Genomic DNA, 57,671 nt, shown 5'->3' on the forward strand with positions numbered 1-57,671 from the left:
TTTTTAGCTGTAGTTTTCTTTACTGTTGTATCTTTAACTTCTTCATCAGCTGTTTTTTTGGCCGCTGTAGCTTTTTTAGCTGTAGTTTTCTTTACCGTTTCTTTGCTTTCTTCTTTTTTGTTTGTAGTAGTTTTTTTTGTTGCCATATTTTTACTCTGTAATATTTTGTTTATTCTTAATTAATAGATTTCTTATAGTATTCATTGTTTTATCATCAAAAATGTTTTCTGTTATATTTCCTGTTTTTAAGGATTCTATAAGATAATTATTTAAGTTAATATCTTTGTTTAGATTGTATTTTTTTGCTATATACACGCTATTGCACATAGAAAGTATTATTCTTAATTGATTGCCATTAGAAGAATACTTGTCTATAAGTTTCTGCGGGTCATCTATACCTAAACAACTTAAATTATAACAAACTTTGAAAAAAAGTTTATCTACTGCCTGCTTAACCTGAGCTTCTTTTTTATTTTTTTTGTTTACAGTGTAAAGTATTGAAAAATCCCTTACTTCAAAATTGCATACGGTAGCAAAAAACTTTTCCTGATGCGGCATAAGGTAATGATGGCTTTTCATTTTGGATTCTACTCTTGTAATAAAACCTTTTTCTTCTAAGGTGTCCAAAGATTTTACTATAGTAGCGTTTCCTCCTATACCAGCTTCATTAAGTATTTGAGAATGAGTAGTTTTAGCTATGCCTAACTCATAATCATAATTTGCTACCAATGTTCTGTATACTTCTTTAGCAGACAGAGGCAGTTTTTTCCAAGTGTTGTTTTCTGTTATAGATTTTGGAATAAACGAACACATCGATGCTATAGATAAAAATGTTTCTTTATCTATATTTTTTAGCTGAGCTTTATTAATAATATCTAATATGTTTTCCAAAATCTTACTCCAATCTTACAGGCTTATATAATATATCTAATTTAATATAAAATCAAGTTATTAAAAAAATATATTTTACTACTACATTATCCTTATCGGATTTTAAAGATGTAAATTTATGTTCAAGTATTTTTTTATAATTTATAATGACAATTGCTTATAAATTATTCTGGGCAATTATTTACGGAAGTTTTTGTTTTTTATAGATATTATTTTTTGTATTTGGAGTATTTTTTAGTTTTGTATTTTTTATATTTTTAATTATTTTTTATATTTCTTATCTCTTTTTTAGCTCTCTTATAATTATTTTTTATTATGAGTTTTTGTATTTTTAGGTGATTTTTGAGCTTTGAATTTTGTTTTTTAAGCGAAATTTTCTTTTTGAATTGGCTATTTTTATAATTTTTTATTAAAATTTTTGTTTATTTGCTGTTTTTTATTGAATTTTTATTGGATTTTTATTGAATTAGAGAGAAAAAATTCCAGATTTTAAGCCAAAAGTGCAAAAAATTTCCGTTTTTTTCTAGTTTTTCAGCCGAATTTTGGGCTTTTTTGATATTTTTTAGGTCTGAAATTGGCTAAAAAAGCACTAGTTTGATTTAACTTTTATTAAAAATGTATAATATGTATTATAAATCTTATTTTTGAATAAAAAACATAGAATTTTTGTTAAAAACACGCTTTTAAGCTATTGTGTTTTTTGAGCCCTATGCTATAATAATAAAACAGTTGATGAGAAACAAAAAACAAAACATCGACTGACACAAACAAAAAATAAAAGTTCTTTGAAATATGGATAGCAGAAGCAATTTAAGAAAAACAAAACACAACTGGTGTAAATGAACTTAAGTTAAGTTCTATGACCCAACGGTTACAATTTGTAACATTTCTTTAAGTAAGTAAATCACTATTCAGTAGAATAGTAAAATAAAGAATCATTTCAGATTCACAAAAGTGAGTATGGAGAGTTTGATTCTGGCTCAGAGCGAACGTTGGCGATGCGTCTTAAGCATGCAAGTCGAGCGGGCTTATTCGGGCAACTGGATAAGTTAGCGGCGAACTGGTGAGTAACACGTAGGTAATCTGCCGTAGAGTGGGGGATAACCCATGGAAACATGGACTAATACCGCATATACTCTTGCTACACAAGTAGAGTAGAGGAAAGGAGCAATCCGCTTTACGATGAGCCTGCGGTCTATTAGCCTGTTGGTGGGGTAACGGCCTACCAAAGCTACGATAGGTAGCCGACCTGAGAGGGTGACCGGCCACATTGGGACTGAGATACGGCCCAGACTCCTACGGGAGGCAGCAGCTGAGAATCTTCCACAATGGACGAAAGTCTGATGGAGCGACATCGCGTGAGGGATGAAGGCCTTCGGGTTGTAAACCTCGGAAATTATCGAAGAATGAGTGACAGTAGATAATGTAAGCCTCGGCTAACTACGTGCCAGCAGCCGCGGTAATACGTAGGAGGCAAACGTTGCTCGGATTTACTGGGCGTAAAGGGTGAGTAGGCGGACTTATAAGTCTAAGGTGAAAGACCGAAGCTCAACTTCGGGAACGCCTCGGATACTGTGAGTCTTGGATATTGTAGGGGATGATGGAATTCTCGGTGTAGCGGTGGAATGCGCAGATATCGAGAGGAACACCTATAGCGAAGGCAGTCATCTGGGCATTTATCGACGCTGAATCACGAAAGCTAGGGGAGCAAACAGGCTTAGATACCCTGGTAGTCCTAGCCGTAAACGTTGTACACTAGGTGCTTCTATTTAAATAGGAGTGCCGTAGCTAACGTCTTAAGTGTACCGCCTGAGGAGTATGCCCGCAAGGGTGAAACTCAAAGAAATTGACGGGTCCCCGCACAAGTGGTGGAGCATGTGGTTTAATTCGATGATACGCGAAAAACCTTACCTGGGTTTGAATTGTAAGATGAATGATTTAGAGATAAGTCAGACCGCAAGGACGTTTTACATAGGTGCTGCATGCCTGTCGTCAGCTCGTGTCGTGAGATGTTGGGTTAAGTCCCGCAACGAGCGCAACCCTCACCCTTTGTTGCTACCGAGTAATGTCGGGCACTCTTAGGGGACTGCCTACGTTCAAGTAGGAGGAAGGTGGGGATGACGTCAAGTCCTCATGGCCCTTATGTCCAGGGCTACACACGTGCTACAATGGCAAGTACAAAGAGAAGCGAGACCGCGAGGTGGAGCAAAACTCAAAAAAGTTGCCTCAGTTCGGATTGGAGTCTGAAACTCGACTCCATGAAGTTGGAATCACTAGTAATCGTAGATCAGAACGCTACGGTGAATACGTTCCCGGGGATTGTACACACCGCCCGTCACGCCATCGGAGTTGGTTTTACCTGAAGTCGTTAGCCTAACCGCAAGGGGGGCGGCGCCGAAGGTGGGACTGATGATGAGGGTGAAGTCGTAACAAGGCAGCCGTACCGGAAGGTGTGGCTGGATCACCTCCTTTATTCGGAGATTGTCCGACTTAAATCTTACTGCTATTCATATTTGAAAGAATTTTTCCATATTATATTTTTTATACCTCGTTAATAAACTAGCCTTAATGGCTGGTTTTTTTGTGTATTATTTATAGTTATTTGCTTGCCTTTTATTCTTCATTCTGCTATCATTATAAAATGAAAAATATCTCTTCTTTAGCAGAGATTTTACCTAATGTATATGATGAAAATAAGTACAATTTTTAATTTATTAAATAAGAGGAATATTTTATGTATCAGGATTTTAATAAAGCTGAATTAAAAAATTTGGGAAACGGACTTAAAAGAAAAATACTAGCTCATTCTGAAAATCTTATGACTGTTTATATGGAGTTTGATGAAGGTGCTGTAGCTGATATTCATGCTCATGATAATCATGAACAAATTACTTATATTATAGACGGAGAGTTTATATTTAATGTAAATGGCGAAGAGCATTTATGTAAGGCTGGAGATAGTCTTCATTTTGCAAAAAATATGACTCATGGCTGTAAATGTATTAAGAATGGCAGATTATTAGATACCTTTACTCCAGAGAGAGAAGATTTTTTGAATAATTGATTATGAATATAAATGAGGCTTTAATATATTATTCTAAACAATTAGAAAAAATTAATAATGATTATAAATTATCTTATATTGAGGCACAGACTATTATAATGCATACTCTTAATATATCTAAAACCAAATTAATATCTGAAGGTTTAAGAGAGCTAAAAGAAGAAGAGATAAAAGAAATAGAAGCCAATATAAAAAGACGCCTTAATTATGAACCTTTGGCATATATAATAAATAAAAAAGAGTTTTACGGTTTTGATTTTTATGTTGATGGTAATGTGCTTATACCAAGACCAGAAACTGAAGAGATTATTGATTTAGTACTTGATTATACAAAAGATAAAGATAATATTTCTATATGTGATGTATGTTCTGGAAGTGGTAATATAGCTATTGTATTAAAAAAATTATTTATAGAGCAAAATAAAAATATTGATATTACAGCTATTGAAATAAGTAATGGTGCAGTAGAAATTATAAATAAAAATGCGTTTAATATATTAGGCGATGAAAGATTAATAAATATAATAAATGCTGATGCCTTAAAATATATACCTGATAAAAAATTTGATATAATAGTGTCAAATGCTCCTTATGTTCCTTTAAAAGATAAAGATTCTCTTCAAAAAGATTTGGAATTTGAACCTTTTAATGCTTTATATTCTGGAGATGATGGGCTTGATTTTTATAGGGATTTTTTAAATATTATAGATATATATTTAAAAGATAATGGGGCATTCTTTTTTGAGATAGGATATAATCAAGGGGATTCATTAATTAATATATGCTGTAATTTAAATATAGATAATGCCGAAGTAAAAAAAGATTTAAGTGCTAAAGACAGATTTTTAGTCTGCTATGATTTTATTACTTGAAATTGTATGTTATTTTTAAGACTATATATGAGGCAATTTTATATTTTTATACAGTTAATATTAAAAAATCATGTTATAATTTTATAAATTACATATTTAAGCCATATAAGTTTTTTATTATACATCATAAAATAACTTGGTTTCATAGCAAAGCCATAATATCATATATTAAGTTATTAGATTAATAATACAGCTATATACATATATAAAAATGTGTATTCTATATGCCTGCAGCATGAATAATTATATTTAAGTATTGATTTGTTTCAGTAAAAAAATGTAAATTGATAAACTTAATAATTTAATGCATGCATTTTCAAAATAAAAATTTAAAAGGTTAAAAAAATGCCCTCGGTCTATCGGGAAAATAAACCGAGGGACTTAAACGGGATATTTTTATATAAAAATCTACGTATTGTAAACCAGTTGTCTAACTATTAATAATTTACTTACTGCCAAGTACCACCCATTAAATATAATTGAATTTTTACAGTTTTTAAATTTGATGGCACATTATAAGCTGAAGAAGTTATTTGAACAGTTAAAGTAGCTGTTGAAGATCCAGTAGGAGTACTATCCCAACTTGCAGAAGGAGTAAATGTTACATCTCCTTGATATTCATTTAAAACTCTTTTTAATTCAGCTAATATATAATTTTGAGAAACGCTTGCTCCATAGGTTCCGCTAGAATCAACGCTAAAACTATAATATCCATAATATGGGTAGCCTGAACCTTGTGAAAAATAAAATGTTACTCCGCTTGTGGTATCTGTAATAGTTTGTATTGATTGTAAAGCACTTAGTAACTGAGCCTCAGTTAACTCTTCAAGTCCAACTGTTCCTTCTATTACATCTGGTGCAGCTACACTTTTAGCACAGCTCATTGTAAATAATGATAAGCTCATTAATATAGATAAAATCAATAATAATTTTTTATTCATTTTTTATCTCCTATTTTTCCGTATTAATTAAATCTGTAAGTTAATTGACCGCCGAAATTAAGATTATTAACACTTAAAGTATTTACTTCAGCAAATAAGTCAATATTAAAATCTTCACCTACAATGAAGCCCATACCAAAGAAACCAGCTATACCAGCTTTAGTAGTTAATGATGTATTAACAGTTTTTAGGCTTTCATCTAATGAACCGTCTGCTTTTGCAGGTACTTGAGTTATCCAAGCAGCCTCTGCCTGTATCATCAAAGCAGTACCAGCTCTTAACTGCCACCATTCAACTGGCTGCCAAGTAGTACCTATAGGAAGTTCAGCATAAGGAACAAATCTTACATCACTTGTATATCCAACAGCACCAGTACTTGGGGTATTGCCTTCTTTTATGTTAATATTTCCAGTATTAGTTACTACCAAACCTAAAGAAAGTTTAGGCTCCATAGCTAATTTTACTTGATCATTAGCCAAGCTCCAAGATAATGGGAAACTAGCATATATATCGCCGTCAAAACGGTCTTTACCTTGTTTGCTTTCATATTTAGTTTCTGTACCGTTTTCAGTATAACTTCCATTTTGACCAAAATTGTTATTAACACCAAACTCTAAATTAGCACCTACAGTGATACCAGTCATAGGACCTGCTGTAATACCCAAATTAAACTCTGGATTTAAGTATAAAGATATATAGTCATTATTTCCGTAATATACAATATTATCTTTATCATTTCCAGTTGCCCCTTTTTGTTTTTGGTTGTCAGCATGGAAAACTATTCCTACAGGTATAGTCAATTTATGCTCGCCAAACTTTATAGAAGCAGCTATTTCATGAGTCCAAACTCCGTTATTTGCTATCATAGAATAGTCTTGTTTTGTATTTTTATTTATAACTTTATTTAAGCTGTAAATACTTGCTCCTGTTCCAGTATTAGGCTGTAAACCAAAATAATAATGTACAGCTATAGTTTCGCTTATTCTTAAAGCAGCTCTTAAAGCCACTTGAGAATTGATAGTCCATAAATTTTGAGTAGTTGTTGTATTGCCGTTTTTGTCCTTTGTTATATCAGCACTATCATTGAATTTATATCTAGCAGCAAAGCCCAAATACATACCATTAGCAAAAGGAATACCGAAAGCACCTTGTACACCGCTGTTGAAAGTTGTAGAAGTTATATCAGCTGTACCGCCGCCATTCTGAGAAAAAGAACCGCCGCCTAAATATCCAGCAGAGAAGAATGCTCTTTGTAAATCAAATATATCTTTTGATTTTACTTTATCAGAATCTGTAGAAAACTGACCTGCTGTTGCTCTTTTTACTGCTGAATTGTCTAATGTCCAAGTATCAGTGCCTTGAGCAAATACACAGGCAGAAATTAATGCATAGCCTAATAATACAAACTTTATTTTATTAAAAACTTTTAACATAAGTTATCTCCAAATATTATTTTATTAATTAAATCTGTAAGTTAATTGACCGCCGAAGTTCATATTTATGAAACTTAAAGTGCCTACTTCTGCAAACAAGTCAATATTGAAGTCTTCTCCTACTATGAAGCCCATACCGAAGAATCCAGCTATACCAGACATTGTTTCATATGTAGTATTTTTATCAGTTTTTCCGCTAGCATCTTTAGATTGATTGATAGTAATATCAGCACCCAATAATAAAGCTGTACCGAATCTTAATTCATACCATTCAACAGGTCTCCATAATGTACCTATAGGAAGTTCTACATAAGGATTGATATTTAAATAATCTCTTCCATAATCAGTAACTGTCTGAGCAGCACCAGCTATACTTTGTTCCATTTTTCCAAAGTTATTTACATTAAAGTCTAAATTGATTTGAGGCTCCATAGCCAATGATACTTGATCATTAGCCAAGCTCCATTCCATAGGGAAACTAGCCCAAGCACCAACATTCATACGCAAAGCTTTTTGAGTAGCTTTATATTCAGTTGTTAGATCTTTACCATTTCGACCTACATTGTTATTAAGTCCTACACCAAACTTAACTCCCATATTGATACCAGTCATAGGTCCCATAGGAAGACTTAAGAAGAACTCTGGATTAAGATTTAATTTTACATAATCTTCTAGACCTTGATTATTACCATATTCTGCATAATTTACATCAACATTATTTTGTTTACCTTTAGTTTTTACATTATTAGCATATATATCAACGCTTATAGGTACAGTTAATTTATGTTCGCCGAATTTTATTGCTGCTGCTATTTCATGATTCCAATATGCATTATGAGTATATGTTTTGTAATCAGTTTGTGAAGTTTTATTAACTGTATGATCTATCTTGTATGTTACAGTAGGATTAGCCATATTAGGATTTCCAATTTTTAAATTATAGTGAAGAGCCACCATCTCATTTATTCTGAAAGCTAATATAAAGTTACCTGTAGAATTTACAGTCCATTTATTTCCATTGTTTATATTTCCGTCTTTATCTGCTGTATAGTTAGCAGTGTCTTGTAGATTATATGCTGCTGCAAAACCTAAATACATGCCTCCTGGTAAAGCCACACCAAAAGCACCTTGAACACCATTATCTAATCCTGCAGCTGTTGCTGTACCGTTTCCACCTCCATTGATAGCTCTTGATGTTTGACCTAAATAGCCTGCTGAAAAGAAGGATCTTTCTAGGTCGAATATGTCTTTAGCTTTTACTTTGTCAGAGTCTGTAGAAAACTGACCTGCTGTTGCTCTTTTTACTGCAGAATTGTCTATAGTAAGATCAACTGCAAATGCTGATGATGAAATCATCAAAGAACCTAGTACTACGGCTAGGAACTTTGTTTTTTTGCTAACTTTCTTCATAAAGTTATCTCCTAAATTGTTTTTTTTATATCAATATTTGAAAAATATTTAATATACTATTACATAATGTGTAAAATTTCAATAATAAATTCTAATTTTTAGTAAAAAATTTATAAAATATTGAATTTTTTAATATTAAAATAATTAATATATATAAGTAAAAAAATAACAATAAAAATACCAAATAAATATAATTTATTCAGTATTTTTATTTCTTGAAAAAAGTTTTATTTACAATTAAATACGTAGAAAATAAATTTTTACCGAAAAAAATTACGTTTTTTTAAAAAAAAATTAAAATTACGCCTTATTTGTGTAGAAAATTTAAAAATTAATAGATTTATTTACAAACTTATTATAAATATTATCTAATTTTTAACATATACTGTATTTTTATTGTAGTTTATATCCTATTATATAAATTTATTTTTTATATTTATTTTTTTATTTGTACATATTAGCTATGAGAATAATATTTATAAATTTAAAATAGTATATTAAAAACTGCTAATAATTATTTATAGTGATTTAAAATATAATATTTTTTTCAAATTTTATATATAGGCTTTGCCACGAAGTTCTTTACTACTGAAGTAAGTATTGTTTGGTGTGCTGCTGTAAAAAGAATAATAAAAAAATTGACAAACTTAAAAATTTTCAATATATACTGGAACAATTTAATTTTGTCAACTGATGCACTTTATGTAGAATTATCAACTTTTTTGTCGATTTCGTAGGCATGACTTTGTGCTTCACATGGCAAAGCCCCAGACATTAAAAACAAAATATGATTTTATTTTTGACAAACTATATTTCTTTATGTATATACTTTGTACTCAACTATAATGGAATATTTTTTATAAGTATAATAATTAAAAAAATTAAAATACATATTGACATTAGAGTGTACTTCAATGTTATAATGCTTTCATATTTTCAAGGAGTGATTTAAATATGCTATTAGATAATAATTTAGAAGAAGCTAATTCTGGAAAAAGAATCAATGCAAAAGGATACGCAGTTCACAGCAAAACGGATACGTTCAAACCATTTGAGTTTTCAAGACATTCTATGGGCGATAATGATATACTTATAGAGATAATGTATGCAGGTATATGTCATAGTGATATACACTCAGCTAGAAGCGAATGGCATGAAGGTATATATCCTATGGTTCCGGGGCATGAGATTGCTGGTAAAGTTGTTGCTGTCGGTAAGAATGTTACTAAGTTTAAAATAGGTGATTATGCAGGAGTAGGCTGTATGGTAAACTCATGCGGAGAATGCGAAGCCTGCAAAAAAAGTCATGAACAATTCTGTGAAAGAGGGCAAACTGTATTTACTTATGACTGTAAAGATCATTTTCATAATGATGAGCCTACTTACGGCGGATATTCAAATAATATAGTAGTAAGTGAAAAATTTGCTATTACTGTACCAAAAGATGCCCCAATGGAAAAAGTTGCTCCATTACTATGTGCAGGTATTACAACTTATTCGCCTTTAAAATTTTCTGGAGTTAAAAAAGGGGATATAGTAGGAGTAGCTGGTTTTGGTGGACTTGGATCTATGGCAGTTAAATATGCTGTTAATATGGGAGCAGAAGTTTATGTATTTGCCCGCAATGACAAAAAGAAAAAAGAAGCATTAGAAATGGGAGCTAAAGATTTATTTACTTCTACAAAAGATGTTCCAATACGTTTTGATTTGATTATATCTACAATACCTACAGGATATGATGTTAATAACTATGTTGATTTACTTAAATATGGTGGAGAGATGGCTATTGTAGGACTTCCTCCTGCTGAGCTTAAACAAAGTATAGATTTGGCAAGATTAATATTTGCAGGAGGTAAAAAAGTTTATGGCTCTATGATAGGAGGAATTAAAGAAACTCAGGAGATGCTTGATTTTTCTCTTAAACATAAAATATATCCAGAAACTGAAATAATATCGGCAAACCAAATAGATGAGGCATATCAAAAACTTACTACAGGGCAGGCAAAGTTCAGATATGTAATAGATATGAAAACTCTTTAATTTAAAAATTAGTTAATATTTTTGTTCATAAATATGTTTTTAGGCAGCAGTGTATTTATACTGCTGTCTTATTTTATACCTAAACAATTATAATTTGTTAAAAATTAATTTTTGTAATTTAAAATATTTGCAGGGCTTTGCCCACCACTATGTGTGCTACGCAGCACCCCCACTTCTTTTGTGACGCTGTCCGCCTTTGGTGTGACAACCTATATCATCGACAGGCTCGGATACGCTTCGCGAAAGACTGCATTTTTTACTAATATTTGGAGTATTAAGCTACTTTTAATACATATTTTTTAAATATAAAGCTGTAGCATATGCGTTTTTCGCTCTGCGTGCCATTGGCAGCTACTTTTTTGTGCGGCAAAAAAGTAGCTAACATATATATAAAGTGCCTCAGTTGACAAACTTAAAAATTTTCAGTATATACTAAAAATTTTTAAGTTTGTAAATTGTTAATTTAATACATTAAACAGAAGTTTATATATCATTTATTTTTTAATTAATACATCTATTATAGAAACTGCCTTTTTAAATCTCGACTGATAATCTCCATTTATAGAATGATATTTAATATTTAGACTATTAAGTATATCTTTTATTTGACTACTGTATTTTTCTCTGTTGTTTTTTATTACTTCGCTTCTGTCTCCGTCCTGAACAAAATCAACATCGGGCTCTAAAAATAATACGGCATCATATTTATTTATATTAATAATTGCTTTTGCTAATATTTCATTATTAACTATATTTTCATCTTTCAAAAAATGCATATAAAAATTTGTAATTACAGCATCAGTATCTATAAATAATATTTTATTGCTATGTTCTAATGCCTTTATTTCGTTTAATTTATGAGTTAAAAGGATTTCTGTAAAATCCTCTGAAAGCATAAGCAAGTCAGTACCAGATTTTTCTGATAATTCTCTGCCTGCTTCTTCTATATAGTTGGTATTATAATAATTAGCCAAATTAATTGTAAGCGTTGACTTTCCTGTACTTTCGCTTCCCAAGAGCAGAACCTTTTTTGTATAATAAGGCTTTACTATATTAGGTAAATAATCCCAGTATTTATAAACATTTTCTCTTATCTTTGTAGAACTTATTTCATCTCTCTCTATAAATACTAACTTAGAATCTTTATAATACCTTGTATAAAAAGAATCTTTATTTTTATAATCATCTCCCAAAAATACTGCATCAATCTTTTCACCTATAGCATTTTTTATTTTTATAGAATCATCTTCCCATAAATCTTCTGTATAATCTTCTTTTGTTTTGGCATTATCTTCTATAAATATAATTTTTACATTTCCTATATGTTTGGTTAATTGATAAAGCCATCTGTATCTTATTTTTCTATCAATTTCATTTCTATTATTTCCAACGCATAAAATTATATAAAGAGTTTTGCATTGATTAGCTGCTTCTATTATGCATCTTACATGACCAAGATGGATTGGATTAAATGATCCTGCATACATTCCAACATTATACATAAAAAACTCCGAATCATATATTTTATTATTTTTATTAAATATTTACTTTATCAGTTTTTGAACCATTTGCTTCTTTGTACCATTTTATAAGCATAAATAAAGCATTAACTAAATAAACACTCCACATAAGCAAAGTTGCTATATTATCTCCTCCGCTTGAAAAATTAATATACCATATAGAAATATTTAAAATATTTACTAATATCCACATTATCCACTGTTCAGAGCATCTTTTTATGCATAGTATCTGTGCGGTTACAGCAAATACTGTACTTGCACTGTCTGCAAAAGGAAGAGAACCTCCCAATTTTTTTAATATAAGTCCGTAAATAAATATAGATATAAAAGAAAAAGCAAATATTATAATTTTATATTTATTATTTAATTTTGTTTTTATAACTTCTTTGCTTTCACTATTTAAGTTCCTGCTCCAAAGTATAAACCCAGCTATGTTCATGGGGATATAATAAAAAACATTGAGCATAAACTCGCCATAGTATTTAGCATTAAAAGCAATATACGAATAAAGAATAGTATTAATCATTCCAAATATGTATGAAGATAATTTTCCTTTACCAGTTAGAATTACGCATAATATACCGCTTATTGATGATACTATGCCTATAATATTTTCTTTCCAATATAGAGAAAGAGATAATATTATTGTACTTGCCGTTACAATCCATAATACTTCTACAGCTTTCCAATTTTTGAGTTCATTTTTTATAAAATTTTTCATTGTAGTGTTTTTAATTATATTATACATAAACAACTATAATTTGTCAAAAACAAAGTCATATTTTGTTTTTAATGTAATAGTACCAACTGCTAAATAGTTATTTTATCATCACTCTGTATAAGTTGTACATATGCTCAAAATAAAGTGCATTTTTAAACTTTTTTAAAGACTTAATAAAAACATAAAAAATATATATAAAATTAAATTAATAACTTGACAATTATAATTATTATTAATATCATAAATATATGAAACTTGTTATTGAATTAAGCTCCAGCAATATCTAAAAAAGTTTATTGTTTGGGGCATACTAAAAAACTTTATACTTCTGCATCTCTTAAGCAGATTTGTAATATTTTTTAGTATATTTGTGTTTTATATTCAAGGAAAGTTTCATGTATTTAATTAAATTTTCATTTATATTATTTATTTCAAATATACTTCAATATTTATACAGCATTGCAGATATAATATTCATCTCGCATTTTGAAAGTGATAATGCAGTTGCCGCATTAGGAAACTGTGCTTCTTTAATGTTTGTTATAACTTCTATATCTGTTGGTCTTTCTATAGGAGGAGCTGTAGTAATTTCAAAATATAAAGGATCTAAAGATGATACAAAATATAAGCAAAGTATAGGAAGTTTATTATTTTTATCTCTTGTATCATCTATTATAATTTCATTAGCAGGATTAATATTTTATAAACAAATATTAACTTTTATGAATATTCCAAAAGAGGCTTTTAATTATGCCTGCAATTATATAAAAATAATATTTACGGGTGTAATTTTTATGTTTTTATATAGTGCTCTATACTCTGTAATCAAAGCAAGCTCAAAAGAAAAAGTTTCTTTATGCTTTATATTTATAGCAGCTTTGACAAATATTATACTTGATTTTGTATTTGTATATATATTAAAATTATCTGTAAAAGGTGCTGCTTTGGCTACTGTTATATCTCAGGCTTTAAGTTTTTTATTATCATTATACTACACTAGAAAAATTATTAGTTTTAATATTAATACTTCAATACTAAAAGAGCTTATATTTACTTCTTTTCCATGCATATTTCAAATACTTATAATAAATATATCTTATTTTGCTGTTAATATAATGATGAATAAATACGATATAATAGTAGGATTTACAATAGGACTAAAAATAAACACTTTCATAGGTATAATATCTTGGTCATACGGAGAGGCTTTAAGCATACTCACTGCAAAAAGTCTTGGAGAGAGAAATTATAAAAAAATAAAAGATACTGTTATCTCTGCTTTATTTTTTAATACTTTAACTACGGCATTTGCTATTGTCTTTATACATTTATTTGCCAGAGATATCATCAATATATTTTACAGCAGAAATGAGAAAACTGTAAATGATATAATATTTTATCTTAAAGTATGTGCTTCATTTAATGGTATTATATATGCTTTGATGTATATGCTTGATAGTTTTCTTATAGGCATTCAAAAATCATATTTATCTTTTATTAATGCGGTTATAGATTCTCTATTTTTTAAGATAATAATTTCAATAATTTTAGAAAAACATATAGGTTTTTTGGGCATATATTTATCTATGGCACTTTCTCCTATAATACCAGCCTTTATAGGGGTTATTTATTTTTTAATATTCATAAAAAAATACAGATTAAATAATTAATTCATCTAAATAAAAAAGGCGTACACAGTTTATTTCTGTATACGCCTAATTATTATTATGGATTATATCTTATGAATTAAAGTAAGTTAATTTTACTCTCCTTTTACTTCTATTTTTTTCTCATATTTAAGCTCTTCTTTCTTTGGAAGAATCACTATCAATACTCCATTATTCAAATTAGCCTGAATGTTTTCTACATCAATACCTTTTGTACTGATATTAAAACTTTGTTCATAGCTTGAAACAACTTCTTCTTTTGACTCTCCGTTTTCTGCTTTAACCATTTTTTTACGTTTTGCAGAAATAGAAAGTATATTTTCTTTTATTCCTATTTCCAAATCTTCTTTTTTAACACCCGGCATATCCATTTCTATGCAGTAGCTTTTTTCATCTTCTTCTATCCTATAATCAGGAAATCTGTTTTCATAATCTCTATAGCGGTTTAATGCATTATTATATCTATTAGCATTTGAAAAAATTGAATGTAAAGTTGGTACAAATATTCTTCTTGACATATGAACTCCTATTATATATAAAAATTACTCGCTTAAGGGCTCTGTTTGCTTCGCCAACAGACGCTCGTAATTTTTATTTGGCTTTTTCTTTATATACTAAAAATTTTTAAGTTTGTCAAAAATTAGTTTTTATGTTTTTAATATTTTCGGGGACTAGCCCCCGAACCCCCACTTCTTTTGGTGACCCAAAGAAGCAAAAGGACTGCATTTTTACTAAAATATAGCTATTGTAATACATTTTATTAATACTCAATAATACTTTATATTATTTACATTTATAAATAACTAAAATTTTACAAACTATATTTGTTTAGGTATATATAAAATTACTTTATATAACTATCTATTTTATTTAGTTTTATTACAAAATTATTAACTTATTTACTTTCTTAAACTGTCAGTGATAATTTTTTAGCTTATCACTGAACAATTTATACTTTTTAATTATTCTATATTTATCTTTTTCTCAAATTTAAGTTCTTCTTTCTTTGGAAGAATTACTTTAAGAACTCCGTTATTCAAGTTAGCTTCAATATTTTCTACATCAATACCTTTTGTACTGATATTAAAACTTTGTTCATAGCTTGAAACAACCTCTTCTTTTGATTCTCCGTTTTCTGATTTTTTTACTTTTTTACGTTTAGCTGATATAGAAAGTATATTCTCTTTTATACCTATATCCAAATCTTCTTTTTTTACGCCCGGCATATCCATTTCTATGCAGTAGCTTTTTTCATCTTCTTCTATATTGTAGTGAGGCATTTTTTTTATTTCATCACTAGCATATAAGTTATTAAACGCATTATCAAAACCTCTGAAATCATCTAAAACAGAATGTAAAGCAGGTAAAAATATTCTTCTATCCATAATTAAAACTCCTTTTATATTAATTAACTTTTATATTTCTTAAATCTTATATTAAAGCCTTTATCTTAGCTTTAAGCAGCTTTAATATTTGCTACACTATTATATATGCAAGAATTATGCCAATTATTTTTAAAATATTGTATATTATTTATACATTTATGGTAGGGTTTTATTTGAAAACATTATATAAAGATAAATATATGTTTAATTTTTATACTTAATTTATAATGGTTTTGTATATGAATTATACTAATTTTTTAAAGTGATATTATAAATGTATAACTTTAATAATAGGCAGTTAAAACAAAAATGCTCTAACTGCCTAATGATATTTATTTTTTATACTATTTTTATATAAACAAATAATAAAGCGGAGATTCTTCTTTTACAAAAGGCTTTAACTCATTAAAATCAAAACTTATCTCTGTTATTCCAGTAGAATACGGAGCTATATCATAAGCCTGCCATACGAAGTTAATTGAATTAGGAAGTATTCTAAATGTTGAACTTTCTAATGTTATGGCATTAAAATCAAAGTAATCTTCTTTAGTGCTTCCAGTCTTTAATATTTTTTCTCTCATTAATGATATTAAATTAGGATTATTAAAATCACTTATTAGATCTCTTATAGTAATGAGATTAGAACTCTCCAAAGAAAAAACTTCCTGAATATTTGCTGTATTGCCATGAGCTCCTCCTGTATACATAGAAGAATAATTATCAAGTGCTATTACTCTGCTGTCTATATAACCTACATTAACAGTATTATCTATTTCATAAGTTATATTGCTTGAACCTACATATAATAAAGCTTTCCATTCATTATAATAATTATCACATTCTTCTTCTATGTACATTATAGAATTATCAATATTTAATGTTTCATTTTCATTATTTTTACTGAATGAAAATGAAGTTCTATGATATGAAAATATAGAATTACTTATAATATCATTTTTGTAATAATCTATAATATTAGCATAATATACTGGCAGATTTCTATTAAGAGAAAACTCCATATCTTTAACTTCATTACTTTCATCATATTTTATTTCCGCACTAAAAACTATATCATCGCTCAATACACCATTTATAGTGGCATGCATATTATTATTTTCATCTACTTCCTGCATGTTTAATTTATTATTATTAATACTTCCAGTAATTAATGCCTTTTTATTTTTTGTATAATAATATCCGCTTATACTGTTTTTATTACTATTAACATACAAATACATAGAAGCCTTTTCTCCCGATATATTACCGCTAAGCATATAGAACTTTGATTCTTCTATAGAGGAGCCATTTTTAATATCAGCATTATTATTAGATGAAGATGCATTTTTACCACATGAAACTATAATTATTATTAATAAGAAAATATATACAAACCTTTTTAACATAAAAAATACCTTCTATTTTTTTACTATAACTTTAAATATATAAATAAAAGACAAATAATCAATAAAGTTATTAAAATTATTATAAATAATTGACTTTTTATAGGATTAATAATATCATTAAAAAATATAAATTTCTTCTAAAAAAGAGGCTAAAATGGATAAAGAAAGAATAGAAAATGTAGAGTTAATACTATCTCACCCAGATAATTTGAATATAAAATGGACAGGTCAAAGCGATTTGGTAAGACAGATAATGGCAGCTTGGCATGTAATCTCAGAAGATGATATACCGCTCAATCCTAGAATAGTAGGCAAACCTGGTGCTGGAAAAACTACACTTTCATACTATGCCGCTAAAGAGCTTCTAAAAAGAGATGTTTATATATTTCAATGTACTGTTGATACAAGACCAGAAGATTTGATAGTAATACCTGTAATATCTGAAAATAATAAAATTAATTATCATGCCTCAAGTTTGGTAACAGCTATGATTAAAGGCGGAGTTGCCATACTAGATGAAGGAAACAGAATGAGCGAAAAAACTTGGGCTTCTCTTGCTCCGCTTCTTGATGACAGAAGATATGTAGAAAGCGTAATAGCTGGTATAAAAATAAAAGCTCACCCTGATTTTAGAATAATAGTTACTATGAATGATGATGCCAGTACATTTGAACTTCCAGAATATATACATTCGCGTCTTCAGCCTACTATAGAACTTCCTTTCCCTGATGTTAAAGAAGAGTATGATATACTAAGAATGAATCTTCCTTTTGCTGATGATGAAATATTAAAAATTACTGTAGGATTTCTTCAAAAATCGCATATACATAATGCTTCTTTCTCTGTAAGAGATGGCATTAATATGGCTAGATATGCTATGAAACTATATAAAAGCAATATCGCCTCAAGCCGAGATACAGCATTTTTAATAGCTTTAAAATCTGTACTTGGAACTGAAGGACTTAGAATACTTAGTCTTAATATAGATGACGAGAATAATGCAAGCACAAGATAATAGACTTGTTTCAAAACTACTTGACAACATTAAATATAAAATTATTTAATTTTTTAAATTAAAAACATAATGTTTTACATGTTGTATAAACTATCGTTTGGTATATAAACATGCAGTCTTTTTGCTTCTTTGGGTCACCAAAAGAAGTGGGGTCTGGGGCAAAGCCCCAGTTATAAAAATAAAAATACAAAAATTGAAATAGTATAAATATTTCTTAATTGAGTTTTGAAACAAGTCTATTTAAGCTAGAAAATGCAGTTCTTTTGGTTCTCGCCAAAGGCGGGCTGTGCCTTATACCACACCGAAGGCGGACAGCGTCACAAAAGAACTGGGGTTACCGAAGGTACGCAGAGCGGGCACGCTGTGTACTTCGTAAGGGCAAAGCCCCAACTATAATGAAAAATATTAAATAAAAATTTATGAATATTAACAAATTTAGTTTTGAAACAAATCTAATATTTTATAGTTTCTTCTATTATATTTATTACAATGTATTTATCTATTATGATCTATGATATTATGTCTGTAAAGCTATTTTAATTGTAAACCTTTTACAGTTTTAAAGTTGACAATTATTTTCTATATGATATCATACTATATATGAAAGGAAATATTAAAGAAAATATTATATCAATACTAGAATCAAATAAAGGTATTTTTATATCTGGAGAGAAATTAGCAGACGATTTGAATGTAAGCAGAGCAGCTGTATGGAAAGCGATAAAATCATTAAAAAATGAAGGCTATAATATTAATTCGGTAAAAAATAAGGGATATTCTCTCTCAAAAGAAACTGACATTATCTCATCAAATATAATAAAAAATAATATGCTTAAATATAATGATAAGTTTAATTTTTTTATATATAAAACAGTAGAGTCAACTAATATAATAGCCAGAGAACTTGCAGCTAAAGGGAGAGAAAGCGGTACAGTAGTAATTGCAGAAGAACAGACAGAAGGATATGGAAGAAACGGTAAATCTTTTTTCTCGCCTTATGGTACTGGAATATATATGAGTATAATACTCAATTTAAAAAAAGATAAAAAAATATTTAAAAGCTCATTTATTACCACAGCAGCAGCTATGGCAGTATCAAAATCAATAGAAGAGATAACAAATAAAAATACGCATATAAAATGGGTTAATGATGTATTTATTAATGATAAAAAAGTATGCGGAATACTTACAGAAGGAGCTTTCAGCTTTGAAGACAGAAAACTTGATTATGCTGTTATAGGTATTGGAATAAATGTTAATTTTCCAAAAAAAGGTTTTCCTAAAGAGATTAATGATACAGCAGATTCCATTAATTCTAACAATTCAAATTCTGATATAAGAAATATTTTAATAGCTAGAATATTAGAAAATTTATGGGACTACTATTTTAATAATATATCATTCTATGATGAATATAAAAAGCGTTCTTTTTTAATAGGAAAAAAAGTTTCTATTAATATAGATAATAAAGAAAATATAATAAATGTATTAGATATAGATGAAAACTTTGCTTTAGTGGCAGAGTTTGAAGACGGAAGAATAGATAAACTTACATCTGGAAGTATTAATTACAGAATTTCATAAAAAACTGGAGGATAAATGAGTAATATTGAAGCAATTATAAAAGAAGAAATAAATATTGAAGAATTAAAACTAAAAATTATAAACGGATATAATATAACAAAGGAAGAGGCATTAAAATTAGTAGACTCTCCATTAGAAGATTTATGCAAAGCGGCTGATAATATAAGAAAACATTTCTGTTCTAATGTATTTGATATGTGCTCTATAATAAATGCTAAAAGCGGAAAATGTTCTGAAAACTGCAAGTTCTGTGCACAGTCAGCTCATTATGATACAAAATGCGAAGAGTATAATATTTTAGATAAAGATAAGATATTAGAACAAGGTAAAAACGATTTTGATAAAGGCGTTTTAAGATACTCTATAGTAACATCAGGCAGAGCATTATATGGAAAAGAGATTGATGAAGTATATAATGCAATAGAAACTCTTAATAAAGAAACTGACGGATATGTATGTGCATCTTTAGGACTTTTAGATGAAGAAGGATTTAAAAAAATGAAAGAGGCTGGACTTAGAAGAGTGCATAATAATTTGGAAGCATCAAGAAACTTCTTTGCTAATGTTTGTACTACTCATAGTTATGATGATAAAATAAATGCAATAAAGGCAGCACAAAAAGCTGGAATGGTTGTATGCAGCGGGGGCATTATGGGTATGGGAGAGACTTGGGAAGATAGAATTGATATGGCATTAGAATTAAGAGAGCTTGGCATAATGTCTATTCCTGTTAATATGCTTAATCCTATAGCAAGTACTCCTTTTGAAAATATTACTCCTCTTACTTTAGATGACATGAGAAGAATAGTAGCTATATACAGATTTATTAACCCAAAAGCATTTATAAGACTTGCAGGAGGAAGAGGACTTTTAGAAGATAAGGGAAGATCCTGCTTTATCTCTGGAGCTAATGCCGCTATAACTGGAGATATGCTCACCACTGCGGGTATTTCTATAGAAACAGATAAAAAAATGGCTGAAGAGTTAGGATATAAAATAGAATTAACAGAAGATTAAAAAGGAGTTAGTACAATGGCTAAAGCACTTTTTATAACAGCTACTGGCACTGATATAGGTAAAACTTATGTATCAGCACTTATATGCAAACAGATGAAAGAAGAAGGATTTGATATAGGATATTATAAAGCGGCTTTAAGCGGAAGTAATGATATAACAGATAGCGATGCTTGGTACGTAAAAGAGAGAGCCAATTTAACAGATTCTTATGAAGAGATGGTTTCATATACCTATAAGCATGCATATTCTCCTCATTTGGCTGCACAAATAGAAGGCAATCCTCCAGACATGAAAGTTATAAAAAAGGCTTATAAAAATATTTCAAAAAATCATGAATATATGATAGTAGAGGGAAGCGGCGGTATAATATGTCCTATAAGATATGATGATGATAAAAAAATATTTTTAGAAGATATTATAAAAGAGCTTGACTTACCATGTTTAATAGTAGCAGATGCTGGTCTTGGTACAATTAATTCTGCAGTTCTTACTATAGAATATATGAAAAGTAAAAAAATAAAAATTAAAGGCATTATATTAAACAGATTTGAAGAAGCAAATGTTATGCATGAAGATAATAAAGAAATGATAGAAAAAATTACAAATATAAAGACTGTTGGTATTATTGATTCTGTAAATAACATGGAATTAAAGGCTGATAATATTCACTCACTTTTTGAATAATTATTAATTGTAATAATTATTTTTATATATTCTTTTTGCTTTTCTCCCTATTAGCAAAAAGAGTGTGCGGGAATATTTTTTACTTCCCGCATATTATATAAAACAAAGGCTTATTTATGACATTAGAAGAAAAAGATTTAAAATATATTTGGCACCCTTGCTCACAGATGAAAGATTATGAGGAGCTTCCTCCTATAATAATAGATAAAGGAAAGGGAATATATCTTTATGATAAAAACGGCAAAGAATATATTGACATTGTAAGTTCTTGGTGGTGCAATTTACTTGGGCATTGCAATGAAACAATAAATGCTTCTATAAAATCACAGCTTGATAGATTAGAGCATGTAATATTTGCAAACTTCTCGCATGAAACTGCTATTAAACTCTGCGAAGAGCTTGTAAAAATACTTCCTAAAGGACTTACTAAATTTAATTTTTCAGATAACGGCTCATCATCAGTAGAAGCTGCTTTAAAAATGGCTTTTCAGTATCAGCATCAGATAGGCAATAGTAAAAAAATAAAGTTTATGTGCTTTACTGATGGATATCATGGTGAAACTATAGGGGCATTATCCGTTGGAAGTTTGGACTTATATGCAAAAATATACAAGCCTATGCTTATGGAAACTATACATATAGAAGCTCCAGACTGCTATAGATGCAAATATAATCAAAACAGAGAAACCTGCAAATGCGAATGCTTTTTAGATGCCGAAAAAAAATTTGAAAAACATGCTGATGAAACTTGTGCTGTTATAATAGAACCTTTGCTTCAGGCTTCTGCTGGAATGAGAATATATCCTCCGCTTTATTTAAAAAAGTTAAGAGAGCTTTGCGATAGATATAATGTAATTTTTATTGCTGATGAGATAGCAACCAATTTTGGACGCACTGGAAAGATGTTTGCCTGCGGCCATGCTAATATAAGCCCAGATATAATGTGCGTTTCAAAAGGTTTAACTGGTGGCTACATGCCAATGGCTATAACAATCACTACAGATAAAATATACAATGCCTTTTATGCTGACTATAATGAAGGCAAGGCCTTTATGCATAGCCATACTTACAGCGGAAATCCTCTCGGCTGTTCTGCTGCTTTGGCTGTACAAAAAGTTTTAAGAGAAGATGATATTCTAAATAAGGCACAAATAAGAGCAAAATATTTAAATAATAAATTAAAAGAAAAATTATTAAATCACCCAAATATAGGAGAGATTAGAAATATAGGACTTATAAATGCAATGGAATTAGTTACTGATAAAAATACAAAGGAAGGTTTTGACTCTAAACTTAGAATGGGTTATCAAATATATAAAAAAGCACTTCAAAGAGGATTATTATTAAGACCTTTGGGTAATGTTATATATTTTAATCCGCCTCTTATAATTAATGAAGAAGAGATAGATAAGGCTGTTGATTTGTGTGTAAAATCTATAAGTGATATTTTAGGTTAAAAAATACAATTTTATTTAACATCTTAGTATATACTAAAAATTTTTAAGTTTGTTAAAAATTAGTTTTTTAAATTTATTGTTTGTGGTGGATTTGCCCCCACCCCCCCAGTTCTTTTGTGACGCTGTCCGCCTTCGGTGTGGCACATACGAAGTACGCCTGCGGCGAGAACCAAAAAGACTGCATTTTTACTAAAACATAGGTATTTATCAACCTATTTTATTAATAACAATTTATACTATTTAGAAATTATTATTACATTTATAAATAACTGAGAAATTTGACAAACTACATTTGTTTAGGTATATACTAAAAAATAATAAGTATATCTTTTATAAAAAATTATAACTTCAAAAGGAAAATACATGCTAAAAAAAATAATTACTCTCAATCTATTAATACTTTCAATAATATCATGTTCAAAAGTTTCAAAAAAAGAAATTAATACAAATAATGATATAGTGATAAATCTAGCCCCAGAGCCATTAACTATTGACCCAACTTTAAATACAGACAATCTTACTATGATATACATTCTACATGCTTTTGAAGGGCTTACAAAAAAAGATGCAGATAATAAAATAATAGGCGGAGCTTCAGAAAGCTGGGATATTAACAGTAAAGGAAATATTTATACTTTTCATATAAGAACTAATGCTAAATGGAGCGATGGAAAAAGTGTTACAGCTAAAGATTTTGTTTATACTTGGAGGCGTGCCGTTGATCCTAAAACTGCCAATAAATACAGCTATTATTTTGAAGTGATAAAAAATGCCAAAGAAGTAATAAGCGGTGAAAAAACTATAGAAGAACTTGGGGTTAAAGCAATAGATGATTATACTTTTGAAGTAGAGTTAAACAGTCCTACTGCGTACTTTTTAGAGCTTACAGCCTATCCTCCTTTCTATCCAGTGCGTGAAGATATAATAAATAAATACGGCGATGAATGGACATTAAAGCCTGAAAGCTATATTGGTAACGGTGCTTTTAAGGTGACAGAGAGAAACTTTGATAAAAGCATAATACTAGAGAGAAATACCAATTACTGGAATAATGAAAATATAAAACCTAATAAATTAACTTTTCTTTTGATGGAAGAGCCTAATACTTCTCTTGCTGGTGTTCTTAATGGTTCTATTCATTTCGCTAAGCCTTTTCCAAGAAATGATATAGAAACTTTAAATAAAAAGGGAATAGTTCATATTGTACCAGTAGCAGCTTCATACTACTATAGATTTAATTTAAATAACAAAGAAGTTTTAAAAGACAACAGAGTAAGGCGTGCATTATCTTTGGCTATAGACAGAGATTATATAGTAAAATCAATAACAAAATGCGGTGAGCGTCCTGCTGGAAGTTTAGTTCCTTATGGTATTAATGATGTAGACGGAGATTTTAGAGAAAATGGCGGAGATAATATAAACATTGATGATTATAAAAAAAATGTTGAAGAAGCAAGAAAATTATTATCAGAAGCGGGATATGAAAACGGCAAAAACTTCCCTGTACTTGATTTGCTTATAGCGACAAGGGAGTTTGATGTAAATATAGCAGATGCCGTGCAGAACATGATTAAAGATGCACTTAATATTGATGTGAGAATAGTAAAACATGAATGGGCTTCTTATCTTCAGAATATGTATAACAAAGATTTTGATATGGCAGTTTATTTATGGTATGCTGATTATAATGATTCTATTAATTTTTTGAATATTTTTAAAAGTGATGCTCCGAATAATTATGGCTCTTATTCAAATAATGCTTTTGATGAATACATTGATATAGCTTCTACAAATAAGAATAATGATATAAGAATGCATGCACTTCATTTGTCAGAAGATATTTTTATAAAAGATAATGCTGTAATACCAATATATTTTTACTCTGAAGCATTACTTGTATCACCAAAATTAAAAGGTGTAGAATATGATTCACAAGGGCTTTACAGATTTTTTAATGCTTATTTAGAATAATTTTTATAATACACATTTAACTTATACCTAAACAAATATAGTTTGTCAAATTTTAGTTATTTATGAATGCAATTATAATTTATTTATATTTTTGTCAATCCATAAAAGATGTTTTAGATTATAGTGAATTACTTATTTGAATGATAATAGGTAATCAGCCAAACATATCGTTCACATTTGATAAGAATAAATAATACCATGTGTGAAGGTGTCTATTAAGCGTCCCAACGAAGATGAGGTAGGGCTTACGATTGATAAACTATATTTTTTATGTATATAACTGATAATTATTCATCATCAAATATCGGTTTTTGAATGATTTGTATTGATTTATTAGCCTTATCAGCTTTTCCGAAATATGCATGAACAAAAGGAATAGAGACTATATTTCCATTTTCAGCTAGTTTTATTTCAAAGACATAATTAGAAGGGATAGAGTATACATCTGTTATTTCACCGTACATGTTGTTATCATTGTCTATTATTTTATAACCCATTAATTCAGCTTCATAAAATGTGTCATTGTCAAGCTCGGGAAGATTTAGAGAATCAATAAATATATCAAGACCTATTAACTTTTTAGCTTTTTCTAAAGTATCAATATCTTTCAGGGCGAGTACAAAAGATTTATTTTTTTTCTTGACATTTGTAACGGTAAAAGTTTGGCCGTTAATAATGATAGATGTATTTTTATTTAAAACAGGAAGAGAGGTGAAATAACCTTTATCGGAAAAAGTCATTTCAACCTCTCCTTTTAAACCATGTATGCCTGTAATTTTTGCGTAAAAAATAATCAATTGTCAATAATCTCAAGCATTACACGTTTACCACTTTTCATGGAAGCTGCAAAAAGAATAGTACGTAATGCATGAGCAATACGACCTCTTTTACCTATAATTTTACCTATGTCGCTTTGGTTCACTTTCAATTCCAGAATCGTACTCTTCTCACCCTCAATAACCTTAACACTCACACCTTCAGGCTCATCCACCAATTTTTTAGCCAAATACTCAATAAGCTCTTTTTCTTCCGTCATAGCACACTCCTTTATATATTATAAGACGTAAATTAAGCTTCGCTTTTCTCCTCAGCAGATTCAGGCTTAGCTTGTTTACGATGTTTGCGTCTTTTTTCAGGATTTTTTAATGCTCTTTTTTTCTTGCGTTCAAGCGGAGCACCTTTATCTTTTTCCATAAGACCTTCTTTAACAAGAATACTTTTTACTACATAAGTTGGCTGTGCACCGTTAGAAAGCCATTTTTTTAAGCCTTCTACATTTAACTTATACAATACATCTTTAGCTTTAGGGTTAAACCAACCTAGCTCTTCAATAAAACGACCATCGCGTGGGAAACGAGCATCTGCTGCTACAATACGATAATGAGGCTCATGTTTGCGACCTATACGTTTTAATCTTAATTTTACCACCTTTATTTTCCTCCAAGTTTATTACATTAATTTGTTTAAATCATCTATAGACATACCCATACCCTCTAGGGACTTTGCGAGCTTATCCATCTTTTTAGTACTGCCCATCATGTTTTTCATCATAGTAAATTGTTTTATTAACTGATTTACATCATAAACACTTTGACCGCTTCCTTTGGATATTCTCATTTTTCTTGAATTATTCAAAGGAAATAGGGCTAATCTTTCTTTTTTGGTCATTGACTGTATAATAGCTTTATATTTCTTAAACTTCTCTTCTTCACGGCTTAAAAGCTCTGTATCAATATTAGCCATACCAGGTATCATAGAAGTCATTTTACTGATACCGCCCATTTTAGTAGTAGCTTCTATTTGTTTTAAGAAATCATTATAATCGAAGTTATTTTCTATAACTTTTTGAAGCATCTCTTTAGCTTCTTTTTCACTTATAGCGGCACGGGCTTTTTCTACAAGTTTTACAATATCGCCCATACCAAGTATCTGACCTGCAACTCTTTTTGCATCAAATACATCTATATCATCTATATGTTCACCCACGCCAACAAATTTAACTGGGGAGCCTGTAGCGTATTTTAATGATAATGCGGCACCGCCTCTTACCCCAGAGTCGAATTTTGTAAGTATTACGCCATTTATGCCTATGTTGCTTTGGAAACTTTTAGCCACATCATAAACACTCTGACCTGCAGTAGAGTCCACAACCAATAATTTTTCAGTAACATCGGCTGAGTTTACAACGCGTCTAAGCTCCATCATCATATCTTCATCTATTTCCAAACGGCCTGCAGTATCAACTAATATCATGTTGTACTGTTCTTTTTTGGCTATAGCAAGAGCTTTTTTGAGTATTTTATATGCTTTTTTCTCTTTAGTGTCTATATGATATGGAACTCCTACTTCTCTAGCAAGTACGGCAAGCTGTTCCATAGCGGCAGGTCTATGTACGTCAAGACCAACCATCATAACGCGTCTTTTATCTTTATAGTATTTTGCTAATTTGGCTGTTGTAGTAGTTTTACCAGAACCTTGTAAACCGAATAATAATGTGATAGTAGTTTTTTCTACAGGTTCTAATTTAAGACCGCTTTCGCCTTCGCCTATCATATTAACCAATGTATCATGAACATCGGCTATAAATTGATTGGCAGGTTCCACGCCTTCTATTTTTTCTTTTCCTATAGCTCTGTTTGTAGCTTCTTCTAGGAATTTGTTAGCTGCTTCTAAAGATACATCTGCTGATAATAGTGCCTCTTTTATAGTAATAAGGCTGTCAGTTATATCTTTATCTGTTAGCACTTTTTTGCCGTGTATTTTAGAGAATACATTAGATATAGATTTCGTTAAATTATCAAACACTAAAATTAACCTTAAATAAACATATTACTTCCAATACCATATTATACATAATATCTTTAAAAAGTCAATATTTAGAGTGCTTTAACAAAAAATAATATATACTGAAACGATTTTATTTTATTAATTTGTATATTTTATAGATGTATTATAAACTTTTTTGATGTATAAAAAGTTTTAAAATATAAAAATACTGCTATTTTATAATTTAGGTTATGTATTAAATGTAAGATAATATTAGTTTTTTACTAAAAAATGTAGTCTTTCGACTTACTACATTATTCTGCAGCGTACAAAAGAAACTGTGTGTGGTATGACTGTATGCTTAGAAGCAAAGTCCATATATAAAATACAAAATTAATTATGAAACATATACTATTTACCGCTGCCGCCTGTCATGCCTTTTACTAGGAATTTTCTAAATATTATAGCGAGCAATGCAGGAGGAAATATGGCTAGAAGTCCTGCTGCAGTTGTTATGCCGTACTGTATAGTATCTTTGGATACAAATTCTGAGGCAACTATTGATATGGGCTTTGTAGCAGCCGAGCTTGCCAAAATAAGCGGTATCTGAAACTGTCCCCAAGACATTAGAAATACAAGAAGAAATGCTGATAATATAATAGGTGCTGATATTGGGATCATTACTCTAAAGAGAACATCTATTTCATTGCAGCCGTCTATGTAAGATGCCTCTTCTATTTCTACTGGTATGGTTTCAAAATAATTAGATATTAACCAAGTATTAATCGGCAGAAATGAAGTTACATATACTAAAGATAATGCAAATAAATTATCAAGCAATGACATTAATGAAAACATTCTATAAAGCGGTATTATAGTTGTAAATGCAGGTATTGCCATAGATATAAGTATCAAAGTTTTTACTATGTTTCTGCCTTTAAACTTCATCTTCGATACAGCATATGCACACATAATCGAAAAAGGAAGACATAAAAATATTGTTATAAAAGCTGTTTTTACAGAATTAATTACTCCTATGAAAAACATTTTAGATTGTCTTGAAGAGGCTGTGAAAATTTTTATATAATTATCCATTGTAGGTTCTTTAGGCAAAAAATAAGAAGTGTTTTTAAACATCTCATATTCTGGCGTAAAGCTCACAATTACAGCCCAAGCTATAGGACCCAAAATTATTAATACAAAAAATATTACAGATATATAATATAAAAAATTTATTCTTTTATTTTTTTTATTGTTCATAAATATTTATGTCTTATTTTTTCCTTAAATATAATATTAATTATTAAAATGTTTTATAAATAGTCAATTTTCTTAGACATAGATTTTATATATAATATCCCTAAAGTACCCGATACTATCATAACTAAATATGTTAATGCACTTCCTCTTCCGAAATCAAGAAAAGAAAATGTAGTCATATAGTCTTCAAGAAGTATAGTTTTTCCCAAATTGCTGTAACCTGAAATAGTTATAACCTCATCAAAAACATTTATTGCTGATATGGATGTGAAAGTTATAATAATACCCAAAGCAGGTACTAAAAGAGGTAAGGTTACTCTTGTAAACATTTGGAATTTATTTGCCCCGTCAATACTAGCCGCATCATAAAGTACATCAGGTATAGCACGCATAGATGATAGAAGAACAATAGAACAAAATGGTATATTTCTCCAAGCAACAACTATTGCTATAATAAGCATTAATGAATATCTATTAGATAAATACTGTATAGGCTCATCTATAATATTTAAATTATATAAAATCTTATTAAGAAATCCATATCCGGGATAGAATATCCATTTCCAAAGTATACCATTAACCACTGGAGGTAAAGCCCAAGGTATAACAGCTATAGCCATGAGTATATTTTTTAATCTGCTCTCAAAATTAAGTATACTTGCAAATAAAAGTCCTAATAATACGCATATTATAACTACTATAACCATTATTATTATACTGTTTTGAAGCGAATACCAAAAATCAAATGATTTTAATGTATATATATAATTATCAAAACCTATAAATGCCGTATCTTTCGGAGCTGTTAATTTCATTTTTCGTAAACTATAAAAGAATGTAACTATTATAGGATACAAAACAAAAACTGCCATAATTACAACAGCAGGCAGTATTAATATATAAGGCAATACTTTATTCTTTTTCATAATCCAAAAATATTTTGTAACTTCTTATTAAAATATAACTAAAGTATTAAAATTTGTCAAATTAGATTTGTTTTAAAATTATTTCAATGTTTATTTTAGTAATAAATATGCTTAAATAATAGACTTGTTTCAAAAGTACTTGACAAACAATTTTGTAAGTTTGTCATTTTATGCTAAATTAAATAATATTAATTATAATTTAATTAAATGTTTTATATGTTGTATAAACTGTATGTTTAAGCTCCAAAATGCAGTTCTTTTGGTTCTTTTATACCAATAAAAGAACTGGAGTTGCCGAAGGCACGCAGAGCGGGGGCAAAGCCCCTTTAAAAATATTAAATAAAATTTAAATTTAGTTTTGAAACAAGTCTAATATATCAAAACTATTCATATATTTTAAAAATATCTTAAATTAAAAATATTCATTTTTCGACAAAATATAATAGTTAGTTTTCCTTTATTAATTTTATTCAAAAATATTATCAAATAAAATTAATATTTATTAATCAAAATTTGCTGTCTCTAAGCATATAGTTAAACTGATTTCTTGTATAAACTTTTATTTTATTATTATGCATAGCATAACTTCTGGCACTGCTTGTAAGTTCTACAGGAAGTATAAGTATTCCGTTTTTTGCTCCAGCCTCATTAATAAGAAGTATAAAATCTCTTATAATAAGCTCGCCAACTTCTGTATTTTTCCATCTTTTAAAAGATATTAATGTTAAATCTTTTTTATTTTTATTTGAAGCAAATGCCAAGTAATTAACTTCATCTCCATAATCATAATCTATTAAATGATCATTATATTCCTGTACAGCAGAATACATAAGTTTTTTTTGTATTATATCTTGGCATATACTCTTAAAAGATGCTAAAGTTATATCATATATTTTATCCACTTTTTTTAGTATAACACTTTCTGACGAAGCATTATTTTCATTTATACCGCATTCTAATAATATTTTTTCTATATCCATAGTTTTTTCAAGCTGAGCAAAATCCAGTATACTGTCAATATTATTAAAACTGCTTTCCCATAATTTTACACTGTTTTCCCAAATATCTATATACTGCTTATCAACATACTTTTCATAATTTTCATTTTTATATTTTTCATCATCTTCAATCTGCATATTATTTCTTAATTTCTGAAGCTGCTGTGAAGCTTTTGAAATTTCAAATAAATATTTAAAAATTCCGTCTAAATCATACATATCAAACTCAGGAGCATTAAAAAGTCTTATATGCTCAAAATAGCTTATAGCACTATTAACATCTTTGATAAAATAATTATAAAAAGCAAAATCAAGTATAATAGCTATTTCATCTTTTTTTATTTCATTAATTTTATACTGTGCGGAAAGTTTATTATAAAGCTCTATAAACTCATCAGTATCATCAGATTTATATAATATGTATAAATATATTCTGTTTATATAAAATTTATATTTTAGGTTAGTATTTATAGACCTTAAAGACAAAATAGACTCAGCAAAGCTTTTAGCAGTATTTATTTCATCGGTGGCTATGTATAATGATATTAATATTTTTTCAACCAATGTCATATCATCATAATCTTCTTCTATATTTGATATATTTCTGCTTAATCTCTTATGAAGCTCTTCAAGCATAGTAATAATTTTTTTATAATCCTGTGTCATAAAATAACATATTGCCGCTGTTTTTAATTCATCTATTTCGAAGTCACTTTTATTATTAAGTACTCTGTTAAAATATTCGCATGCTAATTTATATGCTCCTTCTTTTCCAAGTATAACAGCTGCTTTTAGAGAATAATAACTATTACTTGGCTCTAATTGTGCTATTTTTAAAATACATTTGATACTTTCTTCTTTTTTATCTATTCTTTCATATAACCCCTCTAACTTTTTATATATATTTATCTCTTCTCCTTCAAAGTATTTTAAATCCATTAATTTTTGATATTTTTCTACAGCATTTTCTATGAAATTATACTGTTCCTCCAAAACGGCAAGTTCATATATAGAATTATAATCTTTAGGATTGGCATCAATTTTTCTTTGAAGTTCGTCCATTTTCTTTTTTATATTTTTAGGTTTATAATAACTGTTAGCTGATGATATACTTCTTACAAATAAAATAATTCCTATTACTATTAATATAGATACTGGAACTATCAATATATACATATATAGATTAAACATAATTTTTATCTTCCTAAAATCAGAATTATATTATAACTATTTTAAGATTGAAAATAAATTAATACAACATGGTTATTATAAAAAAATAAAAAATTATATAAAATTGCTGCTCAAAAAACTTATTTTATCTTTATGTTTAGAATGTATTTTTGAACTTTGGATAAGTTTTACAGGCTAATAATTAAATTTTTTGCTTCTGATCCATTAAGCACTATAGAAATATATCGATATAAACAGACTGCCAATCCTTTTACTTCTCTTAAAATATATTCTTTCATTTTTTATAATTTCGTAAATCTATTGACATTAATACATAATAGTATATATTCTATTGAAAATTTCACTCATTACAAATTATAGGAGTAAAAACATGAAAAAAATATTATTTTTATCCGCTGTCATTTTGATATCAGCATTTTTTGCTGTTTCCTGCGGAGGTCAGAAAAGCTCTTCAGAAAACTCAATAACAGTAATGGTTCCAGACTGGGCGGTACCTTCTGATGAAATGCTTAATGCATTTAAAAATGAAACTGGAATAACTGTTAATATGAATGTTATGGCTTGGGAAAATATAAGAGATAAAATATCAATAGCGGCTGCTGGAGGAGCTGCTGCTGCTGATGTTGTAGAAGTAGACTGGTCTTGGGTAGGAGAATTTAACAGTGCAGATTGGCTTGAACCTATAGAATTAAGCCAAGAAGAAATTAATGCTATGCCTTCTATACAGCCTTTTATAATAGATGGTAAAGTTTTAGCTCTTCCTTATGCTAATGATTTCCGTTTGGCTTATTATAATAAAAAACATTTTGAAGAAGCTGGCATTACTGAAGCTCCAAAATCTTGGGACGATGTTTATAATGCTTTAATAGCTATAAAAAATGCAGGTGTAACTAAATATCCTTTTTCTATGCCTTTAAATGCTGATGAATCTTGCACTACTTCATTAATATGGATGGCATATTCAAAATACGGAGTAGTATTCAATGAAGATGGCACTTTAAATAAAGATGCTGTACTTGGATCATTAGAGTTTATAAACAAAATGGCTAATATTGATAACTTGATTGATCCTGCTTGTAAAACTTCTACAGGTATGGACGCTTATAGAAGAATCAATTCTGGAGAGGCTAGTTTTATAGTAGGGCCTACTTCTTTTGTAAGCAGAGTACAAGATCCTAATGAATCTCAAGTGGTAGGAGATGTTATACCTATACTTCTTCCGGGTGCTGAAGGTCCTTCTCCAAAAACTTTTGCTTTACCTGAAGGTGTAGGCGTAATAAAATTATCTAAAAACAAAGAAGCTGCAATGAAATTTGTAAAATGGTTTAATTCTCCAGAGATACAAAAACAATTAAACTATGTACAAAATACTATGCCTACAAGAACTTCAGTTATGGAAGAGCTTATTAATGAAGGCAAATTAAAAAACACTGGTGCTTTGCTTGAAGAGTCTACTTTGATATCAAGCCCATTCCCAAAAGGTGTTCCTAGCTATTATTCTGAAATGACTACTGCTATATTTAATGCTGTTAATGAAATGGTTTTAGGAGCAAAAACTCCTGAAGAAGCATTTAATGCTATGGATACAAAAATTAAAGAATTAGTTTCAAGATAATTTTATTAAGATTTAATAATATTAGGGCATTGCTTTTTTAAGTGATGCCTTTATTTTTTATATATTACTAATTATAATTTTATATTTTTGCAAATCTATACTGAAAATTTTTAAGTTTGTCAATTTTTTGTTGTTCTTTTTCCCGCCTTCGCTCTGCGGGCTTCGCCAAAAGAACCATACGAAGTACGCCTACAGCGAAAGTGCAAGTGTAAAAAATTAGTACTAAATCATACTAAAGTTGTGTTACATGTAAGATAGTTTTAGTAAATTAAAGCCCAAATGTATCCTTTCGCGTCTGCGGGCTGTGCCTGCTTCTTTGTGGCACGCCACGGGCGGACAGCGTCCAAAAGAAGTAGGGTCTGGGGCAAAGCCCCAGATATCAAAACAAAAATATAACTTTACTTTTAACAAAATATAATTGTTTAGGTATAATTATTATTTATTAATAACATAAAACATTTTGTATAAATAACTATAAGCTGTATACCATGCTGCAAATGTGCTTATTATTGGGTGATTACTCTTTCATTTGGTTGTGTATGTTATTTGATTGAATATACAATAGAGGCATATCTGAACGAATATTATGGGAAACTTACAGTTGACAAACTTAAAAATTTTTATATCTACTGCAATAAAAAAGAACAGAGTGTTAAATATATTATACTCTGTTCTTTTATTTTAATGTTTTATATTTCTATTAATCGTCCCATTCCTGACCTAATAGCTGACCAGATTTATCAATGTATAATTCCATCATATTATTCATTTTTACTTTATATACATTATAGTGTTCCATCTCTACTGCCCAAATTTGAGCCTGAGGATATGTTCTTCTAGCTGTAGCAAGTACTGCCTGAGGAACCTGATTAAGAGGTACATACCAATCAGCAAATAAAGCTGAAGTACTTAAAACTGTTAAAGCTGCTAATAAACAAAGTATTTTTTTCATATTTTTTCTCCTTTTTTAATTAAATTATTTTTTATAAAATTATAAATTAATCGTCCCATTTTTGACCTAATAACTGTCCGTTGTTGTCTATATATAATTCCATCATATTATTTAATTTTATTTCAAATGTAGTGAATTGTTTTTCTATTTTTACTATGGCAGCATTAGGATAAGTTCTTTTTACTGTATTCATAACGTTAGCTGGAAGTATAGTAGCAGGCATATTTCCGTAGCATTTAACTTCTTTCCAATCGCCGTTAGGGAAGAAATCTATTTGTGTTCCGTTTTCTAAATATACTTCAATATCGTCCCAATCTCTTTCTATAAAAGTTACTTTTACATTAGCAAAATGCTGTTTGATAAAGTTTTGAGCATTTTGAGGTATAGATGATAATTGAACTCCATATCCATATTGTGCGTTATTTTGACCTTGCTGAGCATAAGGATCTTGATAATTATTTTGAGGGTCTGGCTGTACTTGAGGCTGACCATAAGGGTCTTGATATCCTCCTTGACCGCCTTGCTGACCATAAGGATCCTGATATCCTCCCTGCTGATTATCATAGTATCCATTGTACTGAGCAAATAATGAACCTGTACATATTGCTAAAACAAAAAGTATTGATAATGATTTTTTTATTGTAGTCATAAAAACTAGCCCCTTTATTAATTGTTTCATTTGTAAAGACATGTTGCTTACTGGTAAATTATCTTTACATTATAATTATAGTATATTTATTAAATAATGTCAATTAAATTTACTATTTTTTTACTAAAATTTTACATTTTTTCTTTCATAAATTGCTATAATAGGCTTATTACAAAATTAAATATAGAATTTTTATGATAATGTTTTTACATACTAAATTAATTATTATTATATATAAATATTACACAAAAGTATGTCTCGTATTATAACTTTACTCTGTATATAAGTAGCTTTGCAGAAATTATAAAATAAAAATTAATTATAAAAAATATCAGTATTATTTGAAAATATTTTTTATTTGTAATTTAAGTAACTAGTATTTTTATATAAGTTTTTTATCATTAAAGTAATTTTTTGTTAATGATAATAAAAATTGAAAAATCACAAAATATTATTTATAATCTCATATATAACTTTAATAAGATAAAATAATCATAATATTAAATAAAAAAATATATTTAGTATAACAAGTAAAACTTCTTGATTTTAATATACAATTATTATATAATAGTAGGAACAAAAATAAATAAAAAAAATAATTAACGGTAACCATCATGAAAAAAGTAAATTTATGTTTATTAGGAGCTTCTGGTGCTGTTGGTCAGGAGATGCTCAAAGTACTAGAAGAGAGAAAATTTCCAATTAATGAATTAAGATTGCTTGGAAACAGAGAAGCTGGAAAAAAAGTAGTATTCAATAAAAAAGAATACACAATAGAAAAAGTAACTAAAGATTCGTTTAACAATATGGATATTACATTAGTTGCTGTAGGTGCTGATTTGAGTAAAAAGCTTAGTCCTGAAGCAGTAAAGGCTGGAAGTATTGTTGTAGATAACAGCAGTGCTTTTAGAATGGATAAGAATGTTCCTTTGGTTGTTCCAGAGGTGAATCCTGATGATGTTAAATTACACAAAGGTATAATATCTAATCCTAACTGTTCTACAATAATAGCTTTAGTAGCTTTAGCTCCGCTTCATAAGTTTGGTAAAATTAAACGTATTATAGCTTCTACTTATCAGGCTGTTTCTGGTGCTGGTAAAGAGGGTATGGAAGAGTTGGAACAGCAATTACAAGATTATGTTGCTGGAAACAAACTTAAAAACAGTACTTTTAAATATCAAATACTTCATAACTTAATCCCTCAAATAGATTCATTTGATAAAAATGGATACACTAAAGAAGAGTTAAAAATGACTAATGAAGGTAGAAAAATCCTTCATGCACCTGATATGCAGATAAGCTGTACTTGTGTAAGAGTACCTGTTATAAGAAGTCATAGTGAAGCTATTACTATAGAAACAGAAAAGAAAATTACTGTAAAAAAAGCAAGAGATTTATTATCAAAAGCTAAAGGTGTTAAAGTAGTTGATGATCCAGAGAAGTTCAGATACCCTATGCCTTTAGATACATCAGATCAAGATGATATATTTGTAGGAAGAATAAGAGAAGATATCAGTGCTAAAAACTCATTAGTATTATGGTGTGCTGGAGACCAAATAAGAAAAGGAGCTGCTACAAATGCTGTTCAGATAGCAGAATTACTTTTACCAGAATTAGAAAAGAAAGGTGAAGAAGCTCCTGCTAAAAAAACTGCAGCAAAAAGAACTTGCGTAAGAAAAAAAGCAGCAAAAAAATAAATCATTAATATTTTTATTATATAGAGAGGGGTTTTTATTTTTTACAAAACTCCTCTTTTTTTATGTTTATAAGGCTTGATATTAATCTTAAAAAGCTCATTATCATCTAGTTTATACTTACTTTTTATTAGTGTACATTTATATTTTATAATATATAATATAATTATGAATATTTATATTGATTTAAATTTATTATCAGATTTTGAAAAAGATAAGGATATATATAAGCTGATATTAGAATCACATCAAAAAAATACTAATTATTTTTATTCTCCAGCACATCTTTATGATTTAGATTCTGCTGGTTTAAAAGATAATGATCCGCAAAAAAGAATAGATAAATTATTATTTCTACAAAATATTGTTTCTAATAATTATTTAGTTTTAGATAAAAAGTTAAATACCATCTTAAAAAGCAATAGTTCTCCAAATATATTTACATCAAACAAATATTATCCTGGTTATGCTCAAAAAAAATTATCCAACATTTTATCAAATAGAGATGCTATAATTGAATTACAAGGATTATTAAATTCTAATATACCAATAGATATATTAGAAAAAAATATAAAAAATCGTATGAATGATGAAGATTATAAAAAAGAAAGAAGAATTTTATTAGATAATAAAAAATATAGAATTAAGTTAAATAATTTTAAATTTCATATACAAGATAGATTAAAAATATTGAAAAAAGAAAAATCATTATTTGATATAATTGAATTTTCTTACGATGATATGGATTATATAGAAGATATTGAAATAATTATAAAAGAGATACTCATCAATAAAGAACTATCTGTCAAAAAATTAAAATTTATAGATAATGTAAAAAATACAGATTCAGATTTTATGCATTGTTTTTTTGCTACTTATTGTGATTATTTTGTTACTAGGGATAGGATATTATTCGCAAAATCATCCTTTATATACAAATTTTTAAATGAAGAAATGAAAATAGATATAAGAACTAAAGTAATTACATTAGATGAGTTTTTAGAGTTAATTAAATAATATGATATATTAATAATTTTAAATTTTGTTATTAAAAAATAAATTTTATTTTTTAATATATGGGGCTTTGCCCCACACCCCACTTCTTTTGGTGCCCCAAAGAAGCAAAATGGCTATATTTTGCTTAAATTAATAATCTATTTTACATGTAAAACAATTTTAGTATGATTTAGTATTAATTTTATACTTGCACTTTTTGGTTATTTTTGCGGTGGGAAAAAGAACAATTAAAAAAATTGACAAACTTAAAAATTTTTAGTATATAAAATAGTTTTCAAATATTTAATTATTAAAATTAAACTTTTATAGTTAGTATATGTTTATTAAAAAATACTACAAAAAAATAAAAATCAATAATTAATATATTGAATAAAATCAGAAATATAATATAGTTTTTAATCATTAAAAATAAATTTTTAAATGTTAGAGGAATTATATGAAAGTTTTTATTAGTGCAGATATTGAGGGAATTACTACAACTACACAATGGCCTGATACGGATGCAGGAAGTTTAACTTATAAAGAGCATACCCTGCAAATGACTAAAGAGGTTAATGCAGCATGCGAGGGAGCTATTGAGGCTGGTGCTAAAGAAATATTTGTAAAAGATGCACATGACTCTGCTATGAATATAGATCAAACAGCTTTGCCCGAATGCGTTAAGATACATAGAAGATGGAGCGGAGATCCTTATTCTATGGTAGAAGGTATTGATGAGAGCTTTGATGCAGCTATGTTTATTGGGTATCATAATGCAGCTTCTATTGGAAATAATCCGCTTTCGCATACCATGAATACCAGAAATGTATATGTTAAACTTAATGAAGTTCTTGCAAGCGAGTTTATGTTTTTCAGTTATGCAGCAGCTTATAGGAAAGTACCTACAGTATTTTTGTCTGGTGATAAAGGATTATGCGAAGAGGCTATGAAGATGAATCCTAATCACCCTAATTTGATAACACTTCCTGTAAAAGAGGGTATAGGCTATTCTACTATTAATTATTCTCCAAATTTAATGGTAAAGATGATTAAAGAGAAAACTAAAGAGGCATTAAGTCTGGATTTTAAGGGTAAATTATTAAAACTACCTAATCATTTTAAACTTGAAGTTTGCTATAAAGAACATGGTTATGCTCATAAAGTGTCATTTTATCCTAATGCTAAAAAAATTAATGATACTACTGTAGTTTTTGAAAATAATGATTATTATGAGATATTAAGAGCCTTGAAATTTATATTATAAATTTTATAATATAATAGTCCGATAACTTATGAAAGCCTTCTTAAAAAATAAGTCTTTTTAAGGAGGCTTTTTTATTATCAAGAATTTTTAAATCATTTATGGGAAACACTATGCCAGAGATTTGGGATGTTTATAATAGAAATAAGAAAAAAACAGGACGTATTCATCAGAGGGGACTTCCTTTAAGAAAAAATGAGTATCATATAGTTATACATGCTTGGGTGGTAAACAGTAATGATGAAGTTATAATGACTAAAAGACACAAAAGTAAAAAAATATGTCCTAATAAATGGGAGTGTACCGAAGGCTCTATACTTTCTGGAGAAAACAGTATTGAAGGAGCTGTAAGAGAGCTTAAAGAAGAGATTGGCTTGTCATTTGAAAAAGAGGAAGGTATATTTTTAACTTCTTTTATACTTGAACGTTCAAAAACTATAATAGATGCATTTATGTTTAGAAGAGATGTAAAATTAGAAGATTTAGTTTTGCAGGAAAATGAAGTAAGTGAAGCTATGATAGTTAACAGAGAAAAATATTTTGAGATGTGCCAAAACAAAAAAATTATCTCTTCTATAAGATATTTTTATGATATTTATGATAAACTTAAATAATTTTTTAGGAGAATAAAAAATGCAGTATGTGAAGTTTGGAAGCAGAAGGGGAAATGAAGGAGAGATAAAACTTCTTGATATATTTTATAATCATAATATAGTGTTTGCTGAAGTGAAAGCTGGAGCTCAAAAAGTAAAGGAGAAGAAGTTTTTAAAAGGCACAAAAATAATGATAGCAGACGGACTTACTACAGTTGCCGTTGCTATTGCCAAAAGTGATTCTGATTCTTTAGATAAATTTAATATTAAGTTTAATAAAAATGAAATAGAGAGAGTAAATATTTCAGATTGGGTAATAGCAGCGAAAGTAAAAATATATAAACTTAAAGAAGAAGATTATTTTCCTGCTACTATAGGCAAATTTTATCATATAAAAAATAAAGACAAAATAAAATTAATAGATGAGCTTATTGAAAAATATTCAAAAGATTAAATATGTTTTTATTCTTTTTTTCCTTTGATTTTCTCTATTAAACTAACTATTGCAAATATAATCAGCCCGATTATACAGCTAATTCCTCACATATATAAAATAACTCCGTACTTGTATTTTATTGTATTATACCCTAGTGTAGTATAATGTCAATAGTGCTGGAATTATAATGTTTTTATATATAATCAATAATCATTCGCCTATGATTTTTATTAATACTCTTTTTAATCTTTTTCCGTCATATTCTCCGTAAAAAATTTGCTCCCAAGTTCCGAAATCTAATTTTCCATCTGTAACAGCTACAACAACCTCTCTTCCCATTAATTGTCTTTTCATGTGAGCATCAGCATTATCTTCATATCCATTATGTTTATACTGACTATGAGGTTTTTCTGGGGCTAATTTTTCAAGCCAAACTTCAAAATCATTATGAAGTCCGCTTTCATCATCATTTATAAATACGCTTGCTGTTATATTCATAGCATTGCATAATATTAGTCCTTCTTTTATACCGCTTTCATCTAAACATTTTTGCACTTCTGGTGTTATATTAATGTATCCCCTTCTTTTAGGATAATTGATTTCTAATACTTTTCTATAAGATTTCATTATTTTTCTCCAAATTATATTTTTTATGTTTTGAATTAAATATTATTCCATACCGTATATTTTTAAGAATTCGCTTAATATAGTATGCATAATTATTCTTTTTTTATCATAATCTAAATTTCTAGTTAATTCTATTCCGAAAGATTCTATATTTTTTTTAGCGGCATAATATGTTATAGTAGTAGGCATAGGATAATACATTTGTCTGAATTTAAATTTCATAGGCTCTATTCTTGAATTAATATTATTAAGCACACTCACAACTTTATCATCTAATTTTCTGCTGTCATATATAATAGAATCTCCGAAAAACTCTTTAAATCCGTTTCCCTCATGAAGAGTAAGCACTACATCTATATCATATTCATCAAGCATTTTCATGTACTCTTTAGCTAATTTATCAGTATCGGTTCTGCTTACTTTTTTGTCAAAGAATCTGTTATTAATATCCTGTCCCTCTATTGCCCTAGTATTTTTTCTGTATGCTTCAGGTACAGCAATAGGTACTATAGTAAGGCTTCCTTTTTTTATAGGCATATTAATTCTTTCCATAGCAACATCAGTTCCTACTCTTTCGCTTCCATGCGGAACTATCAAAAATATATTAGGTCCTTTTTCAGGGTGAACTACTCTATATATTGTGTTTTCGTTTTTTGTTCCTTCCATTATTTTGAAATTGTATCTGTCTATATCTTCATTGAGATGGCTTGCTACTTCCATTTCTAATTGTCTTGATACGCTTTCTATTAACGATTTTTCATTTTCTGTTGTTCTGTATGGTCCGTCAAGAATAGGTATTATAGAAGTTTTATGATTAGGCTCTAAAAAATAACTTACACCTAAAGATGATGAAGGTGTTATTTTTACAGCATTATTATATGTTATTACTGATATTTTATCATCATATGCTACAACAGCAAATGATTTTCCTTTAAAGTCATATCCTCTATTGTCTTTTGTTATAGTCATTTGTATATCATCATTATGTTTGCTTTTTATATACATGTATCCAGAATGCAAAGTAAAATTGTTGCTTTCGTATGTTAATTTTGAACTCGGCATAAGTATAATAGATTTCTCTCCGTTATCCATTACCAAATATGATTCTTCTTTTGTAGATATTGAAAAATAATCGTCTGGAAAACTTTTCTTAACATCTATATCAGCATGCTCTTCATTAACTATTACAGATGCTTCTCCCTGTCTTGATATTACTTTGAAACTATTAGCAAATAGTAAATTGCTTAATGTTATCATAAAAGAGTATATTAATATGTATTTAATAATTTTCATAGTAAAAGCCGTTATATTTAAAATATCGTTTTAATTGTCGAATTAATAGAAAAATGCTTTAAATAAAAAAGTTTTGTAAAAAAATATGATTATATATTCTGTAAATATCAAAAATATGCTCTATTTATGCTAGTTCAATTATGTAAATATCAAGAAATTAAGTTCTTCAAGACTTTTTCTTTACATTGTTTTTACAAATATATCAAAAATATGTAGTATATGTATAAAATATATCGATATTATTCTATATTTGTAAATATTTTGTAAAATAATTGTAAAATAATATTGCAAAAAATACGCTCTCTGCTATAATAATAAATGTAAAGAGATTTTACAATAACCGTTAAGGAGATACAAATGACTAATAATTTAAAACTTTTTATAAAAATAACACCTAGTAAGCTTCCAGAAAATATAAGAAATTTTATAGCTCTTAATTACAGTAAAGCAAAAATAGTTTATATTGATAAAGTTAAAGATGAATACGAAATAAAATTGAGCAATGGAATATATATTAACTTTGATAAAAATGGTTCTTGGAATTATATAAGCAGCGATGATAAATTATCTGAAAATATACTTCCTAAAAATATAGCACATAAAGTAAAAAGCATAATGAAAAAATATAAAAATACCTATGTATTTGAAATTAATAGAAGAATAGAGTTTTACAGAATAAGATTAACTAATTCATTAGAATTACGTATAAGACATAATGGTGAAATACTACTTGCATAATTTTATTATTGTATCTCTTTAAGTTTTTTATTATAAAGGTCTGAGTTCTTTAGAGGATTCAGACCTTTTTATTATCAAATATAACACAAAAAATCATCTGCTATTTCAAATATGTAAAAAATATATATAGATATACTTCAATTATTATAATTTTTTATAAAAGATATATAATTGTAAAATATAATTGCCTAATAATATTTTTTATTAAATAATCATGATAGATGATATTTATTTAATATGATAGTATTATAATCAAATTAAAGTTGTAAGAGGAATAAAATATTATGATAAAAAAAACAATCTATATTTCGGCATTTGTATTTTTATTAATGACAGTAAGCTGCAGCAAAAAAAACAATAATACCACTAATCCAATTCTTGAAGAAACAAAATACACAGTTAAAGGTATTGACAGTAAATACGATGCTGTTTGGAAATTTTTTAATGCTGATGAAAAAGGAGCAGAAGCTGTAGATGTTTCTATATCTGACGGCGGAGTTAATAATTTAGTAATTTCTAATAAATCAGAAAAAGTGAGTTTTTCAAAAGACAGTATTTACAGCTGCGAGAAAGAGGAAAGTAATATATATTATCAAAGGTATTTCGGATATATTATAAGTGATGGAAAATGGGTAGGCGAGATTCATTTCCCAATTTATGATGAAACAGTTGGTTATGTTTATATAAAAAATAGAACAACTTCAGATATAATTTGCGGAATTATAGATAAAGCACCAGGAGAAAAAAATGGAATAGATTCACATTTCTATGGAACAAGAGTTAATACAGATAAAAACGGATTAAAAAGAACTTTAGATATAAATGAAAAATTTGTTACATATTCTGAAAATGATCAAGTAAAGGTAAAAATACCTTCTGTTTTCTTTGAAGGAAGCTGGAGTAGTGTAGGGCAAATAGATGAGTATACAATATTTCAAGGTCTTTTATATGATGGCATTTGGATAAAAAGCCATGATAATGATGCAAGTATATTGCCTAATTTATATTTCTTATATGCTGATTATAACCGTAAACTTGATATAAAATTAAGATATGATAATGTGCCTATTTCAGCTAAATATATAGAAAAAGAAACTATAATATCTCCAGATAATATTCAATATTCAAAACGTTAAAAAATAAATATAATAAATAATTGATAAAATATAATGATTGTGCAGGCCCTTAAATAGGGTCTGCTTTTTTATTGTGAGAGTTTTCAAATTTTTTTCATTTAATTTTTATTAAAATCATCTTTTTGGCTAAAGTTTTTATATAAAAAAATAATGTTTATAAGAAAATTAACTTGAATTTTTAATATTCATAATGATTTTTTATATAATTAAAAACAAAATTTCTAAAAAATAGAGTTCTTAAATACGTTTCTCACATAAAAAATGTATAAAACGTAGTAAATAATCTTAATTTTAAAATTTTTTAAGAAAAAAAAGAAAAAAATGCTAAACCAAATTAAACTTTATGCCGAGAAGACCGAAAATTATTGTATAGCAAAATGAGAGTTCAAGTATTTGGCGGTCTCGAACTCCCTGTTTGCTTAGTTGATACCATATAATTTGATAAGAATATAATTATTGGCGTGATTATATTCTTATATAGGATTTAATGGTATTTTTGGCAACTTTATATAGTCATTAAAGATTGTCGGAATACCTTAAATTCTCTTTAATATTTTTTGCCAATTAGGCACGGATGCCTTTTTGAATAAATATCATGGAGGATGACGATGATCATCAATAACAACATTAGTGCTATAAATGCACAACGTACTTTAAAATTCAGAAACGTAGATCTTTCTAAAGACATGGCTGCTCTTTCTTCTGGAATGAGAATCAACAGAGCTGGTGATGATGCTTCTGGACTTGCTGTATCTGAAAAAATGCGTACTCAAATCCGCGGTTTACGTCAGGCTGAAAGAAACACTCAAGACGGTATATCTTTCATCCAAACTACTGAAGGTTACCTTCAAGAAAGCCAAGACATTTTACAAAGAATACGTGAATTGTCTGTACAATCTGCTAACGGTATTTATACTGATGCTGACAGAATGCTTATTCAAGTTGAAGTTTCTCAATTAGTTGATGAAGTTAACCGTATTGCTAGCCAAGCTCAATTCAATACTCTTAACATGTTAACTGGAAGATTTGCTAACCCTAACGAAGGCGGAGCTCCTGTTGCTTCTATGTGGTTTCATATGGGGGCAAACATGGACGAAAGAAGAAGAGTTTATATAGGAACTATGACTGCTGCTGCTTTAGGTTTACAAACTGCTGAAGGTACTGGTATATCTATTTCTTCTATCGACAAAGCTAACAGTGCTATAGGTATAGTTGATGAGGCTTTAATGAAAGTTTCTAAACAAAGATCTAATTTAGGTGCTTATCAAAACAGATTAGAGCTTACTGCTCAAGGCTTAATGATAGCTTATGAAAACACTGCAGCTTCTGAAAGCAGAATAAGAGATACTGATATGGCTGAAACTTCTGTTAAATTCGCTAAAGACCAAATATTAAGTCAGGCTAATTTAGCTATGTTGGCTCAAGCTAATACTATGAACCAAGGTGCTTTACGTTTGATTCAATAATTAATTAAAGTACGTTTATAGCAAACTAATTTAAAAATAGCTGGTCTCATTAATTTTAATGGGACTGGCTATTTTTTTATAATCTAATTACAACCCCTCCCTTTAAAATCAGATGTTTTAATTTTTTATTATAGCTTTATTAATATTTAAAGCTATAACTATTAAAAGTACGCCCGCCCAAGCGTTTTATAAATTTATTGTTTCCCTTCCCCGCACGTTTAATTAAATTTTGAATATTAATAAAATTTGTATTTTTTATTTTATTTATATTTTATTAATTTTTTTCTACGTGCGGGTAGAATAGACTATAATATTTCAATAAAGCTAGGGTGGGTGCCTTAAATAACAGATGAAACTACAAAATATAGTGAGTATTAAAATTGCAGTATGAATTATAAATTTTAAAGGGCGGGGGTAAAATAAAATCTTATTTTTTAATTTTCTATATACCAAGAAGGTTCATGTTTTTCTACAAGTGAATCTGAAAAAGCATATTTCATATTAATCTCATTTGACAATTTCCAAGACTCTAAATCCTGATTAAAATTTGAGCAGTTATAAAATGCAAACGATATATTTTTAATATTAGATAGATTCCATTTATCTAAAGGCTGATTAAAGTTTGAAGCACTATGAAACATTCCATTTATAGATTCAATATTACTCATATCCCAATCATTTAAAGGCTGATTAAAACTCTTAGCATCTTTAAACATAGCATCGGCATATTTTACTTTGCTTACATTCCATTTAGAAATATCCTGATTAAAAGAATACGCACTTTTAAACATAAAGCTCATTATTTCTACATTAGATGTATTCCATCTGCTTAAATCACCATCAAAACTAACACAATCTGAAAACATAAAACTCATATACTTGACATTAGAAACGTCCCAATTATTAAGAGGCTGATTGAATCTAGTACACCCTGAAAACATATATTCCATATTAATAACATTAGATACATTCCAATTCTCTATATTATGATTAAAATATATAGCTCCTTTAAATATGTTATGCATATCTTTTACGTTTGAAGTGTCCCAAGTTTCAATACCGTCAAATTTTTTAAGTTTTGAGTTCTGAAACAATCCAGACATGTCAGTTATTAAGCTAGTATCTATTTTATTAAATTTTATTTTTTCTTTTATTAATTTTAATAATTCTATTTTATCTTTAGGTTTATATTTTTCATTTTCTTTTAATTTGATATTATTAGCCTTTAATTTTTTATATTCTTTTATAATATCTTCTTTATTATCAATGAGTTCCTTTAATTCATCATAATAAGTATTTTCAAGTTTTTTAATAAAATCTTTAAGTTTATTATATTTTAGAACTTCTTTATACACTTCTTTTATATCGCAGTTTTCAAGCATTAATAAAAGTTTTTTTCTATCACTTCCTTTGGAAAGAAAATAAATATTTAATATAGACTTCACATTTTTAAAAGAAGAAGCACCCGAAAAAAACTCCCTAATAAAACAAGCTTCATTAATAATCCAATTTTCTATAGAATGATTAAAACTCTCAGCACCACTAAACATATATGACATACTAATTGCATTAAAAACATTCCAGTTTCCAATATCCTGATTAAAACTTTTAGCATTAAAAAACATATAGTTCATATATAAAACATTAGAAGTATCCCATTTATCAAGCGGCTGATTAAAGTTATAAGCATTCTCAAACATACCAAGCATTTTTTCTGTTTTGCTGACATTCCAATTATTAAGAGCCTGATTAAAATTATAAGCCTTTGAAAACATACTTTGCATATTTTCTACATTAGAGGTATCCCAATTATTTAAATCCTGATTGAAATTTACAGCTTTATAAAACATACATCTCATACTGATAACTTTAGAAGTATCCCATTTATCTAAAGGCTGATTAAAATTTTTGGCTTCAGAAAACATAAATTCCATATTTGTTACATTAGATACATTCCAATCATTTAATGGCTGATTAAAGTTTTTAGCACTTGCAAATATCCCGAACATATTAGTAACTTTTGAAACATTCCAATTATTTATATTTGAATTAAAGTTTACAGCCCCCATAAACATATCTGACATATCTGTAACATTAGATGTATTCCAAATTTCAATTCCATCAAAATTTTCTCTCTTACTATTTTCAAATAATCTGCTCATATCAGTAATTAAACTTGTATCAATACTTCCAAGATTAATGCTTTCATCCTTAACTAATTTTTTTAATTCTTCTTTATTTTTTGGTTTAAATCGTTTTTCCATTTTCTTATCCATTATTGTTATATTCGCCTACGCTATTAATATCTAATAACTTTTCAGTTATTAGATGCTTCGGCTCATTCGTTATTGTTATATTCGCCTACGCTATTAATATGTAATTTATTATTGTACCAAATTTTCAAGCATCAATATAGAACCAAACATAAATCTATCAACTAAATCTTTATTATTTTCTGATATATTTAATATTTTTAATACTATTTCTATCATATCTCCAAAGTCAGCATTATCTCTGCTAATACCATTTGTTGATATATCTAATACTAAACCGCTTACTTTCTCTTCAAATTTATATCCATCTATTGTGTAATAATCTTCATAATATTCATTAAAAGGATATTTATTAACAAAATTTTTTAACTTAGATAATTTATATTCACCATTATATGAATAAAATTCTTTTTCTAAATCATCAATAACTCTTAATTGATTAATAGGCTGAACAATCTCATAATCTGATAATTGTTTTTTCCATTTTTCTATAATATCATTATCCATTTCTTTTACATATGCTAAACTAATATAATTATTTTCATTGATTTTTACTTCATTATCATTATAATCAGTAAAACTTCCATCAGTTAAATATCTGAATGTTGTTATAAAATTATTTTCATCATATAAGTTCCAAATTAATTTAACAGCATACACATTAAAAAAATAATTATCTATATAAACAGATTTCCAAAAATTATAAGAATATTTTCTTCCATTCATTAAAAGATATATCATTTTATATCTTTGACTTTTTACAATATTTTTTATTTCTTTTTTAATAAAAGTTATTTCTGATTTTAACTCTTTAGAAAAAGTTTTAGGTGCTGTTTTTAATTCTTTATTATTATTCATAATATGAAGCTCCATATTATCATCAATAAAAAGTTTATATTCTTTATCTTCAGCATATACTATTCTCTCGCCATTCTTATCAAGATTAAAATCAGGAACTAATAAATCATCTAATTCATATCTTTCAACTTTCATTCTATTAGCTATAGTTTCAAGTGCTAATTCGGCTGCATTTTTTATGCTTTCTATTTTTGATTTTAAAGATGTATCGCAAAGTAATTTTAATGCATATTTATTTTTATTTAAAGCTAAAATATAAACATAGTATGAACGAGGATAAAACTCTTTTTTTAAACTTTTTACATAATCTTCTACTATTTTACCATCTCCATATATACCGCAAATAATTCTCGAAGCTAATTTACTTCTGTCACTTAAAAATATTTCATAAGATACATTTCTAAAACTTTCTATATCAAGCAAATTAATAATATCATCAATAATTTCTAATCTTACAACATTATCTTTCACTTTTAAATAACTTCCGTAAATAAATCTAATCATCTTTAAACTTATTTTTGTTTTTCTCTCTTTAGTAAAGATAGTATATTTATCATCTATAAATTTTATACTTTTATCAAATGACTTATCATAATTATTATTAACATATTCTTCTGCCTCTTCAATATTTTGAAAAATTATTTTATTAGAATAATCTTCTATTTCATTTTTAAGTTCATTTTCAAAATCTTTTTCTAATCTTGAAACAAAAGAAATAATTTTTTTATTAATTGAATTTTTTAAAGTCTTATGCCACAATTTAACATCCACTTTTTGTAAATTTTCATCTTCATAATATTTATCATAAAATAAATAGCATAATAAATTAATAGGTTCTTTTTTAGAATATATTTCATCAAGCATTTCTTCTGGTAATATATAATCAATATCTTCTTTTATATTATCAAAATTCCATTTATAAGGAATTATTTTAAAACTATTAGCACGATTAAATATAAAACTAATACTTTTTACCTTGCTTATATCCCAATTATTTAAATCCTGATTAAAAGATGAAGCATTTGCAAACATAAAGCTCATATATTTTACGCTTTTTATATTCCAATTACTTATATTTTGATTAAAGCTTGTACATCCATTAAACATAGAATTCATATTTGTTACTTTTGAAACATTCCAATTACTAATGTCTTGATTAAATAAACTGCATTCTTTAAACATAGAGCTCATACTCTCAACATTAGAAGTGTCCCAGTTATTTAGAGGCTGATTAAATTTAACACAGCCGTCAAAAATTCTTGTCATATCTTTTACTTTATTAATATTCCAGCTATTTAAAGGCTGATTAAAGTTAATACATTTAGAGAATAAACAAGACATATCTGTAACTTTAGAAGTATCCCAACTATTTAGAGGCTGATTAAACTCTCTGCATTCTTTAAACATACTGCTCATATTTTTAACATTAGACACGTCCCAAGTTTCTATACCTGAGAAATCTTCTCTTTCACTGCTTCTAAATAATTCGCTCATATCAGTAATTAAACCAGTATCAATACTGCCAAGATTTATATTTTCATCTTCTACTAATTTTTTTAATTCTTCTTTTGTTTGAGGTTTGTATTTCATTGTTATGTTTCCTTAACATTTTTTATAATTCTATATTCTTTTATATATTTTTCAATTTTAAAACTATATAACGAATAAATTTTGTATAAAGTTTTTAATACAATAACAAAGATAGATTATTGTACATCATTTCAATTATATCATTTGTTTTTTTTAAGCTTTGGCAAAAAAAGTTGATATAATATTTAATTAGTTCATTTTATATATATAATTTTAATAAAGTTAAAAAATTATTATATTAAAACTTAATAAAAATTAATCTTTATACCAAGAAGGAGTATTATTTTTCATTGCTGAGTTATCAAACATATCTCTCATACGATTAGGCTCTGCTTTGGATACATTCCAAGATTCTAAATTCTGATTAAAACTTTCAGCTTCATAAAATACAGAGTTCATATATTCTACATTGGAAACGTCCCAATTATCTAAAGGCTGATTAAATGATGAAGCATAACGAAACATTGTACTAATACTTATAACATTAGAAACATTCCAATTATTAAGAGGCTGATTAAAACTTCTAGCATTATCAAACATCATTGACATATCTTTAACATTACTTACATTCCAATTATCTAAAGGCTGATTGAAACTAGAAAATTTAAACATAGCTTTCATATTAATAACATTAGATACATTCCACTTGTCTAAAGCACTATTAAAATTAACAGCTCCTTGAAACATGCTGCCCATATTTTCTACATTATATACGTCCCAATCATTAATATTTTGATTAAAGCTTTCAGCATAATAAAACATTGATGACATATCTTTTACATTAGAAACATTCCATTTGTCTAAAGGCTGATTAAAACTTTCACAATTAGCAAACATAGCTCTCATATCAGAAACTTTAGATACATTCCAATCATTAAGAGGATTATCAAATTTTTTACATTTTTTAAACATAGAACTTATATTCTCAACTTTTGAAACGTCCCAGCTTTCAATATTATGATTAAAAGCTAATGCTCCTTCAAACATACTTTCCATATTTACTACATTAGATACATTCCAAGTTTCTATACCGTCAAACTTTTTTAATTTAGAATCTTTAAAAAGATTGCTCATATCTGTTATTAAGCTAGTATCTATTTTATCAAGTTTTGTTTTATCTGCTATTAGTTTTATCAATTCATTTTTATTTTTTGGCTTATGCATTTTAGTTTGTTTACTATATTTTTTATCTTTTTTGGTTTCTGATTTCTTTTCTGATTTTTCTAATTCTTTATACTCTTTTATAATATCTTCTTTACTGTCAATAAGCTCTTTTAATTCTTCATAATGAATATTTTCTATTTTTTTTAAAACTTCAGATACTGCTTTTTTATTGTATTTTAATCCTATTTTATAAACTTCTTTTATATCAAATTTATTTGTAATCTCTTCAATATTTTTTGTAGCAGATTTTGAGCTTTGAAAAGAATATATTTTTAAAACTAAATCTAATGAAACATTATTAAAAATTCTATCAAATTCTTTAACTTTTTTAAAATTCCAATTTTTAATATTATCAGGATTAAAAGATGAAGCATTAAAAAAAGCTTGATTCATATATTCTATTTTTTCTGTTTTCCAACTGTTTAAATCCTGATTAAATGAAGAGGCATTATAAAACATATTTACTATACTTTTTAAATTAGAAGTATTCCAATTATCTAAAGGCTGATTAAAATTAAAAGCTCTTTCAAACATATTATCCATAAATTCTACATTGAAAATATCCCAGCTATTTAAAGGCTGATTAAACTTTGAAGCTCCAAAAAACATACCATTCATACAGTCAACTTTAGAAGTATCCCAATTATCCAAAGGTTCATTAAACATTATACAGCCGTAAAACATTTCTCTCATACTTGTTACATTAGAAACGTCCCAGCTACTTATATTTTGATTAAAACTTTCAGCATTCTTAAACATCTCCATCATATACTGAACATTAGAAGTATCCCATTTATCTAAAGGCTGATTAAATGTTTTAGCACCGCAAAACATAGCAGACATAACCGTAACATTAGATACATTCCAATCATTTATATTATGATTAAAATTAACTGCATTTTTAAACATACCGCTCATACTTGTTACATTAGAAATGTCCCAAGTTTCTATACCTGAAAAATCTTCTCTTATATTATTAAAAAATAAAGTACTCATATCAGTTATTAAACTCGTATCAATACTTCCAAGATTAATGCTTTCATCCTGAACTAATTTTTTTAATTCTTCTTTAGTTTTTGGCTTAAATTGTTTTTCTGACATAATAATATCTCCACTTAAAATCAATTTAAATATTTATTAATATGAAAAATAAAATTTTTAATAAAAAAATCTTGCTCCTATAAAAAACAGTAGAATTATACACTATAAAAAAAGAAATGTAAATATATACATTATTCTTTATATTTGATTATTCTAAAATTATTTATATAGTGTTTATTAAATTTATAATCTTTATGTATGTAAAATATATTGTCAGAGATGCATATATAGTGAGCATTAAAGCTAAAATAATATTGAAAAAAATATAAGTTGTATTTATACTAGTTTAATAAATATAATAAATGAGGGATTTTTTATGACAGTTCAGGAAGAATATTTTCAAAGATTATCTTTAGTTTTAAAAGAAAAGTTTAATAAAAAAGGCTTTGCTTTTGACAGTTTCAGTAGTAAGGAAGAGGCAAAGAAATTTGTATTATCTCTTATAAAAGAGAATGATACTATTACATTCGGCGGAAGCACATCAGTTAATCAAATGGGCATATTAGAAGATTTGAAAAACTATAAAAATTTTGTTGATAGAAATAATAAAGAATTAAAATCAGAAGCAGAGATAAAAGCATTTACAAGCGATGTTTATTTATGTTCGGCTAATGCTGTAACAAAGAATGGTGATATAGTATCTACAGATGGAGGCGGAAACAGAGTTGCTGCTACTATTTATGGACCTAAAAAAGTATTTTTGATTGTAGGAAGAAATAAAGTTTGTAATACTGTAGAAGAAGCTGTAAAAAGAGTAAGAAGTATTGCGGCAGGAGAAAACTCTGTAAGATTTAAAGTAGATAATCCTTGCTGCAGAGGTGATATGATTTGCGATGAGGAAAAATGCGATATAGAAAATAGATTATGTTCATATACTATTATAGTTAATAAATGCCATATAAAGGACAGAATACATATAATATTTATAGATGAGGAATTAGGATTTTAGTTTTGTTACTTTTATAATTAAAAAAATCAGCAGGCATTTATATTTGTCTGCTGATTTTTTTAGTTTTAATATTAGTTTTAATAAAATAAATTTTAAACTTTTTAAGTTTACACAAATAAAAAAGGCTTACTAACTTAATAGCAAGCCTTTTTATTAAAATCTTATTTTTACTGTCCGTTATTCATAGAAGCCAAGTACTGCATTATCTGAAGTCTTCTGCTTTCTACATCTTTATCCAAATTGGCTATAACATCATTAGTTGCTGCTAAAGGCGACATTACTCTTTTGAAGTCATTATATATATTTAAAGCCTCTATAACTTTGTTTTGTTCTATATATATATGACCTATAGCATACAAAGCAAATGCTCCGTCTTGAGTAAGATCATTAGTATATTTTGAATACGTGCTTACTGCTTCATCATACATTTTACTGTTAAGATATATATTAGCTAAATCAAATTCAAGTCCTGTTCTTTCGTCTTTAGTTAGATCTCTCATTTTTAGAGTATCAATCAATGTATTTATAGAGCTTGCAGTGTCTCCTATATTAGCATAAAGTATTGATATATCTTTATTAACAGCTACCATATGCTCTCTTGTTCTTGCTCTTTTTCTAGCCTCTAATTTTGCCCATAAAGTTTCTTCTATATCCTGTCTGTTTTGATATATATAATTAGCATAGGAAGAATAGCTTTCAAAAGTATCTTCTTTCATAGCCTGAGCTTTTAGATTATCAGCCTGCTGTCTTGTAGTTTTAAGCTGAGCATCTATTCTTCCCATAAATTGTTTTATCTGCTGATAAGTTTGATTCTGCTCTCTTGCAGCATCTCCCATATCTTTTCCTCTGTGGAAAGTTTTTTCTGCTCTAGTAAGCACATCTTTGGCTTTATTTAAATACTCTGACTCTTTATCATAAGGAGTGTCTTTTGAACGTGCTAAATATTCATAAGAAGCAGCCAAATTAAAGTAGGCAGGATAAATAAGTTTTTCTAGCTTTATAAGCTCTTCAAACATTAAAGCGGCTCTCTCATAGTTTCCATCCATAATAGCCTGATTGCCCACAGCAAAGTATACATTAGACATATCAAAGCCTATAGTAAGCATTCTATCTTCTTCCTGCTTTTTTAAGTCCTGAAACTCTGCTATTTTTTTATTAGCTTCATCTCTGGTAATACCATTTTTGGCAATGTCTCCATTACCCATAAAGCCTAAAAGTTTCTGATATGTTTTTATTCTTCTATTATACATATCTATTTTGGCAAGAGAATATGAACTTACAAATATTTCTCTGGTTAAAAAGTCATAATGAGAAATCTCTTCAGGAGTTCCCTGCATAGTATAGCTGTTCCAGTAATCCTCTTCTGTTTTAAACTCTGGGAAAGGAAGCTCATACATTTTTACGAAAGTTATCTCTTCATTTCCGTCATAAATATTTTTTCTTGCTGCGGAAATTAAGCCTTCATCTAATAATGCATTTAAGTCAGCTGCTAATTTGTCATTCTCATAATCTCTTTTTAAATGCTCTTTAGCAATATCTTTATAGTCATTAACAGTAAGAACCTTAAAGAACTCCAACTCATCAACTAAAGCATATTTAATAGGCTGAACTTTAAATACCAAGCCATAAGCTTTAAAGTAATAATCTCCAAGTCTGTAAAGTCCGTCTCGTCTCCAAGCCATATAATAAGGTCTTCCAGATTCTATAAAGTCTTTATCAACGGCATCGCTTATATCTCCAAGCCATCTGCCGTCAGTTTTCATAAGGTTTCCATATATTCTTTCAAATACATTGCCTTTTTGGTCATATATTTTCAAATCTGGTCTTCTTCTTTCAACCATAGTGTAATATACAAGACCGAATACTTGGTTATCGCCTCCCTCTGTAGCGAATATAGCATTGTCTGGAAGAGAGTTCATCATATTGTATGAATAGTCATGGTTGCTAAAATCTTTTGAGTTATTATTACGGCTTAAATTCATTACAAATATAGGTATCATTATTGCAAATATTGCTATAAGCGATATTGCATGATAAGGTTTTAATTGTGTATCAGCACTCTCTTCTTTAGCAGGTTTTAATACATTTTTTATATTAGTATTAAAATATTCCATATACCACTGAATACCAAAGCCTATTATTACAAGCATATATAAAGTTGCTGGAAGGAAGAATACTTCTACAAATGATAAAGTTCTAACACTTGGAGGAGGATTAGTATATGCCATAAGCGATACGGCAAAACTTAAAAGTCCAAATACTGAGAATATACCTATAAACTTATTTTTCTTAAATATTTGAAATAATCCTGGTATTAAGAACAATAATCCTAAAACTGTTAATTGAGTTTTAAATATATTTATCAAGGCAGATACCTGTTCTGGGTGAAGTATGAAAGCAGCAGCAACATCGTTTCCAGAAGTACCGTATTGCTTTCTATGGATCATACTAAATAAATAACTTAAATTCTCCCAGCCTGAAGGTTCATTTAATTGTCCCCAGTTTAGAGGCGGCAAAGCTCTTGCTCTTATAGGCATGTACGCATATATCATAACTCCTACTGCAAGCATTAAAAGCATTTTATAATATGATATTGATATACCTGTTATAAAGTCATTATCATTATTAAACTTATCTATTTTACATAAGAAATATCTATACACTAAGCACCAAACAAGTACTAAAAATAAAGGCCAGAATACTAAAAACATTCCCTTATATAAAGTAGGGTAGAATGGAGCTTTAAGATTCTGTATCATATCTGGTCTTAAATAAGAACCGTTTGCAAGTGCTGTAAATATATCGCTCATTATATTCATATCAGCAAAAGGCTTAAATATTATAGAAAATATTGAATCATTAGAAGCTACTCCCGGAGGGAAATATAAATATGCTTCATAATTCATAATAAATCTATAGTATCCGAAACCGCCTATAAATAATAATACCAAAAATACGAATATTGATATAAATGAAGTTTCTATATGATTAATATATCTGTCTTTATGTACCAAAAATAACACTATGGCTATAAATAAAAGAGGAGCAAAAGCGAAAGGCAAAGTTACATGGTGATTTGCAAGTGCTACACCATAGAGAAATCCGAAAGCCATTAAATATTTATTTCCGTAATAAGGGACTTCATCATCAGCATGTTTCCATACATTTTCAAACCAGTAAACAAGTATTAAAAGCATAGAAGCTATTTGAAGTATGTTCAAACTGTAAACTTCTGCCATAGTAGCCTGTGCCCACATATTATCAGATATAGCGAATGCAATACTTGCAAAAAGTGCTGGTATTTGTACTATTGGAGAAAATCCTCTTTCAACTCTGTTTTGTCCAAGCACTTTTACCATAATAAGATAGAAGAAAATCATAGCAATAGCGGCACAAGTACCAGAAAATAAATTGGTTCTCCAAGCAATATTTCCTACTGGTATATAAGTAAATAATTTGGACATTAAAGTATAGAAAGGATATCCTGGGGCATGTCCTACACCCAAGAAGTAAGCAGCCGTTGTAAGCTCTCCGTTATCTCCTGCTGAAAGCGAAGGAGTGAGTGTAAATAAATACAAAAAGAATGTGAAAAGAAAAGCTATAGCAGCAAATATTGCATCTATTTTTGAAAGATGATATGGTTTTACTTCATATCTTTTAAAAATAGGTTCCTCATTATCTTTTTTTGAGAATAGTTTTGAAAGTATATTTCCGCTGTTTTCTTTATTAGATTTTTCTTTTTTATTATTTTTTGTACTAGTTTTTTGACTGTTTTGCAGATTATTAATATATTCTTCTATTAACTCTCTGTCTTTTTCTAGCTTTTTTGTAAGCTCATCAATGCTTTTATTTTTATAATTAGCTTTGATATATTCTTTTTCCAGATGTGAAAGTTTTGCCATTAATTATTTACCTCTTTTTATTTATAAAAAATCATATATCTTAATAGTGACATATTAAATAAATAATTTAAAGAATTAAAAGAAATATTTTTTAACAAATATATTTTAGTTAAAAAATGCAGTCCTTTTGCTTCTTTGGGTCACCAAAAGAAGTGGGGTGCG

General features: G+C 28.0%; 44 protein-coding genes and 1 rRNA gene. 21 read left to right on the plus strand and 24 right to left on the minus strand.

Features of this window, described 5'->3' with window-relative positions; translation table 11 throughout:
• Positions 1–150 precede the first annotated feature (150 nt).
• Positions 151–891 (minus strand): hypothetical protein, encoded by a 741-nt coding sequence (locus F811_RS0110755; RefSeq protein ID WP_020005249.1) that lies wholly within the window; start codon positions 889–891, stop codon positions 151–153.
• 957 nt (positions 892–1,848) lie between these two features.
• On the opposite strand from F811_RS0110755, the gene F811_RS0110760 reads away from it, so the two are divergent.
• The 3 genes from F811_RS0110760 to prmC all read left to right on the plus strand — a co-directional run bounded on the left by F811_RS0110760 (position 1,849) and on the right by prmC (position 4,827).
• Positions 1,849–3,363, plus strand: a 16S ribosomal RNA gene (locus F811_RS0110760).
• Positions 3,364–3,625: 262 nt separating this feature from the next.
• Entirely contained in the window at positions 3,626–3,955 is a 330-nt protein-coding gene (locus F811_RS0110765) for a cupin domain-containing protein (RefSeq protein ID WP_020005250.1), read from the plus strand.
• Positions 3,956–3,957: 2 nt separating this feature from the next.
• The gene (prmC, locus tag F811_RS0110770; protein WP_020005251.1) at positions 3,958–4,827 is read left to right on the plus strand and encodes a peptide chain release factor N(5)-glutamine methyltransferase; all 870 of its coding nucleotides are present in this window, start codon (positions 3,958–3,960) and stop codon (positions 4,825–4,827) included.
• Positions 4,828–5,276: 449 nt separating this feature from the next.
• On the opposite strand, the gene F811_RS0110775 is transcribed toward prmC, so the two are convergent.
• Genes F811_RS0110775 through F811_RS0110785 form a run of 3 tightly spaced genes read right to left on the minus strand, consistent with a single transcriptional unit; the run spans position 5,277 to position 8,611 of the window.
• Complete coding sequence (locus F811_RS0110775) at positions 5,277–5,732, minus strand: hypothetical protein (protein WP_156821999.1); 456 nt, start codon at positions 5,730–5,732, stop codon at positions 5,277–5,279.
• Between the two features lie 59 nt (positions 5,733–5,791).
• Positions 5,792–7,201, minus strand: coding sequence for a hypothetical protein (locus tag F811_RS0110780; RefSeq protein WP_020005253.1), 1,410 nt, complete (start codon positions 7,199–7,201; stop codon positions 5,792–5,794).
• Between the two features lie 24 nt (positions 7,202–7,225).
• A complete protein-coding gene (locus tag F811_RS0110785) occupies positions 7,226–8,611 on the minus strand; it encodes a hypothetical protein (protein ID WP_020005254.1) in 1,386 nt (461 codons plus the stop codon).
• 954 nt (positions 8,612–9,565) lie between these two features.
• Between F811_RS0110785 and F811_RS0110790 the strand changes: the two genes are divergently transcribed.
• Positions 9,566–10,651, plus strand: coding sequence for an NAD(P)-dependent alcohol dehydrogenase (locus F811_RS0110790; protein ID WP_020005255.1), 1,086 nt, complete (start codon positions 9,566–9,568; stop codon positions 10,649–10,651).
• A gap of 494 nt (positions 10,652–11,145) precedes the next feature.
• On the opposite strand, the gene F811_RS0110800 is transcribed toward F811_RS0110790, so the two are convergent.
• Together F811_RS0110800 and pnuC are read right to left on the minus strand one after the other, a co-directional pair.
• Entirely contained in the window at positions 11,146–12,153 is a 1,008-nt protein-coding gene (locus F811_RS0110800; protein ID WP_020005257.1) for an AAA family ATPase, read from the minus strand.
• 34 nt (positions 12,154–12,187) lie between these two features.
• Entirely contained in the window at positions 12,188–12,892 is a 705-nt protein-coding gene (pnuC, locus tag F811_RS0110805; protein ID WP_026364425.1) for a nicotinamide riboside transporter PnuC, read from the minus strand.
• 395 nt (positions 12,893–13,287) lie between these two features.
• Between pnuC and F811_RS0110810 the strand changes: the two genes are divergently transcribed.
• Complete coding sequence (locus F811_RS0110810) at positions 13,288–14,562, plus strand: MATE family efflux transporter (protein ID WP_020005259.1); 1,275 nt, start codon at positions 13,288–13,290, stop codon at positions 14,560–14,562.
• Between the two features lie 92 nt (positions 14,563–14,654).
• On the opposite strand, the gene F811_RS0110815 is transcribed toward F811_RS0110810, so the two are convergent.
• The 3 genes from F811_RS0110815 to F811_RS0110825 form a co-directional block, all read right to left on the minus strand.
• Positions 14,655–15,077 (minus strand): Hsp20/alpha crystallin family protein, encoded by a 423-nt coding sequence (locus tag F811_RS0110815; RefSeq protein WP_020005260.1) that lies wholly within the window; start codon positions 15,075–15,077, stop codon positions 14,655–14,657.
• A gap of 444 nt (positions 15,078–15,521) precedes the next feature.
• Positions 15,522–15,944: an Hsp20/alpha crystallin family protein gene (locus F811_RS0110820; RefSeq protein WP_020005261.1), complete on the minus strand. Its 423-nt coding sequence runs from the start codon at positions 15,942–15,944 to the stop codon at positions 15,522–15,524.
• Between the two features lie 350 nt (positions 15,945–16,294).
• Positions 16,295–17,347: a DUF3298 and DUF4163 domain-containing protein gene (locus tag F811_RS0110825; protein ID WP_020005262.1), complete on the minus strand. Its 1,053-nt coding sequence runs from the start codon at positions 17,345–17,347 to the stop codon at positions 16,295–16,297.
• Between the two features lie 154 nt (positions 17,348–17,501).
• Here F811_RS0110825 and F811_RS0110830 point away from each other — a divergent pair, with 154 nt between their 5' ends.
• The 6 genes from F811_RS0110830 (at position 17,502) to F811_RS0110855 (ending at position 25,075) form a co-directional block, all read left to right on the plus strand.
• The gene (locus F811_RS0110830) at positions 17,502–18,362 is read left to right on the plus strand and encodes an AAA family ATPase (RefSeq protein ID WP_020005263.1); all 861 of its coding nucleotides are present in this window, start codon (positions 17,502–17,504) and stop codon (positions 18,360–18,362) included.
• 600 nt (positions 18,363–18,962) lie between these two features.
• Positions 18,963–19,946 (plus strand): biotin--[acetyl-CoA-carboxylase] ligase, encoded by a 984-nt coding sequence (locus F811_RS0110835; protein WP_020005264.1) that lies wholly within the window; start codon positions 18,963–18,965, stop codon positions 19,944–19,946.
• Positions 19,947–19,961: 15 nt separating this feature from the next.
• Complete coding sequence (gene bioB, locus F811_RS0110840) at positions 19,962–20,963, plus strand: biotin synthase BioB (RefSeq protein WP_020005265.1); 1,002 nt, start codon at positions 19,962–19,964, stop codon at positions 20,961–20,963.
• 15 nt (positions 20,964–20,978) lie between these two features.
• Positions 20,979–21,647, plus strand: coding sequence for a dethiobiotin synthase (bioD, locus tag F811_RS0110845; protein WP_020005266.1), 669 nt, complete (start codon positions 20,979–20,981; stop codon positions 21,645–21,647).
• Positions 21,648–21,763: 116 nt separating this feature from the next.
• Entirely contained in the window at positions 21,764–23,104 is a 1,341-nt protein-coding gene (gene bioA / locus F811_RS0110850; protein ID WP_020005267.1) for an adenosylmethionine--8-amino-7-oxononanoate transaminase, read from the plus strand.
• 363 nt (positions 23,105–23,467) lie between these two features.
• Positions 23,468–25,075: a peptide ABC transporter substrate-binding protein gene (locus F811_RS0110855; protein WP_020005268.1), complete on the plus strand. Its 1,608-nt coding sequence runs from the start codon at positions 23,468–23,470 to the stop codon at positions 25,073–25,075.
• Positions 25,076–25,362: 287 nt separating this feature from the next.
• On the opposite strand, the gene rimM is transcribed toward F811_RS0110855, so the two are convergent.
• From rimM to F811_RS0110890, 7 genes are all read right to left on the minus strand, one after another.
• A complete protein-coding gene (gene rimM, locus F811_RS0110860; RefSeq protein ID WP_026364426.1) occupies positions 25,363–25,872 on the minus strand; it encodes a ribosome maturation factor RimM in 510 nt (169 codons plus the stop codon).
• Positions 25,869–26,111, minus strand: coding sequence for a KH domain-containing protein (locus F811_RS0110865; RefSeq protein WP_008726607.1), 243 nt, complete (start codon positions 26,109–26,111; stop codon positions 25,869–25,871). The genes rimM and F811_RS0110865 overlap by 4 nt, the downstream gene beginning before the upstream one ends.
• A 32-nt stretch (positions 26,112–26,143) precedes the next feature.
• The gene (rpsP, locus tag F811_RS0110870) at positions 26,144–26,503 is read right to left on the minus strand and encodes a 30S ribosomal protein S16 (protein WP_013113612.1); all 360 of its coding nucleotides are present in this window, start codon (positions 26,501–26,503) and stop codon (positions 26,144–26,146) included.
• A gap of 21 nt (positions 26,504–26,524) precedes the next feature.
• Positions 26,525–27,880, minus strand: a complete 1,356-nt coding sequence (gene ffh, locus F811_RS0110875; protein ID WP_020005270.1) for a signal recognition particle protein — start codon at positions 27,878–27,880, stop codon at positions 26,525–26,527.
• Positions 27,881–28,252: 372 nt separating this feature from the next.
• Positions 28,253–29,101: a carbohydrate ABC transporter permease gene (locus tag F811_RS0110880; protein ID WP_020005271.1), complete on the minus strand. Its 849-nt coding sequence runs from the start codon at positions 29,099–29,101 to the stop codon at positions 28,253–28,255.
• Between the two features lie 53 nt (positions 29,102–29,154).
• Positions 29,155–30,027 carry a carbohydrate ABC transporter permease gene (locus tag F811_RS0110885; protein ID WP_020005272.1) on the minus strand — a complete coding sequence of 291 codons (873 nt, stop codon included), beginning with the start codon at positions 30,025–30,027 and terminating at the stop codon, positions 29,155–29,157.
• A 506-nt stretch (positions 30,028–30,533) separates the two neighbouring features.
• Complete coding sequence (locus F811_RS0110890) at positions 30,534–32,216, minus strand: restriction endonuclease (protein ID WP_020005273.1); 1,683 nt, start codon at positions 32,214–32,216, stop codon at positions 30,534–30,536.
• Positions 32,217–32,586: 370 nt separating this feature from the next.
• On the opposite strand from F811_RS0110890, the gene F811_RS0110895 reads away from it, so the two are divergent.
• Positions 32,587–33,831 carry an ABC transporter substrate-binding protein gene (locus F811_RS0110895; RefSeq protein WP_020005274.1) on the plus strand — a complete coding sequence of 415 codons (1,245 nt, stop codon included), beginning with the start codon at positions 32,587–32,589 and terminating at the stop codon, positions 33,829–33,831.
• 700 nt (positions 33,832–34,531) lie between these two features.
• Here F811_RS0110895 and F811_RS0110905 read toward each other — a convergent pair.
• Together F811_RS0110905 and F811_RS0110910 are read right to left on the minus strand one after the other, a co-directional pair.
• Positions 34,532–34,783 carry a PepSY-like domain-containing protein gene (locus F811_RS0110905; RefSeq protein ID WP_020005276.1) on the minus strand — a complete coding sequence of 84 codons (252 nt, stop codon included), beginning with the start codon at positions 34,781–34,783 and terminating at the stop codon, positions 34,532–34,534.
• 46 nt (positions 34,784–34,829) lie between these two features.
• Positions 34,830–35,432: a PepSY-like domain-containing protein gene (locus tag F811_RS0110910; RefSeq protein ID WP_026364428.1), complete on the minus strand. Its 603-nt coding sequence runs from the start codon at positions 35,430–35,432 to the stop codon at positions 34,830–34,832.
• Positions 35,433–36,046: 614 nt separating this feature from the next.
• Between F811_RS0110910 and F811_RS0110915 the strand changes: the two genes are divergently transcribed.
• From F811_RS0110915 to F811_RS0110935, 5 genes are all read left to right on the plus strand, one after another.
• Positions 36,047–37,129 carry an aspartate-semialdehyde dehydrogenase gene (locus F811_RS0110915; protein ID WP_020005277.1) on the plus strand — a complete coding sequence of 361 codons (1,083 nt, stop codon included), beginning with the start codon at positions 36,047–36,049 and terminating at the stop codon, positions 37,127–37,129.
• Positions 37,130–37,294: 165 nt separating this feature from the next.
• A complete protein-coding gene (locus F811_RS0110920; RefSeq protein WP_020005278.1) occupies positions 37,295–38,143 on the plus strand; it encodes a hypothetical protein in 849 nt (282 codons plus the stop codon).
• Between the two features lie 436 nt (positions 38,144–38,579).
• Positions 38,580–39,386 (plus strand): M55 family metallopeptidase, encoded by an 807-nt coding sequence (locus tag F811_RS0110925; RefSeq protein ID WP_020005279.1) that lies wholly within the window; start codon positions 38,580–38,582, stop codon positions 39,384–39,386.
• A 110-nt stretch (positions 39,387–39,496) separates the two neighbouring features.
• Positions 39,497–39,997 (plus strand): NUDIX hydrolase, encoded by a 501-nt coding sequence (locus tag F811_RS0110930; RefSeq protein WP_026364429.1) that lies wholly within the window; start codon positions 39,497–39,499, stop codon positions 39,995–39,997.
• Between the two features lie 19 nt (positions 39,998–40,016).
• Positions 40,017–40,430, plus strand: a complete 414-nt coding sequence (locus F811_RS0110935) for a hypothetical protein (RefSeq protein ID WP_020005281.1) — start codon at positions 40,017–40,019, stop codon at positions 40,428–40,430.
• 192 nt (positions 40,431–40,622) lie between these two features.
• Here the strand turns inward: F811_RS0110935 and F811_RS0110940 are convergent, their stop codons facing one another.
• Positions 40,623–41,039 (minus strand): secondary thiamine-phosphate synthase enzyme YjbQ, encoded by a 417-nt coding sequence (locus F811_RS0110940; protein ID WP_020005282.1) that lies wholly within the window; start codon positions 41,037–41,039, stop codon positions 40,623–40,625.
• A 42-nt stretch (positions 41,040–41,081) separates the two neighbouring features.
• Complete coding sequence (locus F811_RS0110945; RefSeq protein ID WP_020005283.1) at positions 41,082–42,332, minus strand: M14 family metallopeptidase; 1,251 nt, start codon at positions 42,330–42,332, stop codon at positions 41,082–41,084.
• 357 nt (positions 42,333–42,689) lie between these two features.
• Here F811_RS0110945 and F811_RS0110950 point away from each other — a divergent pair, with 357 nt between their 5' ends.
• The 3 genes from F811_RS0110950 (at position 42,690) to F811_RS0110960 (ending at position 45,672) form a co-directional block, all read left to right on the plus strand.
• Positions 42,690–43,070 (plus strand): PepSY-like domain-containing protein, encoded by a 381-nt coding sequence (locus F811_RS0110950; RefSeq protein WP_020005284.1) that lies wholly within the window; start codon positions 42,690–42,692, stop codon positions 43,068–43,070.
• A gap of 284 nt (positions 43,071–43,354) precedes the next feature.
• Complete coding sequence (locus F811_RS0110955; RefSeq protein ID WP_020005285.1) at positions 43,355–44,206, plus strand: hypothetical protein; 852 nt, start codon at positions 43,355–43,357, stop codon at positions 44,204–44,206.
• 608 nt (positions 44,207–44,814) lie between these two features.
• Positions 44,815–45,672, plus strand: coding sequence for a flagellin N-terminal helical domain-containing protein (locus tag F811_RS0110960; protein ID WP_020005286.1), 858 nt, complete (start codon positions 44,815–44,817; stop codon positions 45,670–45,672).
• A gap of 434 nt (positions 45,673–46,106) precedes the next feature.
• Here the strand turns inward: F811_RS0110960 and F811_RS0110965 are convergent, their stop codons facing one another.
• The 3 genes from F811_RS0110965 to F811_RS0110975 form a co-directional block, all read right to left on the minus strand.
• Entirely contained in the window at positions 46,107–47,948 is a 1,842-nt protein-coding gene (locus F811_RS0110965; protein WP_020005287.1) for a BspA family leucine-rich repeat surface protein, read from the minus strand.
• Positions 47,949–48,056: 108 nt separating this feature from the next.
• The gene (locus F811_RS0110970) at positions 48,057–50,393 is read right to left on the minus strand and encodes a BspA family leucine-rich repeat surface protein (protein WP_020005288.1); all 2,337 of its coding nucleotides are present in this window, start codon (positions 50,391–50,393) and stop codon (positions 48,057–48,059) included.
• A gap of 255 nt (positions 50,394–50,648) precedes the next feature.
• Complete coding sequence (locus F811_RS0110975) at positions 50,649–52,658, minus strand: BspA family leucine-rich repeat surface protein (protein WP_020005289.1); 2,010 nt, start codon at positions 52,656–52,658, stop codon at positions 50,649–50,651.
• 316 nt (positions 52,659–52,974) lie between these two features.
• On the opposite strand from F811_RS0110975, the gene F811_RS0110980 reads away from it, so the two are divergent.
• The gene (locus tag F811_RS0110980; RefSeq protein WP_020005290.1) at positions 52,975–53,607 is read left to right on the plus strand and encodes a lactate utilization protein; all 633 of its coding nucleotides are present in this window, start codon (positions 52,975–52,977) and stop codon (positions 53,605–53,607) included.
• Positions 53,608–53,774: 167 nt separating this feature from the next.
• Here the strand turns inward: F811_RS0110980 and F811_RS0110985 are convergent, their stop codons facing one another.
• Positions 53,775–57,509, minus strand: a complete 3,735-nt coding sequence (locus F811_RS0110985; protein WP_020005291.1) for a glycosyltransferase family 117 protein — start codon at positions 57,507–57,509, stop codon at positions 53,775–53,777.
• Between the last annotated feature and the right edge of the window lie 162 nt (positions 57,510–57,671).

The organism is Brachyspira innocens ATCC 29796, assembly GCF_000384655.1.
Taxonomy (GTDB): Bacteria; Spirochaetota; Brachyspiria; order Brachyspirales; family Brachyspiraceae; genus Brachyspira; species Brachyspira innocens.

Coding starts and splice junctions, on each gene's coding strand:
- F811_RS0110940 (WP_020005282.1), bottom strand. CDS start 41,039: ATGAAATCTTATAGAAAAGTATTAGAAATCAATTATCCTAAAAGAAGG.
- F811_RS0110880 (WP_020005271.1), bottom strand. CDS start 29,101: ATGAACAATAAAAAAAATAAAAGAATAAATTTTTTATATTATATATCT.
- F811_RS0110970 (WP_020005288.1), bottom strand. CDS start 50,393: ATGAAATACAAACCTCAAACAAAAGAAGAATTAAAAAAATTAGTAGAA.
- F811_RS0110785 (WP_020005254.1), bottom strand. CDS start 8,611: ATGAAGAAAGTTAGCAAAAAAACAAAGTTCCTAGCCGTAGTACTAGGT.
- pnuC (WP_026364425.1), bottom strand. CDS start 12,892: ATGAAAAATTTTATAAAAAATGAACTCAAAAATTGGAAAGCTGTAGAA.
- F811_RS0110830 (WP_020005263.1), top strand. CDS start 17,502: ATGGATAAAGAAAGAATAGAAAATGTAGAGTTAATACTATCTCACCCA.
- F811_RS0110825 (WP_020005262.1), bottom strand. CDS start 17,347: ATGTTAAAAAGGTTTGTATATATTTTCTTATTAATAATAATTATAGTT.
- F811_RS0110890 (WP_020005273.1), bottom strand. CDS start 32,216: ATGTTTAATCTATATATGTATATATTGATAGTTCCAGTATCTATATTA.
- F811_RS0110910 (WP_026364428.1), bottom strand. CDS start 35,432: ATGACTACAATAAAAAAATCATTATCAATACTTTTTGTTTTAGCAATA.
- F811_RS0110810 (WP_020005259.1), top strand. CDS start 13,288: ATGTATTTAATTAAATTTTCATTTATATTATTTATTTCAAATATACTT.
- F811_RS0110955 (WP_020005285.1), top strand. CDS start 43,355: ATGATAAAAAAAACAATCTATATTTCGGCATTTGTATTTTTATTAATG.
- F811_RS0110835 (WP_020005264.1), top strand. CDS start 18,963: ATGAAAGGAAATATTAAAGAAAATATTATATCAATACTAGAATCAAAT.
- F811_RS0110775 (WP_156821999.1), bottom strand. CDS start 5,732: ATGAGCTTATCATTATTTACAATGAGCTGTGCTAAAAGTGTAGCTGCA.
- F811_RS0110935 (WP_020005281.1), top strand. CDS start 40,017: ATGCAGTATGTGAAGTTTGGAAGCAGAAGGGGAAATGAAGGAGAGATA.
- F811_RS0110975 (WP_020005289.1), bottom strand. CDS start 52,658: ATGTCAGAAAAACAATTTAAGCCAAAAACTAAAGAAGAATTAAAAAAA.
- F811_RS0110905 (WP_020005276.1), bottom strand. CDS start 34,783: ATGAAAAAAATACTTTGTTTATTAGCAGCTTTAACAGTTTTAAGTACT.
- bioD (WP_020005266.1), top strand. CDS start 20,979: ATGGCTAAAGCACTTTTTATAACAGCTACTGGCACTGATATAGGTAAA.
- F811_RS0110980 (WP_020005290.1), top strand. CDS start 52,975: ATGACAGTTCAGGAAGAATATTTTCAAAGATTATCTTTAGTTTTAAAA.
- F811_RS0110865 (WP_008726607.1), bottom strand. CDS start 26,111: ATGACGGAAGAAAAAGAGCTTATTGAGTATTTGGCTAAAAAATTGGTG.
- F811_RS0110855 (WP_020005268.1), top strand. CDS start 23,468: ATGCTAAAAAAAATAATTACTCTCAATCTATTAATACTTTCAATAATA.
- F811_RS0110950 (WP_020005284.1), top strand. CDS start 42,690: ATGACTAATAATTTAAAACTTTTTATAAAAATAACACCTAGTAAGCTT.
- F811_RS0110920 (WP_020005278.1), top strand. CDS start 37,295: ATGAATATTTATATTGATTTAAATTTATTATCAGATTTTGAAAAAGAT.
- F811_RS0110915 (WP_020005277.1), top strand. CDS start 36,047: ATGAAAAAAGTAAATTTATGTTTATTAGGAGCTTCTGGTGCTGTTGGT.
- bioA (WP_020005267.1), top strand. CDS start 21,764: ATGACATTAGAAGAAAAAGATTTAAAATATATTTGGCACCCTTGCTCA.
- F811_RS0110965 (WP_020005287.1), bottom strand. CDS start 47,948: ATGGATAAGAAAATGGAAAAACGATTTAAACCAAAAAATAAAGAAGAA.
- F811_RS0110780 (WP_020005253.1), bottom strand. CDS start 7,201: ATGTTAAAAGTTTTTAATAAAATAAAGTTTGTATTATTAGGCTATGCA.
- F811_RS0110765 (WP_020005250.1), top strand. CDS start 3,626: ATGTATCAGGATTTTAATAAAGCTGAATTAAAAAATTTGGGAAACGGA.
- F811_RS0110885 (WP_020005272.1), bottom strand. CDS start 30,027: ATGAAAAAGAATAAAGTATTGCCTTATATATTAATACTGCCTGCTGTT.
- F811_RS0110815 (WP_020005260.1), bottom strand. CDS start 15,077: ATGTCAAGAAGAATATTTGTACCAACTTTACATTCAATTTTTTCAAAT.
- prmC (WP_020005251.1), top strand. CDS start 3,958: ATGAATATAAATGAGGCTTTAATATATTATTCTAAACAATTAGAAAAA.
- F811_RS0110930 (WP_026364429.1), top strand. CDS start 39,497: ATGCCAGAGATTTGGGATGTTTATAATAGAAATAAGAAAAAAACAGGA.
- bioB (WP_020005265.1), top strand. CDS start 19,962: ATGAGTAATATTGAAGCAATTATAAAAGAAGAAATAAATATTGAAGAA.
- F811_RS0110985 (WP_020005291.1), bottom strand. CDS start 57,509: ATGGCAAAACTTTCACATCTGGAAAAAGAATATATCAAAGCTAATTAT.
- F811_RS0110790 (WP_020005255.1), top strand. CDS start 9,566: ATGCTATTAGATAATAATTTAGAAGAAGCTAATTCTGGAAAAAGAATC.
- F811_RS0110895 (WP_020005274.1), top strand. CDS start 32,587: ATGAAAAAAATATTATTTTTATCCGCTGTCATTTTGATATCAGCATTT.
- F811_RS0110820 (WP_020005261.1), bottom strand. CDS start 15,944: ATGGATAGAAGAATATTTTTACCTGCTTTACATTCTGTTTTAGATGAT.
- F811_RS0110945 (WP_020005283.1), bottom strand. CDS start 42,332: ATGAAAATTATTAAATACATATTAATATACTCTTTTATGATAACATTA.
- F811_RS0110960 (WP_020005286.1), top strand. CDS start 44,815: ATGATCATCAATAACAACATTAGTGCTATAAATGCACAACGTACTTTA.
- F811_RS0110925 (WP_020005279.1), top strand. CDS start 38,580: ATGAAAGTTTTTATTAGTGCAGATATTGAGGGAATTACTACAACTACA.
- F811_RS0110800 (WP_020005257.1), bottom strand. CDS start 12,153: ATGTATAATGTTGGAATGTATGCAGGATCATTTAATCCAATCCATCTT.